At 64.7% G+C, this 46,235-nt stretch carries 42 protein-coding genes, 1 tRNA gene and 2 pseudogenes; 7 read left to right on the plus strand and 38 right to left on the minus strand.

All coding sequences use genetic code 11. The features are described 5' to 3' along the window. Positions 1–306 precede the first annotated feature (306 nt). The 3 genes from ROZ37_RS13385 to ROZ37_RS13395 form a co-directional block, all read right to left on the minus strand. The gene (locus tag ROZ37_RS13385) at positions 307–1,584 is read right to left on the minus strand and encodes an alkaline phosphatase D family protein (RefSeq protein WP_312660027.1); all 1,278 of its coding nucleotides are present in this window, start codon (positions 1,582–1,584) and stop codon (positions 307–309) included. A 144-nt stretch (positions 1,585–1,728) separates the two neighbouring features. Continuing rightward, positions 1,729–2,361, minus strand: a complete 633-nt coding sequence (locus tag ROZ37_RS13390) for a response regulator transcription factor (protein WP_312660028.1) — start codon at positions 2,359–2,361, stop codon at positions 1,729–1,731. After that, entirely contained in the window at positions 2,339–3,466 is a 1,128-nt protein-coding gene (locus tag ROZ37_RS13395; protein WP_312660029.1) for a PAS domain-containing sensor histidine kinase, read from the minus strand. The genes ROZ37_RS13390 and ROZ37_RS13395 overlap by 23 nt, the downstream gene beginning before the upstream one ends. 408 nt (positions 3,467–3,874) lie before the next feature. On the opposite strand from ROZ37_RS13395, the gene ROZ37_RS13400 reads away from it, so the two are divergent. Beyond that, positions 3,875–4,342: a CBS domain-containing protein gene (locus ROZ37_RS13400; RefSeq protein ID WP_312660030.1), complete on the plus strand. Its 468-nt coding sequence runs from the start codon at positions 3,875–3,877 to the stop codon at positions 4,340–4,342. Between the two features lie 60 nt (positions 4,343–4,402). Then, positions 4,403–5,779 carry a GntP family permease gene (locus ROZ37_RS13405; protein WP_312660032.1) on the plus strand — a complete coding sequence of 459 codons (1,377 nt, stop codon included), beginning with the start codon at positions 4,403–4,405 and terminating at the stop codon, positions 5,777–5,779. Positions 5,780–5,947: 168 nt separating this feature from the next. On the opposite strand, the gene ROZ37_RS13410 is transcribed toward ROZ37_RS13405, so the two are convergent. The 3 genes from ROZ37_RS13410 to ROZ37_RS13420 form a co-directional block, all read right to left on the minus strand. Then, positions 5,948–6,060: transfer RNA gene (locus tag ROZ37_RS13410), tRNA-OTHER, on the minus strand. Positions 6,061–6,237: 177 nt separating this feature from the next. Continuing rightward, a complete protein-coding gene (locus ROZ37_RS13415; RefSeq protein ID WP_312660034.1) occupies positions 6,238–6,540 on the minus strand; it encodes an addiction module antidote protein in 303 nt (100 codons plus the stop codon). Between the two features lie 9 nt (positions 6,541–6,549). Next, entirely contained in the window at positions 6,550–6,840 is a 291-nt protein-coding gene (locus tag ROZ37_RS13420) for a type II toxin-antitoxin system RelE/ParE family toxin (RefSeq protein ID WP_312660035.1), read from the minus strand. A gap of 578 nt (positions 6,841–7,418) precedes the next feature. On the opposite strand from ROZ37_RS13420, the pseudogene ROZ37_RS13425 reads away from it, so the two are divergent. Continuing rightward, positions 7,419–8,501, plus strand: a pseudogene (locus ROZ37_RS13425) (IS256 family transposase); the annotation flags it as partial. 298 nt (positions 8,502–8,799) lie between these two features. Beyond that, a complete protein-coding gene (locus tag ROZ37_RS13430) occupies positions 8,800–9,207 on the plus strand; it encodes a VOC family protein (RefSeq protein WP_312660037.1) in 408 nt (135 codons plus the stop codon). A gap of 300 nt (positions 9,208–9,507) precedes the next feature. Here the strand turns inward: ROZ37_RS13430 and ROZ37_RS22110 are convergent, their stop codons facing one another. Next, a complete protein-coding gene (locus ROZ37_RS22110; protein WP_409449962.1) occupies positions 9,508–9,906 on the minus strand; it encodes a YbhN family protein in 399 nt (132 codons plus the stop codon). 215 nt (positions 9,907–10,121) lie between these two features. Here ROZ37_RS22110 and ROZ37_RS13435 point away from each other — a divergent pair, with 215 nt between their 5' ends. The 3 genes and pseudogenes from ROZ37_RS13435 to ROZ37_RS13445 form a co-directional block, all read left to right on the plus strand. Further along, a complete protein-coding gene (locus ROZ37_RS13435) occupies positions 10,122–10,520 on the plus strand; it encodes an ABC transporter permease (RefSeq protein WP_312660058.1) in 399 nt (132 codons plus the stop codon). Positions 10,521–10,583: 63 nt separating this feature from the next. Continuing rightward, entirely contained in the window at positions 10,584–13,175 is a 2,592-nt protein-coding gene (gene mgtA / locus ROZ37_RS13440) for a magnesium-translocating P-type ATPase (protein WP_312660040.1), read from the plus strand. Between the two features lie 69 nt (positions 13,176–13,244). Beyond that, a pseudogene (locus ROZ37_RS13445) lies at positions 13,245–13,508 on the plus strand (transposase); the annotation flags it as partial. 266 nt (positions 13,509–13,774) lie between these two features. On the opposite strand, the gene ROZ37_RS13450 reads toward ROZ37_RS13445, so the two are convergent. From ROZ37_RS13450 to parA, 31 genes are all read right to left on the minus strand, one after another. Next, the gene (locus ROZ37_RS13450; protein ID WP_023110632.1) at positions 13,775–14,020 is read right to left on the minus strand and encodes a DUF2274 domain-containing protein; all 246 of its coding nucleotides are present in this window, start codon (positions 14,018–14,020) and stop codon (positions 13,775–13,777) included. Further along, positions 14,017–15,288: a TrbI/VirB10 family protein gene (locus tag ROZ37_RS13455; protein ID WP_023110633.1), complete on the minus strand. Its 1,272-nt coding sequence runs from the start codon at positions 15,286–15,288 to the stop codon at positions 14,017–14,019. Before ROZ37_RS13455 ends, ROZ37_RS13450 begins: the two co-directional genes overlap by 4 nt. A 2-nt stretch (positions 15,289–15,290) precedes the next feature. Next, entirely contained in the window at positions 15,291–16,283 is a 993-nt protein-coding gene (trbG, locus tag ROZ37_RS13460) for a P-type conjugative transfer protein TrbG (RefSeq protein ID WP_023110634.1), read from the minus strand. Continuing rightward, positions 16,280–16,984 (minus strand): conjugal transfer protein TrbF, encoded by a 705-nt coding sequence (gene trbF / locus ROZ37_RS13465; RefSeq protein ID WP_023110635.1) that lies wholly within the window; start codon positions 16,982–16,984, stop codon positions 16,280–16,282. The genes trbG and trbF overlap by 4 nt, the downstream gene beginning before the upstream one ends. 17 nt (positions 16,985–17,001) lie before the next feature. Next, entirely contained in the window at positions 17,002–18,378 is a 1,377-nt protein-coding gene (trbL, locus tag ROZ37_RS13470; RefSeq protein ID WP_023110636.1) for a P-type conjugative transfer protein TrbL, read from the minus strand. Continuing rightward, positions 18,375–18,707, minus strand: a complete 333-nt coding sequence (locus ROZ37_RS13475; protein WP_023110637.1) for a hypothetical protein — start codon at positions 18,705–18,707, stop codon at positions 18,375–18,377. Before ROZ37_RS13475 ends, trbL begins: the two co-directional genes overlap by 4 nt. A gap of 12 nt (positions 18,708–18,719) precedes the next feature. Beyond that, positions 18,720–19,463 (minus strand): P-type conjugative transfer protein TrbJ, encoded by a 744-nt coding sequence (gene trbJ / locus ROZ37_RS13480; RefSeq protein ID WP_023110638.1) that lies wholly within the window; start codon positions 19,461–19,463, stop codon positions 18,720–18,722. Beyond that, positions 19,460–21,910: a conjugal transfer protein TrbE gene (gene trbE, locus ROZ37_RS13485; RefSeq protein ID WP_023110639.1), complete on the minus strand. Its 2,451-nt coding sequence runs from the start codon at positions 21,908–21,910 to the stop codon at positions 19,460–19,462. The genes trbJ and trbE overlap by 4 nt, the downstream gene beginning before the upstream one ends. Before the next feature lie 12 nt (positions 21,911–21,922). Then, positions 21,923–22,192: a VirB3 family type IV secretion system protein gene (locus ROZ37_RS13490; RefSeq protein WP_023110640.1), complete on the minus strand. Its 270-nt coding sequence runs from the start codon at positions 22,190–22,192 to the stop codon at positions 21,923–21,925. Further along, positions 22,189–22,581, minus strand: a complete 393-nt coding sequence (locus tag ROZ37_RS13495) for a TrbC/VirB2 family protein (protein ID WP_023110641.1) — start codon at positions 22,579–22,581, stop codon at positions 22,189–22,191. Before ROZ37_RS13495 ends, ROZ37_RS13490 begins: the two co-directional genes overlap by 4 nt. Then, complete coding sequence (trbB, locus tag ROZ37_RS13500) at positions 22,578–23,624, minus strand: P-type conjugative transfer ATPase TrbB (RefSeq protein ID WP_023110642.1); 1,047 nt, start codon at positions 23,622–23,624, stop codon at positions 22,578–22,580. Before trbB ends, ROZ37_RS13495 begins: the two co-directional genes overlap by 4 nt. Further along, positions 23,621–24,097, minus strand: coding sequence for a hypothetical protein (locus ROZ37_RS13505; protein WP_023110643.1), 477 nt, complete (start codon positions 24,095–24,097; stop codon positions 23,621–23,623). Before ROZ37_RS13505 ends, trbB begins: the two co-directional genes overlap by 4 nt. After that, positions 24,094–26,094 (minus strand): conjugal transfer protein TraG, encoded by a 2,001-nt coding sequence (locus tag ROZ37_RS13510; protein ID WP_023110644.1) that lies wholly within the window; start codon positions 26,092–26,094, stop codon positions 24,094–24,096. The genes ROZ37_RS13505 and ROZ37_RS13510 overlap by 4 nt, the downstream gene beginning before the upstream one ends. A gap of 235 nt (positions 26,095–26,329) precedes the next feature. Next, on the minus strand, positions 26,330–26,593 hold the full coding sequence (locus ROZ37_RS13515; RefSeq protein ID WP_023110645.1) for an EexN family lipoprotein: 264 nt from the start codon (positions 26,591–26,593) through the stop codon (positions 26,330–26,332). Next, a complete protein-coding gene (locus tag ROZ37_RS13520) occupies positions 26,590–27,534 on the minus strand; it encodes a LysR family transcriptional regulator (RefSeq protein WP_023110646.1) in 945 nt (314 codons plus the stop codon). Before ROZ37_RS13520 ends, ROZ37_RS13515 begins: the two co-directional genes overlap by 4 nt. 136 nt (positions 27,535–27,670) lie before the next feature. Continuing rightward, positions 27,671–28,120 carry a hypothetical protein gene (locus ROZ37_RS13525; RefSeq protein WP_023110647.1) on the minus strand — a complete coding sequence of 150 codons (450 nt, stop codon included), beginning with the start codon at positions 28,118–28,120 and terminating at the stop codon, positions 27,671–27,673. Between the two features lie 30 nt (positions 28,121–28,150). Beyond that, positions 28,151–28,432: a hypothetical protein gene (locus ROZ37_RS13530; RefSeq protein WP_023110648.1), complete on the minus strand. Its 282-nt coding sequence runs from the start codon at positions 28,430–28,432 to the stop codon at positions 28,151–28,153. Between the two features lie 109 nt (positions 28,433–28,541). Next, positions 28,542–29,249, minus strand: coding sequence for a hypothetical protein (locus ROZ37_RS13535; RefSeq protein WP_060092220.1), 708 nt, complete (start codon positions 29,247–29,249; stop codon positions 28,542–28,544). Between the two features lie 48 nt (positions 29,250–29,297). Beyond that, the gene (locus tag ROZ37_RS13540; protein WP_063942009.1) at positions 29,298–29,906 is read right to left on the minus strand and encodes a hypothetical protein; all 609 of its coding nucleotides are present in this window, start codon (positions 29,904–29,906) and stop codon (positions 29,298–29,300) included. Between the two features lie 75 nt (positions 29,907–29,981). After that, a complete protein-coding gene (locus tag ROZ37_RS13545) occupies positions 29,982–30,356 on the minus strand; it encodes a cupin domain-containing protein (RefSeq protein ID WP_063942008.1) in 375 nt (124 codons plus the stop codon). Further along, the gene (locus tag ROZ37_RS13550) at positions 30,353–31,135 is read right to left on the minus strand and encodes a CerR family C-terminal domain-containing protein (RefSeq protein WP_196484670.1); all 783 of its coding nucleotides are present in this window, start codon (positions 31,133–31,135) and stop codon (positions 30,353–30,355) included. The genes ROZ37_RS13545 and ROZ37_RS13550 overlap by 4 nt, the downstream gene beginning before the upstream one ends. 13 nt (positions 31,136–31,148) lie before the next feature. Continuing rightward, entirely contained in the window at positions 31,149–33,776 is a 2,628-nt protein-coding gene (locus ROZ37_RS22115) for an MGDG synthase family glycosyltransferase (protein WP_074170636.1), read from the minus strand. Next, positions 33,773–35,518: an ABC1 kinase family protein gene (locus tag ROZ37_RS13560; RefSeq protein WP_012584376.1), complete on the minus strand. Its 1,746-nt coding sequence runs from the start codon at positions 35,516–35,518 to the stop codon at positions 33,773–33,775. Before ROZ37_RS13560 ends, ROZ37_RS22115 begins: the two co-directional genes overlap by 4 nt. Positions 35,519–35,527: 9 nt before the next feature. Beyond that, entirely contained in the window at positions 35,528–37,018 is a 1,491-nt protein-coding gene (locus ROZ37_RS13565; protein WP_012584375.1) for an efflux transporter outer membrane subunit, read from the minus strand. Next, positions 37,011–40,319 carry an efflux RND transporter permease subunit gene (locus tag ROZ37_RS13570; protein WP_012584374.1) on the minus strand — a complete coding sequence of 1,103 codons (3,309 nt, stop codon included), beginning with the start codon at positions 40,317–40,319 and terminating at the stop codon, positions 37,011–37,013. The genes ROZ37_RS13565 and ROZ37_RS13570 overlap by 8 nt, the downstream gene beginning before the upstream one ends. Next, positions 40,316–41,476 carry an efflux RND transporter periplasmic adaptor subunit gene (locus tag ROZ37_RS13575; protein ID WP_012584373.1) on the minus strand — a complete coding sequence of 387 codons (1,161 nt, stop codon included), beginning with the start codon at positions 41,474–41,476 and terminating at the stop codon, positions 40,316–40,318. Before ROZ37_RS13575 ends, ROZ37_RS13570 begins: the two co-directional genes overlap by 4 nt. A 185-nt stretch (positions 41,477–41,661) precedes the next feature. Beyond that, positions 41,662–43,641: a relaxase/mobilization nuclease and DUF3363 domain-containing protein gene (locus tag ROZ37_RS13580; RefSeq protein WP_023110655.1), complete on the minus strand. Its 1,980-nt coding sequence runs from the start codon at positions 43,639–43,641 to the stop codon at positions 41,662–41,664. 436 nt (positions 43,642–44,077) lie between these two features. Further along, positions 44,078–44,674, minus strand: coding sequence for a S26 family signal peptidase (locus ROZ37_RS13585; RefSeq protein ID WP_014703539.1), 597 nt, complete (start codon positions 44,672–44,674; stop codon positions 44,078–44,080). Further along, positions 44,671–45,204, minus strand: coding sequence for a DUF2840 domain-containing protein (locus ROZ37_RS13590; RefSeq protein WP_014703538.1), 534 nt, complete (start codon positions 45,202–45,204; stop codon positions 44,671–44,673). Before ROZ37_RS13590 ends, ROZ37_RS13585 begins: the two co-directional genes overlap by 4 nt. Further along, complete coding sequence (locus ROZ37_RS13595; RefSeq protein ID WP_014703537.1) at positions 45,201–45,473, minus strand: hypothetical protein; 273 nt, start codon at positions 45,471–45,473, stop codon at positions 45,201–45,203. Before ROZ37_RS13595 ends, ROZ37_RS13590 begins: the two co-directional genes overlap by 4 nt. Next, positions 45,470–46,108 (minus strand): ParA family partition ATPase, encoded by a 639-nt coding sequence (gene parA / locus ROZ37_RS13600; RefSeq protein ID WP_014703536.1) that lies wholly within the window; start codon positions 46,106–46,108, stop codon positions 45,470–45,472. The genes ROZ37_RS13595 and parA overlap by 4 nt, the downstream gene beginning before the upstream one ends. Positions 46,109–46,235: the final 127 nt, after the last annotated feature.

Raw genomic sequence — 46,235 nt, forward strand, 5'->3', positions numbered from 1 at the left:
TTTCTGATTGCTCGCGGCGGAACTACGGTAGGCGGCAAGAGCCTTATGCGATGAGCACGCCACGGCGATCTGCAAGTGATTGCGATACAAGAGAATCAACAAATTAAGGGATCTCTTGGATCACGTCAGCCCGACCGCACCGAAAGGGCGATGTCGATGCACCGGGACATTCTGGAAGTCGCTGCAGGGCTACGGCGGCGTCAGGGCGTGGGCAAGCCGCAGAAGATTTTCGCCCTATCGCGAGCGGGGGGCAGATGAGTAAGCGCCCGTCTCTTCGTGCGCGCCGCGCGCCGGACCTCGATTTCGCTAACGAGCAGGACGCGCTTTCGGGGTTCGCAGGCGCGCGGCGGGGAATTCTGCTTCCCACAGGCGCACGCCGTTGGCATTCCACGCAGCGACACGCATCAAACGCTCGCGGGCCGACCCCGAGAATTCCAGCGTGCAGAAGTTGCGCTGCGTAACCAGAGTCCCGGGCACCTCGCGCACCGGAAACGGTCGCGGATGCACGCGTGCGGTCAGCGGCGAACAAGTCAGTTCGGTGAGCGGATAAGTGCCGGGGCGTTCGCGCTCGGTCAGGTGCGTGTAGTGGATGTCGCCCGAGAGGAAGAACACGCCGTCGATGCGCTCCGCTGCAAGCCAGTCGAGAAAGGCCTGACGTTCGCGCGGAAAGTTGTGCCAGCCCTCGCCGCCACGCGTCTCGGGCGACGGCCGGTCGCTGAGCATGCGGCTGCCGTTGGCAACCAGCTTGAAGGTGGCGCGCGAATCGCGCAGCGCCCCCTTGAGCCACTCGAGCTGCGCCAAGCCGAGCATCGTCCGCTCCGGATCCTCGGCGCCATCGTCGTCGCGGTGATAACGGTCGTCGAGCAGGAACAGTTCGACATCGCCGAGTGGCACTCGGGTGAAGATCCCGGCCAAGCCGGGCAGTCCGTAGCCCGGGTTCGCCCAGTAGTTCCGGAACAGCTCGAGCGCCGTCGCCTTGTGTACGAAGTCGCGGTTCGAGTTGTTCGGGCCGTAGTCGTGGTCGTCCCAGATAGCCACATGCTGCCCGGCGCGCAACAGGTGCTGCAAGGGCGCGAAGCTGCGGGTGGCCGCCCAGCGCTCGTCCATGCGGGCGGCTGCCTGGTCCTCGATCGCGAAGTCATCGTCGCGGTAGTAGATGCTGTCCCCGAGCCACAGCATCACATCGGGCCGCCGTGCAGCGACCGTATCGAGGATCTCGAAGCCGGCTCCGAAGGAATCCGCCGTGACCTCGTAAGGGGGGTCGGGGACGTAGTTGCACGAGCCGGTGGCGATGACCAGCTCGCGAGGCGCCGCGGGATCCGCGGGCGCGGTGGTGAACACGGTCAACTCGCTTAGCTCGACGGCGGCCCCGTCGAGCAGCACTCGGTAGGCATAGCGGGTGTCGGCCAGCAGACCGTCGAGGTCGATGCGCACGGTATGGCCGCGCAACGGACTCGCTGCCACCGGCACGCTACGCTGCGCCGCTTCGGGCCGTCCGTGCGGCCAGTATTCGAGCTGCACCTCGGCAGCGGCGCCGGTCATCAGCCACACGCCGATACCCGTGGCCGTCGCGGGTCCGGCCATCGGGCCTCCGATCACGGTGGCCGCGCTGGCGCCTGCCGCGTGCAATGTCGGCAGCAGCCAAAGCAGCGCCATGAAGCGCGGAACGTGCCACCTCAGGCCCGGGCGCAACAGCGGAATGAGCCAGCCGGCAGCGGATCGCAAAACTCAGTCCAGCAGCCCGTTGCGCATCGCGTATTGCACCAACTCCGCGTTGCTCGTGAGCGCGAGCTTCTCGAGGATGCGGTTGCGGTAGGTGCTCACGGTCTTGACCGACAGGCACATCTGCACGCCCACGTCGGTCAGCGACATCCCGCGCACGATTTTCATCATCACCTGCATCTCGCGGGCGGTGAGCTTCTCATGGGGCGCGCCCTCGCGCGTCCGATCCATCTGCATCAGGAGATTCGCGGCACTGCGCGGCGACACATAGCGCCCTCCCCCGACCACGTGACGAATCGCGGCCAGCAGTTCCTGCGGCTCCACGTCCTTCGAAAGGTAGGCGTTCGCCCGCGCGCGCAACGCGAGCACCGCGTACTGCTCCTCCGGATACATGGACAGCATGATCACCGGCAGGTCCGGACGCTCGACGCGGATCGACTCCAGGGTGTCGAGACCGCTGCGCCCGGCCATGTTGATGTCCATGATCACGACGTCGAACTCGCCAGCACGGATCTTCGCTAGCGCACTCGCCCCGTCGCTGGCCTCGTCCGCGACGTGGATGTCCGCCTCATCCGAGAGCATGCGCCTCAGGCCGGAGCGGAAGATCGTGTGGTCATCAACGATCAGCAGCTCGATCATTTCCCCGCTGCCCCATGTGACCCGGCACGGCCAGGAGCACGACGGTCCCCCCGCCGGCGCGCGCATGTACGTACAAAGAGCCACCGATGCTACGCGCGCGTTCGGTCATGCTTAACATTCCGATCGACCCTTCCCGCATCGAATGGCGATCGATGCCTTTCCCGTCGTCGCGAACCTGCATCTCGAAGCGTCCGTCCCGGCTCCTTACCTGCACCTCGACCGTTTCCGCTTCCGCGTGCCGTCCGATATTCGTCAAGGCCTCCTGCAGCACCCGGAAGCATTGGGTGGCCGTCTCCACGGTCAAGTCCGGCTCGCCGCCCTCCACCGTGAACCCGACCGGGATTTCGTTGCGCCGTCCGAAGGCTTCGAGCTCGCTGCGAATGGTGGCAACCAGCCCGAGCGTATCCAGCATGCGCGGTCGCAGCTCGTCCGAAATCTGTCGCACAGTATCGATCGTGTCCTGGATCAGCGGCAGGAGTTCTTGCGTAATCTCCCGGATCTCCGCCAGCGCAGGATCGGAAGTCCTCCGCTGGATGCGAAAGACATCGAGCTTGATGGAACTGATCATTCCGCCGAGGACGTCGTGCAACTCGCGCGCGAGCTGACTACGCAACTCCTCGCGCGTACTGTTGAGATACGACGCCAGTTCGCGCAAGCGCCGCCGTGAGCGCTGGAGATCCTTGTCGCGGCGGACCCGCTCGGTGACGTCGATCACGACTCCCGCCAGCGCTGGCTGCCCCCGATAGTCGACCAGTGAGCCATGCACGTCGATATGCACGACATGGCCATCCCGGTGCCGACACCGGGTGATATAGCGAATCGACGGCACGCCCCCATAAACGCGAAGACGGTAGTTCTCCATCGCTTCCCCGACGAAATCGGGGAGCACGAGGTCCCGGATCGACGTCCCGACAAACTCCTTCTGCGTGTAGCCGAACATTTCGGCGAAGGTCGAGTTCACATACTGGAACCGCTCGTCGAAAACCAGGTACACGCCCGCCAACGACTGCTCGATGATCCCCTGGAAGGGAATGTCGCGGAATTCGATCTCCGGGCGCGCGGGTCGCGGATCGTCAGGGTCGTCGGGACATGCGGGTTGGGCCATGGGCTATCGAAACATTCCTGCCGATCGCCGTCAATGGATGCACTTCCAATCGGAACGACTTCCATGGCGTGACCCGCCCCCAAAGGAATCGAGTCGGGTCTTCGAGCTGCGGGCTGAGCGAGGGGCAGACAGTGCTGATCCCGGCGGGCGCCCGCACGCGGTCACGTCGAAGCGCATTCAAGATGTTGCCGGTGATGCTGAAGGGCGGCAAAAAGGGCTTGTGACACCCCTCCCGCGCCGGACCACCTCCGGGCTGACTGCGGCGAACCCGGCAACGGCGTCGGCCACCTGCTGCACGGAAACGCATCGGCCGCCGACGGGGCTGCACCGGAATTGCGGATCGCTCGATCGCCATCTTTAATGCAGCCTGAGACGATTTCCGTGCCCCCGGCATGAAGGAGACGGTCAATGGAGAAGAGCGTGAAGACGGCCGGGCAATTGGTGCAGGAGTCGGGGCTCGGAGTGGTTTCGGTCGGTCCGGACGAGCCGGTGATGGCAGTGTTGCGGGCCATGGCAGACAGGAACGTCAGCGGCGTGCTGGTCATCGACAACGGGCAACTGGTCGGAATCATCACCGAGCGCGACTGCGCCTTGAAGGTGCAACTGCAGGGCCGGACGGCGAAGGACACCTGCGCGCACGAGATCATGACCCACGAAGCGGTTTGCGTGTCCGCCGACGCCTCGAGCGAGCACTGCATGGCGGTGATGCGCAACAGGGGCGTGCGCCATCTCCCGGTGATGGAGCAGGGCAACGTGATCGGCATGCTTTCCTTGCGCGACGTGCTGGAGGAGGTGGTCGCCGAGGACGAGCACCTCATCAAGGATCTCGAACACGAGCGCATCGAGTACCGCGGTGATACCGGCGGAAGCTACTGATCGGACTTTCCCTTCGAAACGCACTCGGAAAGAGGCCTGCCGATATACGAGTTCATAGTGGTGGTCGCGGCGCTGGTGTTCCTGATGTTCGTCGCGTACCGCGGTTTCAGTGTGATCCTCTTCGCACCGGTCGCCGCCCTCGGCGCAGTGCTCCTCACCGATCCGTCGCTGGTGCCGCCCATGTTCACCAGCCTGTTCATGGACAAGATGGTCGGCTTCGTCAAACTCTACTTCCCGGTCTTCCTGCTTGGCGCGGTGTTCGGCAAGGTGATCGAGCTGTCGGGCTTCTCCAAGTCCATCGTCTCCTCGGTGATCAAGCTGGTGGGGCGCGAGCGGGCGATGCTCTCCATCGTGCTCGTCTGCGCCATCCTCACCTACGGCGGAGTGTCGCTGTTCGTCGTGGTGTTCGCCGTCTATCCCTTCGCCGCCGAGATGTTCAAGCAGGGCGGCATACCGAAGCGGCTCATTCCGGGGACCATCGCCCTCGGCGCGTTCACCTTCACGATGGACTCGCTGCCCGGAACGCCTCAGATCCAGAACATCATTCCGACCACCTTCTTCAATACCAATACCTGGGCTGCCCCCTGGCTCGGCGTGATCGGCGCGATCTTCATCCTACTGGCCGGCCTCGCCTATCTGAACTGGCGGCGCAGACAGGCTGCGGCGAGGGGCGAAGGCTATGGCGAGGGTCACCACAACGAGCCCGAGTTGTTTGCCGACGAGGCGCTGCCCCACCCGCTGATTGCGATCCTGCCCCTGGTCCTGGTGGGCGTGCTGAACCGGATCTTCACCGAGTGGATTCCACAAGCTTACGGCACCACGCACGAAATGACGCTGGCCGGCGCCACCAAACCAATCGTCACCGACGTCTCCAAGATCGCCGCCATCTGGGCGGTGGAAGGCGCGTTGCTGGTGGGCATACTCACCGTGCTGGTGTTCGCGTTCAGACCGGTGAGCGCGAAGTTCGCCGAAGGTACCAGGGCGGCGGTGGCGGGGTCGCTGCTGGCATCGATGAACACGGCCTCGGAATACGGATTCGGCGCCATCATCGCCGGCCTGCCGGGCTTTCTGATCATCGCCGATGCACTGAGGGCGATTCCCAACCCGCTGATCAACGAGGCGATCACCGTCACCACGCTTGCCGGCGTTACCGGCTCGGCCTCCGGCGGCATGAGCATCGCGCTGGCGGCCATGGCGGATGAGTTCATCGCCGCGGCCAACGCGGCCGGCATCCCGCTGGAAGTCCTGCACCGGGTCGCCTCGATGGCCAGCGGCGGCATGGACACCTTGCCCCACAACGGCGCCGTCATCACCCTGCTGGCCGTCACCGGCCTCACCCACCGTCAGTCCTACGGCGACATCTTCACCATTACCTGCATCAAGACCGCCGCGGTGTTCGTGGTCATCGCCTTCTATTATCTGACCGGCCTGTACTGAGAGCCTGTTCCAAGTCTCGACGGAATGCTTGACACTGCCGCGACGCGTCTCGAACCCACCGGCAACAAGGTCGTACCGCGAGGTCGTACCGCGCGCCACGTGCGCTTTGCCACTCATGCCGGAATAATAAAAAAGCCCGCGACGGCGGGCTTAAGTATTTGATTCTTTTGGAGGCGCGAACCGGAATCGAACCGATGTACACGGCTTTGCAGGCCGTATGATTCTCAGTGTTGGCGCGGGTTTCAGGGCCGCTGCCACTCCGTTTGCCACTTTTCGGCGCCGCTTAGCACCGCTTTCTCCGCTTTCTGCCAGTGCTTCCGAACGGTCTCATACCGCCTTCCATCCGACTTGAAACGCTACCATCACCGTTCCACGCCCCCGGCGTGACACGATTTCCCCGCGCAGACGCTCGCTGCTACTCACCCATCCTCATGGGATTCTTGCACGGCGGGGGCCGGTCATCCCGGAGGGTGGCGCGGCGCCGCGTGAAGCTGCAGACCCAACGCATGCGTCACCTTGAGAATAGTTGAAAAGCTCGGATTGCCCTCGCCGGAAAGCGCCTTGTACAGGCTCTCTCGCCCGAGGCCAGTTTCCTTTGCCAGTTGCGTCATGCCTTTGGCCCGGGCAATGTCGCCCAGCGCCTTGGCGATGAAGGCGCCGTCGTCCCCGGCTTCTTCCAGGCAAGCCTCAAGGTAAAGCGCCATTTCCTCTTCAGTCTTGAGATGCTCCGCAGTGTCCCACTTGCGCAGGTTGAGTGCCATCGCCTTCTCCTACAATTCCCGTACCAGTTTCAAAGCGGTCTTGATGTCCTTGGCCTGGGTGGATTTGTCGCCACCCGCGAGCAGGATCACCACCTCAAGGCCGCGCTGCGTGAAATACAGTCGGTAGCCCGGTCCGTAGTGGATTCGCATCTCCGAAACCCCCTCTCCCACCGGTTCGCAGTCTCCGAAGTTACCCAGTTCTGCCCGACCGATTCGCATCTTGATGCGAGCCGCCGCCTGGGGATCTCGCAGATCGGCGAACCAAGCGTCGAAGACTTCGGTCGTGAGAATCGTCTTCATGCTGGCAATTGTAGCTTTTGGGATACACGGAGGCAACGCTCTGGATGCCGTTTCGATCCGTCCAGATCGAGATTTCGCCAACTCGATATCAGCAGCGGCTGGCAAAGCGCGTTCAAGCCTGAACTCATCCTGTCGACGCCCGGTACGCTCGCTTGCGCCGTGGAAGCCATTACCGCGTGATGCAGATGCCCCCGAGCTGATCGACCTCGCTCATCGCCTCGGGGGAAGATCACCCAGCTGCCGATATGCGCTGTCGCCGCCTTCCAATTTGAGGCAGTCATGGTCGGCCGCCGGTAATGCCCGCCCGCGGGGCGCTCGACAATCCGAGGAAGCCGTTGGGCCCGTCACGGCCTAGCGAAGTCGGTCCCATACCCCTCATCAGCATGACGAGCAAGCTACGGCGCTGTGGGGCGACCGACATGGGCAAAAACTGCACCGACACAGACAGCCATCGTTCGCATGTGCCATCTCGATGACTCGGTATCGGCAGAAACTGATGGCCGGCCGAGATGCTCGGAGTGACCACGTTCGACCCGATGCGGACATTCATGCTCCGCGAAATGCAATAGCAGGTATTGATGGGTTACCCGCCCGGCGCTGACAAGCCCGCCCAGAGCAGCAATCACCGCAACGGCGCCACCGGCAAGACGGTGCTGACCGAAGACGGGCCGTTGCGGATCGACGTGCCACGCGACCGCGCCGGCAGTTTCGAGCCGGTGCTCATTCCGAAGCACGAGCGGCGCTTTACCGGCTTCGACGACAAGATCGTCGCCATGTACGCGCGCGGAATGACGATCCGCGAGATCCAGGGTTTCTTGGCCGAGCAGTACGGCACCGAGGTCTCGCCCGAGTTCATCAGCTCGGTCACCGAGGCGGTGATGGGTGAGGTCACCGCCTGGCAGTCGCGCCCGTTGGAGCCGATGTACCCGGTGGTGTTCTTCGACGCTCTGCGAGTGAAGATTCGCGAGGACGCCGTAGTGCGCAACAAGGCGATCTATCTGGCGCTCGGGGTGTTGCCCGACGGCACTCGTGACATTCTGGGTCTATGGATCGAGAGCACCGAGGGCGCCAAGTTCTGGATGAAGGTCTTCAATGACCTCAGGACGCGCGGCGTGGCCGACATCCTGATCGCGGTCACCGACGGCTTGAAGGGCATGTCCGAAGCGCTGGAGGCGGTGTTTCCGGCCACGACGCTGCAAACTTGCATCGTGCATTTGATCCGTAACAGCCTCGACTTTGCGAGTTGGAAAGAGCGCAAGGCGCTGGCGGCAGCGATCCGGCCGATTTACACCGCGCCCAATGCCGAAGCCGCACTGGCCGAACTCGACGCGTTCGCCCAAGGCCCCTGGGGCGAGAAGTTTCCCCCGGTGGCCGCCGCCTGGCGCCGGGCTTGGGATCGCGTGATTCCCTTCTTCGCCTTTCCACCCCCGATCCGCCGGGTGATCTACACGACCAATGCCATCGAGAGCATCAACGCACGGCTGCGCAAGATCATCAAGGCGCGGGGGCATTTCCCGAGCGACGAGGCCGCGACCAAGCTGATCTGGCTCGCCCTGCGCAACATCACCGCCGACTGGGGACGGGCGGCCAAGGACTGGAAACAGGCGATGAACCAGTTCGCCATCCTGTACGCCGAGCGGTTTGAAGCGAGCCGAGGCTAGAATGACCGCCGGCTTCCCCCTACCGCATCGCCCCCGCGGCTTCAGCAGGGCCCGCGGTGGCAGCGTGGAAAAGTCTCTTCACGCCTCACACACAGAAATCCTGACACTCCCGGCGAAGCTGAAGCCGGAGGACTTCCTCATTCCAAGCGGGCCGCACCAATCGCCGCACGTCTTCACCGATCGGCCATAGCGGGCCCTCACTTTACTGCTCAGGTTTCAGTGTCGATGTCTGCCAAACTCCGATACAGGAAGCTCATAACTGCTCCTCGTATCCACTCCCCCAACACAGGGTTGCATCATGATTAGCCACTTGGACCATTTGGTACTTACCACGGCCGATGAAACGGCTTGCGTCGATTTCTATACACGCGTGATGGGGATGTCACTCGAAACCTTCATTGGCGGCACACCTCCTGTTGAGCGGAAGGCATTCAAGTTCGGAAATCACAAAATCAATTTGCACCTCAAGGGCAGAGAATTCGAACCTAAAGCCAACCTGCCGACCCCGGGCGCGTTGGACCTTTGTTTCATCTCCTCGATCCCCTTGAGTGCGGTCATCTCGAGAGTTCAGGAGTGCGGATGGCCCATCATCGAAGGCCCCGTGAAACGTACAGGGGCGACGAGTCCTATTCTTTCCGTCTATCTGCGCGACCCCGACGGGAATCTGATAGAAATTTCCGAGCTTTTGACCGCTCAACCCGAGTAGCTGGCGACGGAACTTTGGCACTTTAACCGTCAGCAGTCGGTCGAGCTCGGCTGAAGGAGTCGGACGGAGCTGCAGCTCGGGCGAGGCTTAGTACGAACGGCAGGGATTCGTGCCAGCCGAATGTAAGCTTCCGGCCATCTCCCGCCATCCGTTCCTTCCTCGAAACGGCCAGTCGAGGGTCGGCTCTACCCAGACAGGTGACGATCGCTCGCTTAGCAGCCTCGTCGTGTCCCTTGTCAGAGTTGCTGCTCAATATGGCAAGGAACCGTTCTGCGACGATTGCATCAGGGGAAATCGGAATCATCGGGGGGATTTCCGCCCCGCGCAGGTTACTGCATATGCCAGTCGCCTTACCCCACGAGAGAAGAAGGTACCCGGCACCATGGGCAGCCAGACGCTGAGCCCCCGGAACAATAGTGTTGCGGCCAGAGCCACAGGGAGCGAAACGCCAGCGAGCCTTAACGTCACGACTGAGGCGGCTTCGAAAACACTCAGACCTCCCGGTACGATGCTGATGGTGCGAAGCAGGCTGGAAAGAGTAAAGCTCGCGAACACGCCCGCTGGGGACGCCATCTCACCGAGTGAGTAGATGAGAATCCACACGGTAGCCGCATCGAGCAGTACGATCGCGAGTTGGAACAAGCCGCTCTTTATAATGAGCGGTAGGCTACGAGGGAGCGCGATCTGGGGATCGTTCACAAGTTCCTAGTCACACCGACCCACCACAGCGCGCTGGTGCTGGGTAAGGCGATCGCGGCCGGGTTGCAAGGGCTGGTTCAGGCTGCGGTCGTCTATCTGGTGGCGATCGCGCTTCAAGTCGATATTCGCTGGGAAGCCTGGTCCGTCCTCGCCGTCGCGGCCGGGTCTTCCTGGAATCCTGCATCTTCGCGACCTTCTCGCTGGTCATCGCCTGTATCGTCAAGACCCGGGAACGCTTCATGGGAATCGGGCAGATGCTGACGATGCCCCTGTTCTTCGCGTCGAATGCCATCTGCCCGCTGGAGTTGATGCCATCTTGGCTGAAGTCCATCGCCGTGTTCAATCCGCTGACTTATTTGGTGGATGCACAGAGCGGGGCGATGATTGTCGGCGGTGTCAGCACCTTTGCCTACACTACGAGTCTTGGTGTGATGTTGATGGTGTTTGCCGTTTTTGCTGGCCGTGGCCTCGAAGCTCTATCCGGGACTGGCTCTTTAGCGCCGGGCCTTGAGCGGAGAGAACACCCTTGTCGGCAGCGGGCGGCGAAGCACCTATCACGGTCAGCCGCCGCCGCTTGGAGCTTGGTGTTCTGGCATGGGCCTTGCCCGGAATAGTTCTTCTGCGGCGGCAGGAAAGGCCGTGCCCTCGAACATCTGCGGGTCGTGCAGGAGGTGGACATGCAGGACGTTGAGTCGGATTCAGCCTACTGGAGCGCCCCGGTCGAAGCCCTGATGGTCAGGCTGGAGAGTGCGCCTGGCGGACTCGCCGCCATTGAGGCCGCACAGCGGTTGCGCCGAGTGGGCGCAAACACCGTGGAGGATCGCGACCAGCAGACGGCACTGCGCCTGATGCTGCGCCAGTTCGAAAGCCCTCTCGTGCTGATCCTGATCTTCGGCGCCGGCATCTCTCTGTGGGTGCGCGACTGGATCGACGCCGTGATTATCCTCACGATCATTCTGGGCAGCGCCGCGCTCGGCTTCGTTCAGGAATTTCGCGCATCCGTGGCCGTCACTGCGCTGCGGCGCCGTCTTGCACTGATCGTGGAGGCGCTGCGCGACGGGCGGATCACCACGATTCCGGCGAGCGAGGTCGTCCCCGGGGATGTCATCCGGCTTGCCGCCGGTAGCCTCGTTCCCGCAGACGGCGTAGTTCTCGAAGCGGTCGATTTCCTCGTCACCGAAGCGAGCCTAACCGGCGAATCCTTTCCGGTCGAGAAACGGGCCAGCATCGTTCCGACGGATACTCCGCTGGCCGGGCGGTTGAATTCGGTATTCATGGGCACCTCGGTGCGGAGCGGGTCAGCCACCGTTCTGATAGTGAAAACCGGACGCGGGACAGAGTTCGGCGCAATCGCGGAGCGGCTCAAAGCCCGCCAGCCCGAAACGGAATTCGCCCGTGGCGTTCGGCAGTTCGGCTACCTGCTGGTGCGCATGATGATCATCATGGTCGTCTTCGTCCTGATGGTGAATCAAGCCCTCGGGCGGCCGGTCATCGAGTCTTTGCTGTACGCGGTCGCGCTCGCAGTCGGCATTTCGCCTGAGTTGCTTCCAGCGATCGTCAGCGTCACGCTGTCACATGGTGCGCGTGCGCTGGCCGCGCAAGGAGTGATCGTACGCCGCCTGGAAGCGATCGAAAACCTCGGCAGCATGGACGTGCTGTGCACCGACAAAACCGGCACGCTGACCGAAGGCGTGATCACCCTGGTCGCTGCGGTAGACACGTCAGGTTCCGACTCCGCATTCGTACGTCAGCTTGCATGGCTGAACGCATCGTTCGAAACCGGTATTCCGAATCCGCTGGATGCTGCGATCGTCGCCAACGGTGTGAGTGGCGGTTTGAGCACTACAGCGTGCGTGAAGATCGACGAAATCCCCTACGACTTCATTCGCAAACGGATGACGATTGTCGTCAGTCGGCATGACGACGCATCCGATCGACACCGCATGATCACCAAAGGTGCATACACGCAGGTGCTCGACATTTGTTCCCGCGTGCTCGTCGACGGCAGCGAACAGCCGCTTGACGATGCGCAGCGGGCACGCACGGCCGACTATTTCCGCCGCAGCGGTGAAGAGGGCTACCGCGTGCTGGCCGTGGCCACGCGATTGTTACAAGCGCGGGAGAGCTACACCCACCACGACGAAACCGACCTGTGTCTCGTCGGCTTCCTGCTGTTCTCCGATCCGCCGAAGGCAGATGCCGGTCGCGTCATCGGCAACCTCGCCCGACTCGGCATCCGTACCAAGGTCATCAGCGGCGACAACCGCTTCGTCACGGCCCACCTCGCGGCCAGTATTGGTCTTGATCCTGCCGCCCTGCTGACCGGCGAGCAGGTCGCACGGCTCAGTGACGAAGCACTTTGGCATCTGGCGGAACGCACAGATCTGTTCGTCGAAGTCGACCCGCAACAGAAGGAGCGCATCGTGCGCGCACTGCAGCGTACCGGTCATGCCGTCGGTTACCTGGGGGACGGCATCAACGATGCAGCCGCGCTGAATGCCGCCGACGTCGGCATTTCGGTCGAGGGGGCAGCCGATGTCGCGCGCGACAGCGCGGACGTCGTGCTGCTGCGCAGCGATCTCGACGTACTCCGCAGCGGCGTGGAAGATGGCCGTCGCACCTTCGCCAACACGCTCAAATACATTTCCATCACGACGAGCGCGAATTTCGGCAACATGGTCAGCATGGCATTCGCCACGCCTTTCCTGCCTTTCCTGCCGCTCGCAGCGAAGCAAATCCTGCTGAACAATTTCCTTTCAGATCTGCCGTCAATGGCGATTTCCACTGATCGCGTCGATCGTGACCACATCACCCATGTGCAGCGGTGGAACGTGGGTGAGGTGAGGCGCTTCATGATCGTGTTCGGACTCATCAGCAGTTCGTTCGATCTGCTCACCTTTCTGGTGCTGCTGAATTTCTTCCACACGGATGAGCCGACTTTCCAGACGGCGTGGTTCGTCGTCTCGCTTCTGACCGAACTTGCGGTGCTGCTCGTGCTCCGCACCGCACTGCCCGCATGGCGCAGCGGACCGGGGCCGTTGCTGCTGTGGGGAACCGTCGTTTTTGGCGCACTCGCCGTTGCGCTGCCCTATCTCCAGCCCCTGGCATCGGTCTTCAGTTTCGTGCCACTGTCAGCTCAACTGCTCGCGACGTTGCTCCTCATCGTCACTGGATACATTGTTTGCACGGAGATCGGCAAGGCGCATTTTTTTCGTCGTTACAAGTCCGGCAAGTTGAACTCAAGCAGCCCTACACTTCGTCGATCTTAGTGACGACTGAATCGCCCCGGGTTTCCTAGACACCCTTTTGCCTCACAATGAGGCGTCATGGAGGTGTTGATGGAAACGAAGAAGGCGCAACGGCGCTTCACCGAAGAGTTCAAGATCGAAGCGGTCAAGCAGGTGACCGAACGGGGGCATCCGGTTGCCGAGGTGTCCGTGAGGCTCGGCGTGAGCGCTTACAGCCTTTACACCTGGATCAAGCGCTATTCGGTTCCCGCGGAGCAGCGCGCCCAGCACGACAGCCGGGCCGACGAGATCCGGCGGCTGAAGGCCGAGTTGCGGCGCGTGACCGAGGAGCGCGACATCCTAAAAAATGTCCGCTGTCAAGTCTTTGGCGCAGGGATGCATCGGCGCGAAAGGTCTTATGGGGCAACAGGTTAGGCCAGATTTCGGCCATCGCGTACGCTTGTCTCTTTTCGAGCTAGGTGCCGGATAGGCGCTTCGCGGCGGCAAACCCAGGGGCGGCACAGCGGGCAAGGTCGCATCGTCATCATAGCCCTAGCGTGTCACAAACCACCTCTCAAAGCGAAAGCGCAGCCCTCGGGCTGCGCTTTCATCGTGCGCGTATGGCGGATGCGTCTGCATCGTCAACCAGGCTTAGGGGCTGCGGCCTTGCCCACACTTCCCTTCCTGAATCCTCGATCCCCCGCCATAAAGGCTTCGAGCATGTGCGGGATCAGCGTGGCCGCATCAACCGCTTCGCCATACGCCTGCGCGTGCAGCGCGGCGTAGGCATCGAGGTCGGCTTTCAGGCTGGCCGGGCAGGAGAAGGTCAGCTTCATGACTTCATGGCGAGGCAGAGGGCCAAGCCGCAATTTCCTGGTCGTGCTCATCGTGAAGTTCCCTTGTTGAAAAAGAGCGGCTGATAGGCACGCAACACCAGATCGCGCGCCACGATGATCCGCACCGGCAAGCCGGGCCGGCTGGTCAAGGTCGGCTGGATGTTGAGGTTGCGCCGGGTCATCTCCTGGCCGACCTGATTGATGCTGTCCTGCGCGCTGTCGCGCCCGGCGATGATGATGCGATCGCCGTCCTGCCGGTTCTCCGGCGCGGCCAGCTCGGCGCCGATGCCTAGCAGCGTGGTCAGCGCCGCGCCGGCAAAGATGCGATCCCAATGCCAATCCACATCGTCTTCCAGGCCGGCATAGCCGGCCGGGTCGGTGCCGGCCAGGTTGTCGAGCGTGAGCGATGACGTGTCCGGCAGGATGATCCGGTTCCACACCACCTGCACCCGGCTCTGCCCGTAGCTGACCTGGCTGTTGTAGCGGCCCAAAATGCGCGAACCCTGCGGGATCAGCAGGAAGCGCCCGGTCGCCGTGTCATAGACCGGCTCCGTCACCGTGGCGATCACGTCGCCCGGCAAGTCCGACTTGATGCCGGTTACCAAGGCACCTGCGATCACCGTTCCGGCCATGACCTGGTACGGCGAAGCCGGCAGGGTCAGGTTGCCGGAATTGCGGGTTTCCGTAGAACCACCTTTCAGAAAAGCCTCTTTCTGGTCTTGCCGGTTCTGCACGGCGGTCGGGTCGGCAGGCAGGGCCGCCGTCGAAGCCGGCCCTGCGGCCATCGGGTCGAAGGCCGCATTGGCGGCGAAGCCCGGCGCGGCGGCGACCTGCGACTGCGCGACCGGCGCAGCCGCCTGCGCACCCGAACGGAAGAACACGGACGAAGCCGCGGCCGCTTCGGCTTCCTTGCGCAGCGCGTCGTTCGGATCGTGGCCGGGGGCCGCATAGGCGGCCGTCACCGGCTGCTGCGACTTCACGATGGCCGGGCCGAGATCGCCCGGCAGCGGCGGCCCCAATTCGGGAACGGCGGGCGGCAGCTTCGAGTAATCCGCCGGCAGCGCATCCAGCCCTTCCGACTTCGAGACGCGATCGACGTTGTAAAGCTCGGCCTGCTCGCTGGCTCCGCGCCTCTGCGGTTGCAGCGACCACATCAGCGCGCCGAGCACGGCGACCGCGAGGCCGCCGGCAAGGATGGCCAGGGTGCGCCGGTTCAGGCGCGTGACCGGGCGCGGCTGCGCGCGCAGCGCCACCGCCTCGGGCGCGATCTTGTCCGCCGCCTGCGGCGTGGCGAGGTCGGGAGTGTCGTCCTGGCTCATGGTCAGTTCCTCCGCGCCACGCCATCGGTGCGCTCGATGCGTACCACGTCGCCGCCATCGCCGCCCAGGCGCAGTTCAGCCGCGCCGAACAGCCGATCCACGATGTAGTACGGCGAGCGGAAGCGGTAGTTCACCAGTTGCCCGTCGCCCTGCGCACCAATGACGAATAAGGGCGGCAATTCGCCTTGCGCGATGCCGGGCGGGAACTGGATATAGACCTTCTCGCCGTCGTCGAAGGCGCGCAGCGGCTTCCACGGCGGATTGCTACCGCTGACCGCGTAGCGGAAACGGATCTTCTCCAGCGACAAGCCAGTATCGACCGGCGCGGCGGCGCTGGCCGCCTGCGACTGGCGCTGCAAGGCCAGCATCCGGTCTTTCGGATAGTCCCAGGACACCGAGGCCATCCACGCCTTTTCCGTCGAGGTCAGTTCCAGCAGGTAGGTGCGTCGGCTGGTGGTGATGACCAGATTGGTTTTCAGGCCCGAGCGGATGGGCTTGACCAGCACATTGACGCGCAGCGCTTCGCCGCTGCCGCTGGACGTATCGCCCACGATCCAGCGCACGGTATCGCCAGCGGCGACCGTCATCAGTTCCTCGCCGGGCTGCAAGGAAACCACGGTCACGCGCCCCGGCGCGGCATAGACCTGATAGAGCGCGCCGTCCGTGAAGGGCCACACCTGAATCGCATTGACGTAGCCCTCGCGGGTCGGCGCGATGCGCGCCTCGGCGTTGGCGCGCGAAACGCGCACCTTCTCGTCGGCTGGCTCCGGCGCAGCCGGGGCCATATCGACCTCCGGCAGCGGCTTCAACTGCGCGGGCAGCGCCAGCGGCTCGGGGACGGCCACGACTTCGACCGGCTTGGGCGGCTCGGGCAGCGGTTGCGCCTGCACCGGCCCATCGAGCGAAATGACCGGAGGCGGCTTGCCCTGCGAGGCGCAGCCCGCAAGGGCAAGCAGGATCGACGGCAAAGCGTAAAAGCGGAAAGGCAGGTTCATGGCTTGGCTCCTTCGGAAGAATCCAGTTCGCGGCTCCACGCCAGGCCATTGACGTAGATGCCCAAGGGATTGCGGCGCAGGCGTTCTTCGGTGCGCGGGGTTTGCAGGACGATGGACACCACGGCCGTCCACCGCTCCAGCCCGGCGGCCGCGCCGTTGACATAGCGGCGTTCCGTCCAGCGCACGTTGAATGACGTGTCGCTTGCGCGGACGACACTGGTGATCTGCACCGTCACCGACTCCTTGCCGATGCGCGCGAACGGGTCATTGGTGCGGGCGTAATCGTTGAGCGCGGCCGCGCCTTTGTCGGTCGTGTAGTCGTAGGCGTCGAGCCAGTTCTGCCGCACGACGATGGGATCGACGGACAGCGAGCGAACCATCGTCACAAAGCGCGCCAAGTGGTGTGCGATCTGCGCATCGCCTGGCCGGTACGGCGTGGCGGCTTCGCCTACGGCGCGCACCTGGCCGGCTTCATCCACCTCGATGACATAGGGCGTGACGATGGACTGCGCCGAGCGCCACACCAGGCCACCGGCCATCAGCAGTGCCAGCACTAGACAACCGAACGCCATGAGACGCCAGTTCTTCGCCTGTACGCGGGCCGAGCCGATACGGTCGTCCCAAACTTGGGCGGCGGATTGGTATGGGGTGGCAGGCTGCGGCGTGTCGGCATAGCGCACCTGCGGTCGCTTGAATCGCATGGGTTTCTCCTTGAAGGTCAGGTATCGGAATCGCGCAGGCTCGGGCCTTGCCCGGAGCCGCCGCCGTCGCCCCCGCGAAGCGTGTGGGCGGCGGTGGTCGCGGCATGGGTGATTTGCTGGCGGCGGTGCATCCGCTTGGCCCAGGCGGGTTGTTCCTGCTTGGGCGAGCCGGCAGCACCGTCTGCTGCTTCGCCAGCGGCGGCCTGGCCTGCGCCAGCAGCGCCAGCGCCTGTGCCGTTCCAGCCGGCGCGGAATGAATCGGCCACCTTCTGCCCGGCAGCGGAAGCGCCAGACGCGGCGCGGCGGCCCGCCGCCTGTGCGCCCGTCTTGGCGACATTGCCTAGGCCAGCCGCTGCACCCCTGGCCCCGCCGCCAGCAGCGGCGGAACCGGCCTGGAACGCCGAGCGGGCGCTACCAGCCGCCGAGGTCGCGGCACGCGCACCCGCGCCGGCCAGCTTGGCGGCGGCCGGGGCCATGCGCGCTCCAGCCATGACCGCGCCGCCCACGCCAGTAGCGGCGGCGCCGATGGCAACACCCGTGCCGACAGCACCAACCGCCGCGCCGGCCATCGCGCCCGCGCCGAGTTGCGGCGCACCGGACACGAGGCCCGTGGCGATGCCGGGGCCGAAGATGCCGAGCGCCAGCAAGGCGAGCGAGGCCAGCATCACGACCAGCGCGTGGTCGATGGATGGCTCGTCGGGGTGAACCTGGAACTCCGTGAACAGGCCCGATCCGATGCCGACGATGACGGCCAGCACCAAGACCTTGATGCCTGACGACACCACGTTGCCGAGTACCTTTTCCGCCAGGAAGCTCGTCTTGTTCCAAAGCGCAAACGGGATCAGGACGAAGCCGGCCAGCGTCGTCAGCTTGAACTCGATCAGCGTGATGAAAAGCTGTACCGCGAGCACGAAGAAGCACAGGATCACCACCAGCCAGGCGAGGAACATCACCACGATGGGGTCGATGTTCACGAACACCTCGGGGAAGCCCGCCATGTCGCCGATCTGTTCCAAGATCGGCGCACCCGCGTCGATGCCGGTCTTTGCCAGTCGCCCCGGCTGAAGAAAGTTCTCCATCGTGATGGCCGAGCCGGTGGCAGTGATGCCCAAACCGGCGAACGAGCGGAACACGATGCTTGCCAGCCAGTTGAAGTTGCCGATGATGTAGGCGAAGGCGCCGACGTAGAGCACCTTGCGAACCAGTTTGGCGATCACGTCCTCGCCTTGGCCAGTCGCATGGCTCATGGCCCAGTACAGTCCCGCGATGGTCATGTCGATGACGATGAGCGTGGCCGTCAGGAACGCCACCTCGCCTTGCAGCAGTCCGAAACCGGAGTCGATGTAGCGCGAGAATGTATCGAGGAACTTGTCGATGATGGTCACGTCATTCATGGCGTGTCCTCCGTAGCGGCGAGCGGCGCATCACCAGCGTCATCGGTGGGCGTGTCGAAGCTCGCCGGGATCGGTGGCAGGTCGGCCAGCGAGCCGTATTCGTCCGGCCCGGTGTGGCCGGCGAAGAAGCGCCGCCGGAAGGCGTCGGCGGCGGCGCGGCAAGCGTCTTCGCCCACGGCCTGCCGGTCGGCCGCGCATTGCGCGCGTAGCGCCTTGAGCCGCACGGCATCGGCGGCCAAGGTCGCGGCCAGGTGTTCGGCCGGTTGCTGGCCGCACGCGGTCAGCAGCACGGCCAGCAACGAAACCGGCAGGACGTGAACGCATCGCATGGCCGCCTCCTGTCAGTTGTTGTAGAAGTTGACGGACTGCGGCGTGTACGGCGTGCCGGTGCCGAGGAAGCGCCGCCGCACTTCGCGGGCGCGCTCGGTGGCCGCCGCCTGCCGCGCCAGTTCCAGCGAGGCCGCCCGGTCTTGCGTGATCTGGAGCTGCTGGGCCTGGATGGACTGCTTGGCCTGCAAGGCGAGAAGCTGGTTCGTCGCCTGCATGGCTTGCAGCGCGCCGGTGGCCGACTGGCTCTGGCTCACGAGGTCGGCCAGTGCGCTTTCGTCTTGGGCCAGGTTCTGCGACACCTGCGCCTGCATCCGCATCGCGGTGTGCAGGCCGTTCAAGGTGTTCTTCCAACGCTCTTGCGCGTCGCGTAGCATCTGGTCGCCGCTCACCGTCGCTGCGTACTGCTCCGGGTACAGCCGGGCGAAGGTGGCATCCATGCTCTGCACGTCGTAGGCCAGGCCGCGTGCCTCGGTGATCAGGCGCTCGGTAGTCGCCAGTGTCGAGCGCAGGCGATTGACGATGTTGAAGTCGAGATTCGCTAAGTTGCGCGCTTGGTTCATCAACATCTGCGCTTCGTTCTGGAGCTGATTAATCTGGTTGTTGATCTGCTCCAGTGTGCGCACGGCGGTCAGCGTGTTCTGCACGAAGTTGGACGGGTCGAACACCGTCAGTGCGGATGCAGGCTGTGAGGCCAACAGCGACACCGACAGCACGGTGGCGAGCGAGGCAGACAGCAAACGGTGCTTGGTATTCATGGTGAAACCTCCAGTGGTGGGGAGTTGAGGAAAGAAGCCGCCGCCGGTGAGGACGGCAGCAGGTCGGCGGCCCAATCGAGGCCGCGATGGCGCAGCCACGCGCCGGCGAAGCCGGGAGCGCCGGCCTGCGTCAGCACGCGGTCGATGTCGCGTTGGTCTTGTGGTGTAGATGCGCCCGCAAAAGCGAGCGCGGCCGGCCCCAGGTCGAGGTCGAACAGGCGATTGCCCAGGCGCGATTGGTAGTAGTAATCGCGCTTGGGCTGCGCGGTAGCGACGATCTCGATTTGCCGACTGTTGAGGCCGAAGCCCTCGTAGATCGTGCGAATCTGAGGCTCTGTCGCCTGAGGGTTAGGGAGAAAAATCCGACTGGCGCAGCTTTCGATGATCGCGGGCGCGATGGTCGAGTCCTTGATGTCGGCCAGCGATTGCGTGGCGAAGATCACCGACACGTTTTTCTTGCGCAGCGTCTTGAGCCATTGCCGGATGCGCGCCGCGAAAGACGGCTCATCGAGGAACAACCAGGCTTCATCGAGGATCAGCAGCGTGGGCGCACCGTCGAAGCGCTCATCGAAGCGGGCGAACAGGTAGCGCAGCACCGCTTGCACGGCGGCGGGGCTGTGCATCAGTTCTTCCATCTCGAAGCCCTGCACGGCGGCCATGCCCAGCCGGTCGCGGTCGGCGTCCAGCAGCTTGCCGTGCGCGCCACCCAGTACATACGGCGACAGAGCCTGCCGCAGCGCGTTGGATTGCAGCAGCACGGAAAACCCGGTCAGCGTGCGTTGCTCCACCGGCGCACCGGCCAGGCTCCCCAGCGCCGACCAGATCGCCGCCTTCTCGTCCGGGCCGACGGTGACGCCTTCATGCAGAAGACGGCCTTCCACCCATTCGGCCGCCCAGGTGCGGTAGCCCTCGCCGTCGATGCGGGCGAGCGGCTGGAAGGCAATGCCGCCATCGGCTCCGAGATCGTAGTGCTCGCCGCCCAAGCCGAGAATGGTGGCTCGCATCGAGCGCCCCATGTCGAATGCGAAGATGCGCGAGCCGAAGTAGCGGCGGAACTGCATCGCCAAAATGGCGAGCAGTACCGACTTGCCCATGCCGGTCGGGCCAGCGACCAGCGTGTGGCCCACGTCGCCGATGTGCGTCACCAGCCGGAACGGCGTCGCGCCATCGGTGCGGGTGACGATCAGCGGCGGGCCGCCCAGGTGGTCGTTCTTCTCCGGCCCGGCCCATACCGCCGACAGCGGCATCATGTGCGCCAGGTTCAGCGTCGAGACGATGGGCTGGCGCACATTCGCATAGGCATTGCCGGGAATGGACGACAGCCAGGCATCGACCGCGTTCAAGGTTTCGGGGATGGTGACGAAGCCCCGGCCCTGGATGACGCGCTCCACCATGCGCAGCTTTTCATCGGCAGCGGCCGGGTCGGCGTCGAGCACCGTCACCGTGGCGGTGAGGTAGCCGAAGGCGACTTGATCGCTGCCCAGCTCCTGCAAGGCGGCATCGGCATCGGCCGCTTTGTTGCTGGCGTCGGTATCGACCAGCGGGCTTTCCTGCTGGAAGATGGTTTCGCGCAGCAGCGCCACCACGTTCTTGCGCTTGGCGAACCACTGGCGGCGCAGGCGGCCCAACTCCTTTTCCGCCTCGGCTTTGTCCATGCAGACAAAGCGCGTACTCCAGCGGTAGCCAAAGCCCAGGCGGTTGAGGTCGTCCAGCAGGCCCGGCCAGGTGGAAGTCGGAAAGCCCCGTACCGACACCACCCGCAGGTGCTGGTCGCCCAGCGTCGGCGCGAGGCCGCCGACCAGAGCGGAATCGGCCAGCAGCGCGTCGATATGGAACGGCACTTCCGGCACGCTCACGCGGTAGCGCCGCGTGGACACCGTGGCGTGCAGGTAGGTCAGCGTTTCAGCGTCATCGAGCCAGGCGATTTCCGGCATCACACCATCGAGCAGGTCAAAGACCCGATCCGTTTCCGCCACGAAGGCATCGAGCCGGCCGCGCCAGTCCACGCCGTCGCTGGGCGTGTTCTCGTAAAGTAGCTTGGCGGCGCGGGCGCGGGATTCCTCCGGCGGCAGGTAGGCCAGCGTCAGGTGATAGCCGCTCTCGAAGTGATGGCCCGATTCCTCGAACGCGGCACGGCGTTCTTCCTCCACCAGCCACGACAGTGGTTCGGGGAAGTCGGAACGCGGATAGTCGGCGGCGGGACGGCGCTCGGCCTCGATGAACAGTGCCCAGCCCGAACCCAGCCTGCGAAGCGCGTTGTTGAGCCGGGCCGAGGTGGCGATCAGTTCGCCTTGCGTGGCGCTGTCCAAGTCCGGTCCGCGAAAGCGCGCCGTGCGCTGGAAAGCGCCATCCTTGTTCAAGATGACGCCCGGCGCGATCAGCCCGGCCCAGGGAAGCCAGTCGGCCAGCAGCGCGGGCCGCTGGCGGTATTCGGCAAGGTTCAGCATGGCGGCATCCCCCTACACGTCCAGCAGCGGCTTGTGCTTGATGTGCCGGGCAAACACGACCATGAACTGCGGATCGACGCGCGCGCCCCACACCGCCAGCGAATGGCCGACGATCCAGAGCACCACGCCAGGAATCCAGAGTTGCAGGCCCAGTCCGACGGCGGCGGCCAGCGTGCCGTTCGCAATGGCGACCGTTCGCGGCGCACCGCCCATGAGGATCGGTTCGGTCAGCGAGCGATGCAGCGGCACCTCGAAGCCCGGAAGATCGTTGGCCGTACTCATACGACAGCCCCGCCGGAGAAGCTGAAGAAGCTCAAGAAGAACGAGGACGCAGCGAAGGCGATGGACAGGCCGAACACAATCTGGATCAGCTTGCGGAAGCCGCCCGACGTATCGCCGAAGGCGAGCGCGAGGCCCGTGGCGATGATGATGATGACCGCGACGATGCGCGCCACCGGCCCCTGAATCGACTCCAGAATGGATTGCAGCGGCCCTTCCCAGGGCATCGAGGAACCGGCGGCCTGTGCCGTGCCAGCCAGCAACAGCAGCAGCGCGGCCAGCAGCAGACCTTGCCCCGCCGGGTGGGCTAGGCTGCGCAGCCGCGCAAGGCTGGACAGGCGGGGAAGCGGATTTACGGAAAAGCGGAAAGCGTGAGCGTGCATCTGCGTCATGGCAGTTCTCCAGGTTGGTCAGGGGACGGAGAAGAAAGCGGCGGCAACTCGGGAAACGGCGTTTCCAGCGCGTCCGCCAGGCGATAGCCCATGCCGTCGAAGCCGACGACGCGGGCAATGCTTCCGACGCGGCGCTTGCGGCCACGTCCGGCGATGTGGATGACGACGTTGACCGCCTCGGCGATCAGCGCACGCGGCGGGTTCACCGCGACTTCGAGAATCAACTGTTCGAGGCGCAGCAATGCGCCCAGCGCGGAACCAGCGTGGATGGTGGCGATGCCGCCGGGGTGTCCCGTTCCCCACACTTTGATGAGGTCGAGGGCTTCGCCGCCGCGTACTTCGCCGACGATCACGCGGTCGGGGCGCAAGCGCATCGTGGCGCGCACCAGCTCGGTCATCGACACGACGCCGGCGCGGGTGCGCAGCGGTACATGGTCGCGGGCCGCGCATTGCAGCTCGATGGTGTCTTCGAGCACCAGCACGCGGTCGCCCGTGGCGGCGATCTCGGCCAGCAGCGCATTCGCCAGCGTGGTCTTGCCGCTGCTCGTGGCTCCGGCGATCAAGATATTCTGGCGCTCGCGCACGGCGCGGCGCAGGAAGTCCGCTTGGCTTGCGGTCAGGATGCCGTCGCTGACGTAGCGATCCAAGCCGATGATGCTCACGGCCCGCTTGCGCAGCGCGAAGGCCGGGCCAGGCGCGGCCGGCGGCAAGATGCCCTCGAACCGCTCGCCGGTTTCGGGTAACTCGGCGGTCAAGAGCGGTTGGCCGCGATGCACTTCCGCGCCGACGTGCGCGGCCACCAGGCGAATGATGCGTTCGCCATCGGCTTCGGGCAGTTCGACGCCCAGCGGCGTGCGGCCAGACGACAACCGATCCACCCATAGGGTGCGGTCGGGGTTGAGCATGATTTCCACCACGTCCGGGTCTTCCAGCGCGGCGGCGATCAGCGGCCCCATTGCCGTGCGCAGCATCTGGATGCGGCGATCCAGCGAGGTCGCGGCCGATGAACGGGGTTCGGGCGGGATCTGCGGGACGGCGCTCATGAGGCACGCTCCGCAGCACGTTCATGGGCTTCGGCCTGCGCCGCCGCGTCATCCATCCGCATTGGGTCGGGGTGCAGTTCCTCCACCACATCGCGCACCAGGCTGCGCCCGCGCAGCAGGTGGCGGCCCAACTGTTCAACGAACTGCTCGAAACGGGCCTTGCCCTGCGCGCGGGCCGCGTCCTGATGCGCTTCGGGCACCGGCGTGCTGACCGTCAGGAAGTAGCGCACGAACAGCGCCAGCGTTTCGATCTGGATGTTCTGGTCGCGCTCCAGTCGATCGGCCTGCCGCGACAGGCGATCCAGCCGCTTGGCGATGGCCGCCTCGCGCTGGTCGCCCGCGTCCGGCGACAGCCAGGACGCCAGCGCCGCCGCGACGATGGACGACTTGGACACGCCTTTCTTGGCGGCCAGTTCTTCCAGCCGCTTGGCGTGCTCGTGCTGGATGAACAGATTGAGGCGGTATTGGCTCATAGGTCGATTCCGTCGTTGGGGTCGAGGGAAGCCAGCCGGGCCGTGCGCTGCATGGCCGGGTCGAGCTGGCCGGGAAGCGGTAGCGGCAGGTCGTCGTCGTCATCGAGCAGCCCCAGGTCATTGCCTGCGGACAGCGGTTCGGGGCTGTATTCGGTAACTTCGGATAGCTCCGGCTGGCGGCGCGGGCCGCCGTCATCGGTGCCGCCCAGGTCGTCGGCGGATGCTGTGGCCGGCGCGGCGGGTACGGCCGGGATCGCCAGCCCGCTCCAGTCGTCGGGCCGCGATGGCGGCACGTCGGCGTACTGCCCGGTCGCCAGCGCGGGCGGCGGCAGCACACGGCGCTTGAAATTGGCGTCGGTGTAGTAGCGCAGCTTCTTCGCCTTGATCGGCGCGACGCTGGACACCATCACCACGGACTCATCCGGCGGAAGCTGCATCACTTCGCCGGGCGTCAGCAGCGGGCGCGCGGTTTCCTGCCGCGACACCATCAGATGCCCGAGCCACGGCGCGAGCCGGTGGCCCGCATAGTTGCGCTGCGCGCGCAGTTCGGTGGCGGTGCCGAGTGTTTCGGAAATCCTTTTCGCCGTGCGTTCGTCGTTCGTGGCGAACGTCACGCGGACGTGGCAGTTATCCAGAATCGAATGGTTCTGGCCGTAGGCTTTGTCGATCTGGTTGAGCGACTGAGCGATGAGGAAGCTACGGATGCCGTAGCCAGCCATGAAGGCCAGCGCGGACTCGAAGAAGTCGAGCCGGCCCAGCGCTGGAAATTCATCGAGCATCAGCAGCAGCTTGTGGCGGCGCTGGATGCCGTCGCTGCCGTCGAGCGATTCCGTCAAGCGCCTGCCGATCTGGTTCAGGATGAGCCGGATCAGCGGCTTGGTGCGACTGATGTCGGACGGCGGCACCACCAGATAAAGCGATACCGGGTGCTCGGTGGAAATCAGGTCGGCGATGCGCCAGTCGCAGCGCGACGTGACTTCGGCCACCGTAGGGTCGCGGTACAGGCCGAGGAACGACATGGCGGTGGAAAGGACGCCCGACCGCTCGTTGTCCGACTTGTTGAGCACTTCGCGCGCAGCGGACGCGACAACCTGGTGCGGTGTATCGCCCAAGTGCTTCGTCGTCATCATCCGGTGCAACGTCAGCTCGAACGGGCAAGCCGGGTCACTGAGGAAGTTGGCGACGCCGCGCAGCGTCTTGTCTTCGCCTGCGTAGAGCACATGCAGGATCGCGCCGACCAGCAGCGCGTGCGAAGTCTTTTCCCAATGGTTGCGGCGTTCGAGCGCGCCGTCGGGATCGACCAGAATATCGGCCACGTTCTGCACGTCGCGCACTTCATGCGCGCCGCGCCGCACTTCCAGCAACGGGTTGTAGGCCGCCGACTTCGCATCGGTCGGGTTGAACAGCAGGCAATGACTAAACCGCGAACGCCAGCCGGCGGTGAGCGTCCAGTTCTCGCCTTTGATGTCGTGGACTACGACGGACGCGGGCCAGCTCAACAAAGTGGGCACCACCAGTCCCACGCCCTTGCCGCTGCGAGTGGGCGCGAAGGTCAGGACGTGTTCCGGGCCTTCGTGCCGGAGGTACTGCCCGCGATGCAGGCCGAGGAAAACGCCGGCCGGCTGAGTCAGCCCGGCTTTGCGAACGTCATCCGCATCGGCCCAGCGTGCCGAACCGTAGGTAGTGACCAGGCGCGACTGCCGCGAGCGCCACACCGACATGGCGATGGCGACCACCACGGCTACCAGGCCGCTGCCGCCTGCAATCGCGCCACCTATGTCGAAGACGTGCGGCGCGTAGGCATCGAAGAAGAACCACCACTCGAACAGCCGCCAGGGGTGATAGACCGGCGTTCCAAAGAAGTCGAACCACGGCGAGCCAAGGCGTAGTTGATAGCCCAGGGCGGCGGCTGTCCATTGCGTTGCACTCCACACACCGGCGATCACGATGCCGAAGACGGCGGCGATCTGCCCGAACAGCACGCCCTGAGCTTGCATTCACTGGCCTCCGATTTCCCCTGCGCTGATTCCTCGTCAGAAAGCGGCACAAGGACGTGCCGCATAGCGCGAGGATCAGTGCCGAGTCAGTGCCGGTCAAAGACCGTTATCGGAAGCAAGATGATGAAAAAAACAAGGTTTCAGGCTGCGAAGAAACCAATAAAAACGCCGCAGGCGCGAGCGCGCTGCGGCGTGTTTGCAAAGAAGGGCAGGATTTATTGCAGAGAACTGACGATCAGAACTTCGGTGGCGTTTCCGATGGTGTGTAGGGCGTCTTTCCGTCGCCGTAGAACCGCTTGCGCGTGGCCTCGGCAACGCGATTGCACAACACGTCGCCAAGCATTACGCGGTCGGTCTTGCATTGCTGGCGCAACTCCTTCAGCCGCGACGGATCGGCGGCCAACTCATCCACGGTCGGCACGTTGGCCTGCTTGGGGGCCTCAGACGGGCCACAAGCGGTTAGCAGCACGACCAGCAGGAACAGGATGGATTTCTTCATAGGTCGGTTTCCTCCTGGAGATCAGGTTCAGGTGGTAGAGCGGACCTCATGCCTTCGGACAAATCGATGGCTTGCACCCGCTCGATGAATCGGGACAGCACTTCCGAAATCTCGCCTTCGCGCCGCAGCAGGTAGGTCAGCAGCATGGGCGAACGTCCCGCCAAGGGTCGAGCTACTACGCCGGGCTCCCGGCTTGCCGCGATGTGCGGGCCGCCTGCCAGTCCCAAGGCGAAGCCGGCTGAAACCACCACCATCATCAGCTCGAACGAGGCGACGCGCTCGACGATCAGCGGTTCCCGGTCAGAGCGGCGCAGAACACGCTCGACTTGTCGCGCGAGGCCCTCGCACGCCTGCGGGTCGCATAGCACGAGAGGAAAGTGCAGCACTTCATCCAGTGGAATTCGCTTGTGCTTCAGTAGATGGTGCCGCGCCGGCACCGCCACCATCAGCGGGTCGCTCCACACTGCGTCAGCCGCGATGCCATCGCCCACTTCATCGGACTGTGCAAAGCCCACGTCATACAGATCGTCTTGCAACCCCTTGATCTGCTGTGACAGCGGCACTTGGAACAATCGAATCTCAACCTCGGGTTCCTCCTGCCGACACATCGCCAGCAAGGTCGGCAAGCGTGAGGGCGTGATGCCATCGGACAGCGCAATGCGCAATTGGCCGTGGAAGCCACTGGCTGCCGCCTTCACGCTGTCGCGGGCCTGCTGCAAGGCGGAGAACACACGCGGCACGTGCTCCAGAAACAGTCTGCCGGCCCGCGTCAGACGTGTGCTGCGGCTAGTACGGACGAACAACTGCTCGCCCAGGTCTTCTTCCAGTTCCTTGATGGTGCGCGATAGCGGCGACTGCTCGATGTGCAGCCGCTCGGCCGCACGGGCGAAGTGGAGTTCTTCGGCCACGGCCAGAAAGCAGCGCAAGTGACGAAGTTCCATGTGTCCCCTTCCTCACTGGGTGGCTGGCAAATCCTTGCCGTGATAACTGAGTTCCGCGTTGGCACAGATCTACGTCTCGCGGTGCGTTCTTCTTGTGAGTACTCACCGGCACAGCCGGTCGGTTGCGCCCCGTTCTTTAAGGCTTTCGAGAAGCCAGGAGCTTGCGAAGCGCGCCCAGCATGCCAACGCCAAGAGTCAAGCTGCTGCCAAGATTCTCGATGCGGTGGCCGGCTGCGGTGGCCAGTTGCACGATGCCTTGCGTATCGGCCGTGACTGTTTCAAGCGCGGCGGCCTCCATTTCGGCAAGTGCCTCCAGTTCAGGGGAATGTGGCTCATGCAAGGTGTAACCCAGCAAAATGAGCGCCGCCACCAAGTAAAGGGTAGCGATTGCCAGTGTTGCCCCGAGATCACCGAGAGGAGCTTTGATGGCCAGGAACAGCGCATAAGTCGCCAGCCCGGAGGTGGCGATGAACGCCGCGATAGCCAGTGCGGCGGTGATACTGCGCCGAATGAGCTGTCGAAGCAGGACTTGGCGGCGCAGCAATGCTATGCGGCCGTAGAGTTTTGCAGAGTTGAGAGTCGACATAGGAGACCTTTCAAGGAAAGCACAAATCGGTTATCGAGCCTGGTAACCGATGACGACGCCCGCAGCCAGGCCGATGCCAAGCGCGGCCAGCGCCGTCAAGCGCGGGTGCCTATTCAGATCGTCCGCAAACTCGTCAAGGGTTTCGTTTACAGCTTTCAAGAAAGCGTCGGCATCGTGTAATTGAGAACGTGCTTCGCTGACGCAGCTCACTTCTTCGGTGGGGGGCGGGGCTTCATCTTGCGGCTTCGTCCGTTGGCGAGCTTGCTCGGCGATCTCTACGCCAAGGGCTTTGATTTCACTTGTCAGATTCATCGCCTTTCCCCTTCAATAGAATTTTCCGGCTGTCACCTTCCCATGCATCTGCACATGCGCCAGAGACGAGAATGCGCAGGACATGCCTGCGTCTCCGGCATTAGGGAAATTACTTTTTGGCCTCGTCGATGGACTGGCGGATAGACGCATAGGTTTCGGAGAAAAGCCGCTGGGCTTCCCCATAGCTCTTTTTCGTGGTCTCCCATACCTCGGACGAGGCTTTCGAGACCCGGGCCTTGGTCTCCTCCACATCTGCATTCAGTGCAGCAATACGCCCTTCAATGGCTGCGCGCTGATCCGCCGCGAGCTTGGCCGCGTCGGCACGCAATCCAGCAAGCGCTTTCTGCTGCGCATTCAGTTCCGCCTCCAGTACGGCACGCTGCGTAGCGATGCTGGCCTTGCTTTCCTCAAGATATTTGTCTCGGGTGGCCTGGAAGGTGGCCCAATCGTTGTCAAGTGCCTGACGTGCTTCGGCGATCTGGGCATCGCTCCAGTTCTTTGCGTTGGCTGCGGCATCTTGAGCCCGGTGGCGATAGGTATCCCGCTGCTTGCGCAGGTCCGCCAACGCCGCATCGGCCTTGGTGCGCGCCTCGCCCCGGAGCCTGCTGGCGTCTTTTTCCAGGGCAGTAATGTTGGCATCAAGCTGGGCCAGCCGATCCTGCGACCACGCCAGTGCTTGGTGAACCCTTGAGGGCTCCTTCTGTGCGGCGGCTGAATCGGCCTGTGCTTCTGCATTCTGTGCCAAGGCGGGAGGAGCTGACAGCAACGCTGTCTGAGCAAGCAGCGCCAAGGCGATTGTGGAAAAGCGAAGTTTCATGGTGATTTCTCCTGATAAGCCAAAGTAAAAGCAACGTGGCGCCTAGGTTCAAAGAACCTTGGAAAAGGCATCCTTGATCTTCTGGACCGTGACGTCGTGAGCTGCCTTGGCATTGGTGAACCCCTGCTTGACGGCACGCCAGGATTCATCGCCGGCGTCCTTGACCTCACCGATACGTGCCTGAAATTTCTCGGCCTCAGTGGAAAGGTGATCGAACGCGGCATCGAGTTCGCCGCGGGCTTTCTCGACGGCATCGGCCGCCTGGTCACGCAACTCCTTCAGGGAGTTTTGCCACGCTTCCCGCTGTGCGTGCGCACGGACGACGACGATGCTGCGCGTGGTTTTCACCTGATCGCCGGTCGTGGCGACAAACTGCTGAAGGGCGGACTCGACCTCGATCCATTCGGCTTCGAGCTTGTCCTGAATTTCGCCCGCTTCCTGCTTCGCGGTGTCCGCTTGGGCGCGCAGATCATCGTAGTACTGCTGCAGCTTCGCGCGGGATGCCGCGAGGCGTGCGCGGGCTGCGTCGGCTTGCTTGCGGGCATCCTCCTTGATATCGGCGGCCGATTTTTCGACCTCGGAAAGAATGGCATCGGCCTCATCGAGGCGTTGTTTCACCCATGCGATGGTTTGGTGTGCGTAGGATTGGAGAGTCATGATGTATTTCCTTTCAGTTGAGAGCGATTGATGGAATCAAAAAGGGAGGGGCCTGTTTTCTTGTCCGCGCCGTCATCAGCAGGACGAACAGTCAGCAGGTTTCAACTTTTGCTGCAATCCAAGGAAGTCTGGGTCATCCAGGAACATGACCTCGGCGTAGCCGGCTTCGATCCGGACCGAATGCTCGACTCCAGGCGGGAGGTAGTATTGGTCCCCTTTCTCGTAAGTACGACTTGAACCATCCATCTTGATGTGAATTCGACCTTCCAGGACGACGGCCCATTGCGCCGCATGGGCATGCGGCGGGTAGTCCAGATCGATTTCTGACTTGAGGAACCACACCTCGTGCGTGCCTGCGTGCGAGATGAAAATCTTGACGCCCGGGATCGGCAATCCAGCTTCAGGGAGTTGCTCGACAATCTCAGGAAAGGCGTAGGATTGGAGAGTCATGATGTATTTCCTTTCAGTTGAGAGCGATTGATGGAATCAAAAAGGGAGGGGCCTGTTTTTTGGTCCGCGCCGTCATCAGCCGACCAAACAGTAAGAAAGCCGCTTCGGCAGAGATCGTGGACCATGTCCGTGATTTGCTTGGTGGCTTCGTTCCGAATGCTTTTCCAGTCCATGCCACGGAGCATCACGCCGCGCAGAAACCTGAAACTGAAAATTGCCGTCAGAATTGCGATAACGCGCATCCGCAGCGCCTCGTCATCGGAAGATCGGCCGCTAAACTGGCTGGCGGCATGTACTAGACGCTTCTGCAGCGGAGCGATCGCGCGTTCATGAATCAGGGCGAAGGCGTCGTCGTTGTCGTAAGCGCAGCGGGCCACGAATGCCGTCCAGGCATGCGGCTCGGCCTCGTCCAGCATGGTGTGGAGCACTTGGATCAGTGCGCGTTCGAAGCGAACGGAAAGCTCGATGTCCGGCGTATCGTCGAGCAAGGCTGCGGCTTCCGCGAAGCGATTGGCCGCATATTCGGCGATCATCTCCGCTGCGGCCAGATAGAGTTCCTTCTTGCTGCCGAAATGGTAGGGAATGGCCGACAGCGTGGTTTTGGCCGCCTGGGCCAAGGCGCGTGTGGTTGCCCCCTCGTAGCCAACGGCAGCGACAACGTCAATCGTTGCTTCGATCAACTGCGATCGGGTCTTGGCACTGCGCGCCTCGTGGCCGCTGGTTGTTTCGGCATGATTTGGCATACATCCTCCGACTGTTCCGATAAAGACATAGTTCATACGAACGATCTTTTCAATGGTAATGGAACTGCGAAAAATCGGGTGCCTCATGGTCAGTGGCAACGGTCATGGTGGGCTCTTCCAGGTCACCAAGCGTCAAACGCGCGGCCGGATCAGCTTCGAGAGGATGCGCACCGTGCTCTTTCGCATCGCCGTTAAGCTCGACTTCGCCCGGATCAACCCGCATGCCGCTGAACCCACTCGTCCCCCCGCTGCGAGGGTGCGACCGCGCACTGGTGCGAGCGAGCGCCGCTATCCTGTGCCACCAGGCGGGCAGGAGCGCCCACGCAGTACCGGTAGGTACGAGTTCACGTCCCAGCGTCGACTCGAACGCCCGAAGCCGCGCAAGGTATGACCGCACGTGGCGCGACTCCAAACGCTGCGGGTTAATCCGCCCGTAGTCCTCCACGAGCCGGGTGAACAGCGCGCGCAGGCGATCGGTGCGGGGATGCAAGTCATCTTCGACGTGCTCGGTGGCGAGTCGGGCGAGCTGGAGCCCGCGGTCGGCGAGACGGTGGAACTCCTGTGCGGCGGGGAAGCTGCCCAGGCGTTCGATCCGCTTGAGCGGCAGTTTCACGTATACCGCGAGCAGACGCCGCAAATCGGCGCGGATGGCCTGCGCCAGCGCCAAATGAGGACGGCTGGTCAAGGAGGAGTGCGCAGATTCCGAAGCTGGCCAGCATGCCCGCAGGTTCTCCACGTAGAGCCGCCGGTCGCCGAAGTAACCGGTGACCTGCCGGGTCGCTGCCTGCTCAAGCGCATCCCGCGGTGCATCGCTCAGGACGCGCGCCATCGAGCGCAATGGCTGCCCGACCGACAGCGGAAAACGGGAGAAGCGGTAGCTTGCCTGCGTTCCAGGCAGCAATCGGTAGGCCACCAGTTCTTCCCGCAAGGAAGTATCGGCCTCGAAGTGCGCCCGCATCCGCTCGAACAAATCCAGCGGCATGCTCGGCAGACCCGCCCGGTCGTACAAGGAGCGGTCGTCGTAGCCACCGGCGGCGAGAATTCGCGCAACCACGTCGGCGCAATTGAGATCGCTCCTGCTCCAGCGCAGGCTTGCGTCCCGGAATCCGTTTTCGATGCGGTGGGCCTCGGCCACCATCGCCGCACGGCGCTCGGCGGGAATGCCCTGGACCCGCAGCCCGAGCGTCTCACGGCCATAGGCCATGCCGTAGGTGTTGGTGTGAACTTGCGAACGGGACGGACGATGGATGCCGTACAGGTAGTCCGCCAGGCTCACGTGCTGCAGGAAGTTCGGGTCGACGGACGGGTCCGCGATGTAGTTCGCGCTGTAGACGGTGTCGCCGATGCGCACGGCAAGATGCCCGAACGGGTTTTCGAGAACGACCCGTTGCGGCGTTTTGGACGTGGCGTAGGACAACAGCAGCTCGACCTCTGCCGGTGCTTCGGAATCCAGTTGCGCCAGCGCCTGATCGATGCCCTGGACGGGCGCGCCGTTCTCGACGCCATAGCCGGGCAGCGGGCGGCCTGGCCGGAAGCCATCGTCCAGCGCAAACCGCACGATGCTCGCGATGTCGATGCCCTGCCGGAACTCCTGCTGGGCTCGCAGCATGGCCTCGCGCTCGGCAGGGTCGCCCAGCAGTTCCATCACGGATCTGCCCGCATCGTCGGCGCTGGCCGCGAACCGGGCCAGGCCCTGGCGCAGGAACAGCGCGGCGTTTTCGCGTTCATGCCCGCTGATCACGTCGAGCAGCACGGTCGGCACCCCGAGGGCAAAAGCCTCTGCGGGCGTCATCCCGCCGGCCTTGGTGACCAGGATGTCGGTGGCTGCCATGCACGACGCCATCTCGCTGCGCGGCAGCAGCCCCAGCGGCTTCAACGTCACCGTGTCCGGCAGCCTTTCGCGCAGATCGGCAAGCGCCTCGTATTGCCGCGTATTCGTGCCGCACACTGCGATGATCTGCAGGCGGCCCGGGCGGCGGCGAACGATGCTTTCGACGACCCCCAGATAGTCGCCCGCTCCTTCCTTGCCGCCGGTCAGCAGCAGTGTCGGCACCTCCAACGACAGCCCAAGGCCCTGGAGCGTGGCACGGCGGGCGTCGGCGGATGCCGCGGGAATCCGCACCGGCATGCCGCTGGTAACGATTTTATCGGCCGGAACGCCTGCGGCCAGCCAGCGCGTTTTCAGTTCCGGGTGGGCAAGAAAGGTACGGTCGATCCGCTTGGAGATGCGCGGGAAATAGCCCTCGAAGAAATCCGTATGCAGCCAACCGATTCTCGTGTCGGACAGCAGTCCTTTTTCCCGCAAGGTTCCCAGCACTTGGGCCGCCCCGTAATGGCTGGCGAGAACGGCATCAGGCCGCTGCGCGGTCAAGTAGGCCGATACGCTTTCTTCTGGATAATCGTTGGGCAGCATCGACAGCGAGGCCACACGGCTGCCGCGCGCCTGCATCGTACGGAACAGACTCTCGAAGCACTCCGGCAGATGGTTGGCGACGAACCAGTACAGGCGCTCGTCAACCCGTCGCCACACCGGATGCATGAACGTGCGGATGTCCTGCATCAGCACCCGGGTCGCCGGAGATTGCCGCCGTATCTCGTCCTGAATGGATTGCGCGGCACTGATGTGTCCGTATCCGATGGAAGAATAGAAGATGACGACCTTCCCGGTGGTGCTCATCGTCCTCTCCCGCTGCGCAGAATGGAAAGCAGAAGCCATAGGCTGCCGACTGTCGCGCCAAGGAATCCGAGAAAGCCAAAGACCGGCAACCCCAGGAGCGTCGGCCCTCCCGACACGGTCATGACGATGGACGAACCGACGATGAGCGCGGCGACGACGATCCCGATCACCAGACGGTTGGCGGCATTGTCGAGCTGATCGCCGACCCGTCTCAGATGGGTGACGTCGATGTGTACTTCCAGGCGACCGCGGCGGGCGGCTCGCAGCAACCGGGAGATGTCCTGGGGCAAGCCAGCCAACAACGAGAAGATGTCACCGGCCGCCCGCCGCCCCCGTCTGAGCAGCGCTGCCGGGGAGTAGCGCGCGTGCATGGCACGCTCCAGCAGCGGCAGTGCCTGGTTGGCCATGTCGAAACCGGGATCGAGTTCACGGCCCAAGCCTTCCAGTGTGACGAAGGCTTTGACCAGCAGGGACAGATCGTTGGGCAGGGCGAGGTGATGCTGGCGCGGGATCGCCACGAGGTCGGACAACATTACGCTCAACCGCAGTTGCTTCAGTGGCACGCCGTGGTAGCGATCTATGAAAGACTGGACTTCCGACAACAGATCCTGCTCATTTGCCACACCGTCGCTCGTCCATTCGAGCATGACGTCGACGACGCTGCGGGCGTCGTTCCTCACCAGCCCCAGCAGCAGGCGGATCAACTGGTCGCGGCGTTCCTCCTCCAGCCTGCCAACCATGCCAAAGTCGATGAAGGCGATTCGATTGCCCGGCAAATAGAACACGTTGCCCGGATGGGGGTCAGCGTGAAACACCCCGTCCTCGACGATCATCTTCAGTACGGCATTGGCGCCACGCCGTGCGAGCATCTTGCGGTCCAGGCCAGCCTGATCTACGGCCTGAAGCCTGCGCCCGGAAATACCACCAATGAATTCCTGTACGCAGACCCGCTCGCCGGTCCACTGCCAATACACGCGGGGAATGACGATGATGGGATGTGCGCCATCCGCGTCCGGCTTCTCCTCGCCCGGGACGACAGGAGGAGAGTCCTGATCGGTATAGCCGGTGAAGTTCTCGGCGATGCGTTCGGCATTGCGGCATTCGCCGGCGAAATCGAGTTCATTGCGCAGCGACTGGCCGAACTGGCGCACCATCTCGCGCGGATGCAGGACGCGCCATTCCGCGCTCTCCGTCTCAGCGAGTTCGGCCAAGCGCGCAAGCCAGCGCAGATCGGCTTCCAGAATGGGCCGAATGCCGGGCCTGCGCACCTTGACCACGACTTCGCTGCCATCGTCGAGACGCGCCCGATGCACCTGCGCAATGGAAGCGGCCGCCAAGGGCTCGGGATCGAAGGCCGCGAAGATTTCCTCGGGCGGCGCGCCGAGGTCTTCGGTGAGCTGCTGATGTACGGCTGCCCAGGGAGCGGGCGGCGCGCTGTCCTGTAATTTCCCGAATTCGGCGGTCCACTCGGGTTCGAGTAGATCGACCCGGGTAGCGAGCACCTGGCCGAGTTTGACGAAAGTCGGCCCCATCTCCTCCAGCGCCCGCCGCACTCGTTCAGGGGGCGTCATGTGGGCGAAGTCTGTCGCTTCGTTCCAGTGCAGTGCCGTCCCCGCCCGCTCCAAGGCGTTGGACAGCCCCATCCGGCGCACCATGTCGCCAAACCCGTAGCGGATCAGGATCGAGGCGATTTCGTGCAAACGCCGTAGATCACGCATCGCGGTCAGTGCCTGCCAGAGCATTGCGCCTCCTCATCTTTTCGGGGGCTGGTTGATGCCACCGCCCAGCGCTGCGTACAGCCCGATTTGGCTTGACAATGCCGCCCTGCGTACCTGCACCAGTTGCTGCTCGACGGCAAGCAGGTCGCGCTCGGCGTCCAGCACCTCCAGGTGCGCCGCCGAGCCGGCATCGAACAGCGTTCGCGCCAGTTTCAAACGCTCACTCTGCTCGGCGTGGGCCTGGCGTGCCACGATAAGCTGCTCGGTGAGCTTCTGCCTTGCGGCCAGGGCGTCGGAAACGTCGCGAAACGCTGCTTGGATCGCGCCTTCGTATTCGGCAATGGCGATGTCACGCCGCACGACGCTAACGTCGAGATTGGCCTGTCGCATGCCGGCATCGAAGATCGGTAGTTCGATCGTCGGCTGGAACAACCACGCCCGGGTGCCCGACGAAAACAGGTCGCTCAGGCTGGTGCTGACCGAGCCGGCACCACCGGTCAGTGCGATGCGCGGGAAGAATGCGGCGCGCGCCGCACCGATGTTGGCTTGGCGTGCCCGCAGCGCATGCTCGGCGGCCAGGATGTCCGGGCGGTTGACCAAGAGGTCCGATGGCAGCCCGGGCCTCAGTTCGGGCATGACCAGGGCTTCATCCATCGGGGCTGATGACGGCGGCAATTGGGGTTCGCTGCCGAGCAGTAGCGCCAGGGCATTGCGCTGCTGTTCGCGCGCAAGCTCCAGTTGCACCTGCAGGGCTTTGCCCTGGCTGAGCAGGGTGCGCACTTGGGTCAGTTCCAGCCGCGAGCCATGGCCCAGCTCCAAGCGCTTCTGGAAGATTTGCGCCAGCTCTTGCTGGTTTTCAACCGTGCGCCTTGCCAGCGAAATGCGCTCGTCGAGTTCGCGCAGGCCCAGGTAGGCATCAGCGACCTGGGCGACCAGCGCCAATTCCACGGCGCGCTGGCCCTGCTCGGTGGCCAGCCATTGCTCCAATGCGGCGGTCTTCATGCTGCGTACGCGGCCCCACAGGTCCAGCTCCCAACTGCTGATGCCCACGGAGGCTACGTTGACCTCCAGGACCGAGCGGCCCGCCAGCGGCTGTAGCCCATCGGGCAGGCCGGCGCGGATTTGCTGCGCCCCCACGCCGACCATTGGCGCCTGCTGCGCACGCTGGATGCGAAAGGCGGCACGCGCTTCCTCGGTGCGCAGCACCGCCACGCGCAGATCGCGGTTGTTTTCCAGCGCGGTCTCGATCAGCGCCTGCAAGGCCGGGTCGGTGAAGTACTCGCGCCAGGCCAATTCAGTCGCGGCCGCACCACTTGGCGCGTCAGGCTGCGTCCGCCAGTTCGATGCGACGGGGAGTGCGATGGGATCGAGCGCGGGTGCCAGCGAGGCGCAACCGCTCAGCATCGCCAGCACTGCCACGGCCAGCGTGCCGACGAGCCGATGGTGAACCGACGGGCCGGTTTCATGGCCTGCGCGGGCTTGGCGATGGCTAGCCGATGATGTGCCGTGGTCCTTCTCATGCATGATCTGCTCCTGGGGACGTAGGGGCCGCATGACGTTTTGCATGCAACTCATAGAGCAGCGGCACGACGAACACAGTCAGCGCAGTCGAGACCAGCGTGCCGAAGATCAGCGAAATGGCCAGCCCCCCGAAGACTGGGTCGGTCACCATGATGGCCGAGCCGAAGATGATCGCCAGCATCGTCAGCAGGATCGGCCGCAGACGCACCGCGCCGGCCTCGCGTACGGCATCCTCCAGCGGCATGCCGTGCCTGATGTTGTCCTGGATGAAGTCGATGATCAGCAGCGAGTTGCGGATCACCACGCCCGCCAGGGCGATGATGCCGACCATGGATGTCGCGGAGAAATCCACGCCGACCAGCCAGTGCCCCGGAAAAATGCCGATGATGCCCAGCGGCACGGCTGACATGGCCACCAGCGGAATGATGAACGAGCGGTAATAAGCGACCAGCGCGAAATAAATGATGAGCAGCGCGCCGCTGAGCGAGATCGTGAGATCCCGGTATACGTCCATCGTCATGCGCATCTCGCCGCCCCACAGTAACTGGTAGCCGTCGATGGTGTCGGGTACGTCCTCCTTGAAGCGCAGGTTGCCGGTGCGCAGCGGACGTCCGTCCGGCGCGGTGATGCCATGCAGGCGCCGTTGCAGGTCGAGCACGGCGTACAGCGGCACCGAGTCCGACAGTTCCGCACCGACGAAGGTGACCTTCTCGTTGTCGCGGTGCAGGATGGGGCGATCGACCGATGCGGGGGCCACTTTGACCAACTCCGCCAGCGGCACGGGCTGGCCGGCAGCGTTGTCCACGAATACCCGGTCGAGCCGGGCGGGATCGACCTCGAAGCGGCGCGGCACGAAGGCCCTGACTGATACCGGCAGTTTCTCGTCCGGCAGGTGGGCGCGGCCGAGGGTGGTGCCGCCGTAGACCAGCGCCAGCGCCTCGGCAATCTGCGCAGTCGAGACGCCGGAGAGCGCGGCCTTGTCCTTGTCCGGCACGATGCGGTGCTCCGGCACGTCTTCCGGCTCGGTATCGGTGATATCGACGATGTCGTAGGTCTGTGCGAAGGCCCCGCGTACCTGGGCCGACAGTGCGCGCAGACCCTCGGCGTCCGGGCCATAGATTTCCGCCAAAACAGTCGAGCGCAGCGGCGGACCCGGCGGCTGCTCGACCAGCGCCACCTCGGCACCGGGCCAGGCAGCGCGAATGGTCTCCACTTTGGGACGCAATTCGCGCACGATGTCGATGGAGCTTTCCTTGCGGTGACGCTTGTCGATGAGGTTGACGCGGATTTCCGCGATGTGGCTGCCGGCACGCGCGGCCGTGCCCTTGAACAGGCCGTTGAAGTCGGCCACACCTGCCTGGCCGACCCAAGTCTGGTAGTTGAGCACCTGCGATTCCTGCGCCAGCACTGCGGTGACCTGGCGCACCAGGCGATCGGTGTCTTCCACCGGCGTGGTTTCCGGCATCGAAACCACCACGTTGAAGGTGTTCTGGTCGTCCTTGGGCAGAAAGCCGATCGGCACGCCCAGCGCGGACACGGCCCCGCCCACGCCCGCCGGACGGACGAACTGCCAGGCGCCTTGCATCAGCGAGACCGTCATCAGCAGCAGCACCGCCAGAGCGAAGCCGATGCGCACGTTTCTGTATTGCTGTAAGGGGCTGAACAGGCGCAGGTAGAGGCGCTCGATCCGCCCCGGTGTATCATGGCCATGGGACTGTTGCCCGTGCGCTGATTCTTCCTGCCGGATGTCGTGGCGATGAAGCCAGCGATTGGATGCCCACGGTACGACGATGTAGGCCACCACGATGGAGGCGGCCATGGCAACTGGCACGGTGACCGCCACCGGGAAAAAATACTGGCGCGGCATGCCGGTCAAGGCCAGCAGCAAGGTAATGAAAACCAGCATCACCGCGAAGGTGGCCAGGTTGGTGGCGTTGCCGATCTCGTTGGTCGCCAGCACGGTTTCCGCTTCCTTGTCTGCCTTCGGTTTGCGGCTGGCGTAGTGGCGGTGGATGTTCTCGATGACCACGATGGCGGCATCCACCAGCAGTCCTAGCGCCAGGATCAGGGCGAAAAGCGTGACGCGGTTGATAGTGACGCCGCCCAGCAGGTTGGCCGTCAGCGTGATACCCATGATCAACGGCACCGTGATCATCACGATCAACGCCTCGCGCCAGCCCAGGAAGAGGATCAGCACCAGGCCCACGGTGACCAGGGCGATCGTCAGGTGTTCCAGCAGCAGGTTGACCGCGTCGTCGGCCTTCTGGCCGTCGTTGCGCGTCACCACGACCTGGATGTCCTGGGGCACGAAGGTGGCCTGCATGCGCTGCATGCGGTCGATCACTGCATTGGCGACCACCACGGCATTGGTGCCCTTCTTTTTGGCCACGGCGATGGTGACGGCGGGCAGGTCTGTGGCATCGGCCGTGCCAAAGCGTGGATCACCGAGACCGAAGGAGAGGCGGCTGGCCGTGGTTGGCTCCGACGGCGGGCCGTCGGTAACGGTGGCCACGTCGCGCACGTAAACCGGCCGCTTGTCGCGCACGGCGATGAGCTGGTTACGCACATCCTCGGCCGAGGTGTAGGCCGCATCCAGCTTGATGGCTTGTACCTGGCCGTCACGTACGGTGGGCGGCAGTGGCAACGTCAGGTTGCTGATTGGGAAGGCCGCTCGGGCTTGGCCCAGGGTCACGCCGTAAGCCTGTAGGCGATCGGGGTCCAGTTCGATGGTGATTTCGCGGTGCTGCCCGCCGCGCAGCGACACCACCGAGACGTTCTCGGTACTGCGCAGGCGCTCGGCCATGCGTTCGGCCATGCGGTTGAGCGCGTAGTCATCGTATTTCGACGAAGCCAGCGTGAAGGTGACGATCGGCACGTCGTCCGCGTCGACGCTTTGCACCAATGGCGTCGTGGCATCGGCAGGCAGCCAGGCGCGGCTGGCCATCACGCGGTCATAGAGCTTGACCAGTGACTGCTCCTTGGATTCGCCGACCTTGAATTGCACCTGAACGATTCCCTGTGAGTTGCGGGAAGTGCTCTCGATGTGATCGACGCCGGGCAGTTCGCTCAGGATGCCTTCGAGGGGCGTGACCACCAGCGATTCGACCTCACTGGCAGAGGCGCCCGGCAAGCCGACCATAACGGCGGCGGCGGGCACGATGATCTGCGGGTTCTCCTCGCGCGGGGTCTGCAGCACCGCCACGACACCCATCAACGCCACGGCGATGATGAAGACCAGCGTGAGCTTGGAGGTGATGAAGTGCTTCGCGAGAAAACCCGCGAAGTTCAGGCGCCGCGACGTCATCGCGCGCCCCCGACGGCCTGGATCGGCATGCCGTCATGGACGGTGTCGGCGACGCTGGCGAGGATGGTTTCTCCGTCCGACAGGCCCGCGGTCACCTCCACCACATCGCCCAGGCGCTGGCCTGTGCGCAGCCAGCGAAAACGCGCCACACCTTCCTGCAGCACGAACACGCCGTCCAAACCGCCGCGCCGCACGAGGGCCGTACGCGGCACCGTGACGGCCCGCTTCTCGTCCAGCAGGATTTCGAGACGGCCGAACATTCCCGGCAGCAGGCGCGCGTCCCGCGGCAGCACGATGTCCACCTCGTAGCGGCGGGTCACGCCATCGCCCGATGGCACCACGCCCCGGACCCGTCCCTTGAAGCGCTCATCGCCCAGCGCGTCGATGCGCACGGGAATCAAGTCACCGGACTTGATTGCCGCCAGGCTGCGCTCAGGTACGAACGCCTTGAACAGCAAGACCTCACGCGACTCCACCGTCATCAGCGGCGCGCCGGGAGTGGCCATCTCACCGCTGCGCCGGGCCACCGAGACGACCACGCCATCCACCGGACTGGTGATGGCCACGTAGTTGCGCTGCGCTTGTGCCGCCGCCAGCGCCGATTGCGCTTGCTCCAGCGTCGCGCGGGTGGTTTCCTCCCGCACCCTGGACTTGCGCAGCGCGTCGGCCGAGATCGCGCCAGCCGGCACCAGTTGCGCATTCTGGTTCACGTCGTACTGCGCATCCCGCCAAGCCTCCTGGGCGGCCTGCACGCCGGCGCGTGCCTGCGCGATAGCCGCGTCGATGTCAGAGGCGTCGATGCGCAACAGCAGGTCGCCGCGCCTGACCGCCTGGCCCTCGCGAACATCGAGCTGGCGAATGAATCCGGTCACGCGCGAAGCTACGTCGATGCGTCCGTCAGAGACGACGCTGCCAGTCACATCGTTGGTAACAGGTAATCGTGCCTGCCGTACCACAGCGACTTCTGCAGCCACCGGCGTGGCCACGGATCTAGACGAGATTGAGCCATCAGTGCAGGCAGCGAGCAGAAGTACACACATGGACAGCACGGCCACCGTGCACGCCTGCACGCTCCTGCCCGTGCTCAAAGTGCCAGTCTCCCGGACCGACGGCACGGGTCTATGGAGGTCGAGCGCATAGGTAGTCAAGCGATTCATGAGTGTCTCGAAGGTCTTGGTTATGTCAGATTCTAATAGAGTTCGTACGATCGAACTATATTTTATCGAATAATTTGGTCAAGTGCGGAACGAGCGGATGACCTCCGTGCTCGCTCGATGTTTTCTTGATCGGAAGGTGTGCAAGCCCTCCGTATCGTGTTGCTAGCTGCGTTTTGTTTACCGCCTCAACTGATAGCAGGCCCGCGTGCGCGCCCAATCTCCCAAGACACCCCGCCACCGCGCACTGTGGCCGCGAGCTGCTGGCCCAGCCGCTGTTCGATCACTGGCTTCCACGGCACCAAGCTGAACCCCATGCCGTCATCGAGCATCGCGTAGCGCCCGCTGGCGAGCATGATGCTGCGCCGGTAGATACCGGCCACGCGCTGGCCGTCGGCCACCGGACGGTGCTCCAAGCCGGATTCGGCGGCAATGTCCTTGGCGGCCTGCGCCAGTTCCCGATTGCGCAACGTGCCCAGCAGGTTCCGGGCGAGGATCACGCGCTGCCCGCGCCGCTCGGCCAGCCCTTGTTCGGTCAGGAAGTCGGCGCGCTGCTGCATGGCCTGCTTGGCCTCGCCGCCAAAGCCCAGGTCGCCCAGGCCCGAGCCGCCAATCAACTGCTGGTCGAGCCAAGTAGCCCCGATCACGCGGGCCTGCCGCTCGATGGGCAGGTGCGATTTCAGTTCCACGGCCACGCCGCCCAGGCGCTGCGCGTCGTAGCGGCGGCCCTGCTCGGGCAGGTCGCCCGGCACCTTCCATAGCCCTTCGGCCACGCGCTCCACGATGCCGGCCCGGCGCAGGGCTTCCAGTCGGCGGACGTGGGCCGCGACGACTTCCTGCGGATCGCGGCCGGGCACAGCCTGACCCCGCGCCACGGCAAGGTGATGGTCGGTGCGGTACAGGCCACCGCTCGCCAGCGCGGCGATGTTGCGGTCGGCTGCCCGCACGTCGGCAGATCCCTTCACCTCCACCACGGCGCCGGCCGGGTAGTTCGCCAACTCGTCGCGGGCGTTGAGCGCGACGTAGTGGGCCTTGCCGTCCACGCCGTCGATGACCAGATAGCCCCGGTCGCGCAGCTCGTCGGCCAGCCCCTTCGCGGCCACCCGGCCGAGAATGGTTCGGCCATCGTCCCCAGGCTCGAACACCGCCAGCTCGCGCGGCTCGCCGCGCATGGCCCGCTGCATGGTGCGGATGATGTCGCCACGCTCGCCCAGGGCGCGCAGGGTCTCTTCCGCGTCGGCATAGACGGCCCAGGTGCCGGGCTGTATTTCGTCGGCCAGGCCCAGGCGCTGCAAGCGTTGCAGGCGGCCGATTAGCAGCAGGCGCTGGCGTTGCAGCCGCGGTTCGTTGAAGCGTTCGATCTGCACTCGGCCGTCCTCGCCGACCTCGCGTTGCAGGGTGCGATCCAGGCTCGTCCACCGCTCCTGCTCCACCTCGCGCTGCAAGGTCTGCTGGATCTCCAGTTCGGTGCGCGGCCCCAGCCATTCGGTCGCCAGTTCGGCGGCGCGATGGCGAAAGCCTTGCGCGATGTAGTCGCCCGAGATGATGAGGTCTTTGCCAGTGTCGTCACGCCCGCGCACGATCAGGTGAGTGTGCGGGTTGTCGGTGTTCCAGTGATCTACCGCCGCCCAATCCAGCCGCGTGCCCAGGTCGGCTTCCATGCGATTCATCAGGTGCCGGGTGTAGGTGCGCAGGTCGTCCAGCTCGGCGCCGTCCTCCGGGGAAACGATGAAGCGGAAATGGTGCCGGTCGTCGGCGGCCCGCTCCTTGAAGGCGTCGAGGTCGGCTTCGTCGGTTTGCGGCCCGTAGGCTCGGCCCGGCTCGCCATCGCGGCCCGCGCCATCGCGCTCGATGTAGCGCAGGTGCTTGGCGAGCGATTGCGGGCTGGCATTGCGCTGATTGACCAGCAGCGTCTTGATGGTTACACGCCGCGACAAGGGCGTGAGCTTCGCGCCCGCGAAGCGCGCCGCCGTATGGCCGCGCCCCAAGCGCGAACCGGGGCGCTGGCCGGCGCGTGCGCCGCTGCCACCGGCTGCGGAATTGCGCATAGAGGACTTGCCGCCGCTGGCCTTGCCCGCCTGCTTGAGCACCTTGGAAACGAAGCCCTGGCCCCGGTTCTTCGGGGCACTGGGGCGCACGCGGAAATCGTCGTCGCGGCGGTCGCTCATGGCAGTCTCCAAGGAAAGCTATGGCGTGCCACGGCGTGCGAAGCACGCGGGCCGCCCTGTCTTGGCGCGGACTTCGCGCCACAAGCGGCACGGCGGCGAAGCCGCTGTGTGCCGCGCCACCCCCACGTGCAGACTGGCTTTCGACGCGGCCCTGTGCCGCGTCCTTTTGTCTTGCCTTCCGCCTTTGCCCCTCGCTGGCGCTCCGGGCAGCGGCGGCCCGGCGGCGCTGCTGCGTAAGCAGCCAGCGCACCGGCGAACGCGGACACGGCCGCAGGCCGGGCGCGTTCGAGGCAAGACGCCTGCACATGGGAAGGCAGCGCGAAGTGCAGCGCGGATGCGCTCGCACTGCACGCGCGACGACACGCGGAAAGCCACTGGATCGGCATGCCCGATGGCACGACAAGATGCACGGCAACGTACAGCGAGTCGGCGGCCATCATGGGCGAGCCTCCAGCCAGACCGGATGCGCGACGCCGATCACGGCGGATGCGCTGACCGGCCCGAAATACCGGCTGTCGAACGATGCCGGATTCGTCACGCTCAACAGGAGCAGCTCGCCCGGGTCGAGGCGTCGGCAAAGCTGCAAGGACGGCAGCGGCCGGCCCAGCCGGTCGGCAGGCAACGCGGCGGCCACCGGCACGCCGTCGATGCGTACCTGACCGGCGACGATGCAAACGTGTTGCGGCGCGACCGCGCCCACACGTTTGAGCAGCTGAACGCGCGTCGGCAGGTAGCCGCGCTGCGCAGCCAGCGCGGCGGCCCTGGCGGGCAGCGGCACCAGCACGATGCTGTCTACGGACGGCGGACGTGGCAGCGAGGCGGCGCGTGGGTCGAACGGATCGACGCGATACCAGCCAACCGCCACGCTATCTGACGGGTTGTAGATCAGGCGCGGCAGCGGCTGCACGAAGGACGCCCAGGCCAGCGCAGCGAGGCTGCAGGCGGACAGGCTCGCCAGTACGAGGCGAGCGCGCAAACGTGCGCGGGGCGAGCGAGGACGCGGCGCGGCGGCGACAGTAGAAACGGTGGTCATGGCTGTGCCCTCCCGGTCAGCCAGGCGGCGTGCCGCTCGGCGGTGTATTCGGGCAGCGGCAGGCGCGCGGCGAGCCGGTTGGCGAGCGTGCGCCAGTACGCGGGCGAGACGGCGACGGGCGCGATGCCCAGCGCCTCGATGGCGTCGATGCGTTCCAGCACGGCGCGCACCTGGTTCTCGCCTTCGGCGTGCAGCAGCAGGCGCGCGCCCGGCCGCACGCCGGGGATGCGCTGCGCCGCGTCCAGCGGCGTGCAAGCCTGCATCACCATGAGCTGCCAGCGGATCGTGCCGTAGTCGTTGGCTTGCCAACGGACACGGCACAGAACCGCGTTCGGCAGGAACACGGCGCTGCGCCGCCAGCGGTCGAGCCGGACGATGCGCGCAGGCTCACCGAAGCGCAGATAGAGGTCGAAATGCTGGTCGATGTAGGCCAGCGCCACGCGCGTCAGCGGCGCGCTGGCTGGCTGGCCGGTAGGTGCTGTGAGCGCAGCCGTGGCCGCGCCAGCGGCCGGCGAAGCGGATATGTTCATGGGGTGCTCTCCCTGCGGCTCTCTGGAAACTCGCGCTCCAGCAGGCCGCGCAGCAGGTCGGCCACGGTCACGCCTTGCGTGAAGGCCGACACCTTGATGCGCGCCCGCATGGCGGGCGTGATGTCGAGAGTGAGGCGAGCCGTGTAGAGGTCGCCCTTGCCCAGCGCATCGGCATCACCTTGGCGAATCCACGCCTCGGCGTGTGGATTCGCGGGCGGACGCGCGCCGATGCCGACACGCTTGGCGCGTGGTGGCGGCTTCGCTGTCATGACGGCCACCGCAGCAGTTCATCGACCAGCGCGGTGATTTCACGCGCGGCCGCGCTGTCCGGCGCCGTCTCGCGTGCAAGCCGACCAGCGGCCACGCTGTCGGCGAACACGACGCGCTGATGCACTTCCGCGCGCAGCGCAGGAAGCGGCTGGTCGGCAAGCGCCTGGCGCGCTTCGCGCCCGATCACGGTGGTACTGACACGCCGATTGATGATGAAGGCCGCGCGCAGCGCAGGCCGGAACACCTGCGCCTCGCGGATCAGCGCCACCATCTCGGCGCTGGCCCACAGGTCGTAGGGACTCGGCTGCACCGGGATCAGCACGCGCTCGGCCGCCAGCAGCGCGGAGCGCGCCAAGGCGGCGATGCGCGGCGGGCCGTCGATGACGACGTGATCTGCTCGCCTGGCGAGTTCTGGTGCCTCTTGGTGCAGCGTTTCGCGTGCGAGGCCCACGGCGCTGAACAGCCGTGGCAAGCCTTGCTGGCTTCTGCGCTGCGTCCAGTCCAGTGAGGAACCCTGCGGGTCGGCATCCAGCAGCACGACGTGCTGGCCGCGCATCGCCAGCTCGCCGGCGATGTGCGTGGCGAGCGTGGTCTTGCCTACGCCGCCTTTCTGATTGAGAAGCGCGACGATCATGGCGCGGCCCTCCCTGCCGGAAAGCCGGCCTGGCCGTGCCGCTGGGTGGTTTTCCACCGAAACGGCGCGCTTCTACTAAAAGTTATGTATTTCTTGTTAGGTAAGTTAGAGGGGGCGCAAACCCGCG

This window comes from Aromatoleum sp. (assembly GCF_032027225.1).
Lineage (GTDB): Bacteria > Pseudomonadota > Gammaproteobacteria > Burkholderiales > Rhodocyclaceae > Aromatoleum.

Bases quoted from the DNA above. Each gene is read 5' to 3' on its own strand.
- ROZ37_RS13385 (WP_312660027.1), bottom strand. From the start codon at position 1,584: ATGGCCGGACCCGCGACGGCCACGGGTATCGGCGTGTGGCTGATGACC.
- ROZ37_RS13390 (WP_312660028.1), bottom strand. From the start codon at position 2,361: ATGATCGAGCTGCTGATCGTTGATGACCACACGATCTTCCGCTCCGGC.
- ROZ37_RS13395 (WP_312660029.1), bottom strand. From the start codon at position 3,466: ATGGCCCAACCCGCATGTCCCGACGACCCTGACGATCCGCGACCCGCG.
- ROZ37_RS13400 (WP_312660030.1), top strand. From the start codon at position 3,875: ATGGAGAAGAGCGTGAAGACGGCCGGGCAATTGGTGCAGGAGTCGGGG.
- ROZ37_RS13415 (WP_312660034.1), bottom strand. From the start codon at position 6,540: ATGGCACTCAACCTGCGCAAGTGGGACACTGCGGAGCATCTCAAGACT.
- ROZ37_RS13420 (WP_312660035.1), bottom strand. From the start codon at position 6,840: ATGAAGACGATTCTCACGACCGAAGTCTTCGACGCTTGGTTCGCCGAT.
- ROZ37_RS13430 (WP_312660037.1), top strand. From the start codon at position 8,800: ATGATTAGCCACTTGGACCATTTGGTACTTACCACGGCCGATGAAACG.
- mgtA (WP_312660040.1), top strand. From the start codon at position 10,584: ATGCAGGACGTTGAGTCGGATTCAGCCTACTGGAGCGCCCCGGTCGAA.
- ROZ37_RS13450 (WP_023110632.1), bottom strand. From the start codon at position 14,020: ATGAGCACGACCAGGAAATTGCGGCTTGGCCCTCTGCCTCGCCATGAA.
- ROZ37_RS13455 (WP_023110633.1), bottom strand. From the start codon at position 15,288: ATGAGCCAGGACGACACTCCCGACCTCGCCACGCCGCAGGCGGCGGAC.
- trbG (WP_023110634.1), bottom strand. From the start codon at position 16,283: ATGAACCTGCCTTTCCGCTTTTACGCTTTGCCGTCGATCCTGCTTGCC.
- trbF (WP_023110635.1), bottom strand. From the start codon at position 16,984: ATGCGATTCAAGCGACCGCAGGTGCGCTATGCCGACACGCCGCAGCCT.
- trbL (WP_023110636.1), bottom strand. From the start codon at position 18,378: ATGAATGACGTGACCATCATCGACAAGTTCCTCGATACATTCTCGCGC.
- ROZ37_RS13475 (WP_023110637.1), bottom strand. From the start codon at position 18,707: ATGCGATGCGTTCACGTCCTGCCGGTTTCGTTGCTGGCCGTGCTGCTG.
- trbJ (WP_023110638.1), bottom strand. From the start codon at position 19,463: ATGAATACCAAGCACCGTTTGCTGTCTGCCTCGCTCGCCACCGTGCTG.
- trbE (WP_023110639.1), bottom strand. From the start codon at position 21,910: ATGCTGAACCTTGCCGAATACCGCCAGCGGCCCGCGCTGCTGGCCGAC.
- ROZ37_RS13490 (WP_023110640.1), bottom strand. From the start codon at position 22,192: ATGAGTACGGCCAACGATCTTCCGGGCTTCGAGGTGCCGCTGCATCGC.
- ROZ37_RS13495 (WP_023110641.1), bottom strand. From the start codon at position 22,581: ATGACGCAGATGCACGCTCACGCTTTCCGCTTTTCCGTAAATCCGCTT.
- trbB (WP_023110642.1), bottom strand. From the start codon at position 23,624: ATGAGCGCCGTCCCGCAGATCCCGCCCGAACCCCGTTCATCGGCCGCG.
- ROZ37_RS13505 (WP_023110643.1), bottom strand. From the start codon at position 24,097: ATGAGCCAATACCGCCTCAATCTGTTCATCCAGCACGAGCACGCCAAG.
- ROZ37_RS13510 (WP_023110644.1), bottom strand. From the start codon at position 26,094: ATGCAAGCTCAGGGCGTGCTGTTCGGGCAGATCGCCGCCGTCTTCGGC.
- ROZ37_RS13515 (WP_023110645.1), bottom strand. From the start codon at position 26,593: ATGAAGAAATCCATCCTGTTCCTGCTGGTCGTGCTGCTAACCGCTTGT.
- ROZ37_RS13520 (WP_023110646.1), bottom strand. From the start codon at position 27,534: ATGGAACTTCGTCACTTGCGCTGCTTTCTGGCCGTGGCCGAAGAACTC.
- ROZ37_RS13525 (WP_023110647.1), bottom strand. From the start codon at position 28,120: ATGTCGACTCTCAACTCTGCAAAACTCTACGGCCGCATAGCATTGCTG.
- ROZ37_RS13530 (WP_023110648.1), bottom strand. From the start codon at position 28,432: ATGAATCTGACAAGTGAAATCAAAGCCCTTGGCGTAGAGATCGCCGAG.
- ROZ37_RS13535 (WP_060092220.1), bottom strand. From the start codon at position 29,249: ATGAAACTTCGCTTTTCCACAATCGCCTTGGCGCTGCTTGCTCAGACA.
- ROZ37_RS13540 (WP_063942009.1), bottom strand. From the start codon at position 29,906: ATGACTCTCCAATCCTACGCACACCAAACCATCGCATGGGTGAAACAA.
- ROZ37_RS13545 (WP_063942008.1), bottom strand. From the start codon at position 30,356: ATGACTCTCCAATCCTACGCCTTTCCTGAGATTGTCGAGCAACTCCCT.
- ROZ37_RS13550 (WP_196484670.1), bottom strand. From the start codon at position 31,135: ATGAACTATGTCTTTATCGGAACAGTCGGAGGATGTATGCCAAATCAT.
- ROZ37_RS22115 (WP_074170636.1), bottom strand. From the start codon at position 33,776: ATGAGCACCACCGGGAAGGTCGTCATCTTCTATTCTTCCATCGGATAC.
- ROZ37_RS13560 (WP_012584376.1), bottom strand. From the start codon at position 35,518: ATGCTCTGGCAGGCACTGACCGCGATGCGTGATCTACGGCGTTTGCAC.
- ROZ37_RS13565 (WP_012584375.1), bottom strand. From the start codon at position 37,018: ATGCATGAGAAGGACCACGGCACATCATCGGCTAGCCATCGCCAAGCC.
- ROZ37_RS13570 (WP_012584374.1), bottom strand. From the start codon at position 40,319: ATGACGTCGCGGCGCCTGAACTTCGCGGGTTTTCTCGCGAAGCACTTC.
- ROZ37_RS13575 (WP_012584373.1), bottom strand. From the start codon at position 41,476: ATGAATCGCTTGACTACCTATGCGCTCGACCTCCATAGACCCGTGCCG.
- ROZ37_RS13580 (WP_023110655.1), bottom strand. From the start codon at position 43,641: ATGAGCGACCGCCGCGACGACGATTTCCGCGTGCGCCCCAGTGCCCCG.
- ROZ37_RS13585 (WP_014703539.1), bottom strand. From the start codon at position 44,674: ATGACCACCGTTTCTACTGTCGCCGCCGCGCCGCGTCCTCGCTCGCCC.
- ROZ37_RS13590 (WP_014703538.1), bottom strand. From the start codon at position 45,204: ATGAACATATCCGCTTCGCCGGCCGCTGGCGCGGCCACGGCTGCGCTC.
- ROZ37_RS13595 (WP_014703537.1), bottom strand. From the start codon at position 45,473: ATGACAGCGAAGCCGCCACCACGCGCCAAGCGTGTCGGCATCGGCGCG.
- parA (WP_014703536.1), bottom strand. From the start codon at position 46,108: ATGATCGTCGCGCTTCTCAATCAGAAAGGCGGCGTAGGCAAGACCACG.